We start from the raw sequence: 55,264 nt of genomic DNA, 5'->3' as shown, positions 1-55,264 counted from the left end.
CTGTACACAGGGATGACCGGCCGGCGCGGGAAAACTCATCGGTGCGGGGGCGCCCGGATGGGGCGCGGGGCTGTGTGCGGCTACCGCCGCGTGCGCGCGAGCCCCGCAGGGGCAAGGCATCTCACCGATCCGCGCCCACCCCCCTCAGCCCCACGACGACCGGGCATGACGACTTCCTGGACCCTGCTGCGCACCCTGCGCGACCCGCAACGCGGGGCTGTGTCTCACGGGCCTGGTGGTCTCCGCTTTGGACGCCTCCTCCCTGTCGCCGTCGTCGACCGCCTCGGGGGACGCCTCTTCTGGGCGGCGGGGCGGCGGGGATCGCGCTGAGGGCGCTCGCGGTGGCCGCGCGTGCCGTGCCGTCGGATGCGGTGGTCCTCGCCTCCACCGCGGCGATCGGGCTCGGTCTGCCCGGTGTGCTGGTCGCGGCGTTCACCGCCGTCCGGCAGCACACGCCCGGCCCGCTGCTCGGCGGCCCGGGCGACGGCCACCGCCGGCACCCTGTTCCTTCGCGCCCATCATCCTCGGGCTGGGCGTCGGCGCCGGTCGCGCCTCCCCCGCGCCGCTGTTGCCGCTGTACGGCCTCACCTTGCCCGGGACCGCGGCTTCGCCGGCTCAGCGCGCGGACAGCGCCTCGCGCACCGCGGCGAGGTCCGGGTCCGACGCCAGGCCCGCGTGATACAGCCGCAGTTCCGTTGCCCCCTCGGCACGCGCACGTGCCGCGTCCGCCGCGAGCGTGCCGGGGCTGCCGCCCATCCCGGAGACGACGGTGAAGTTGGCGGCCAGCACCGTCCGCTCCCCGGCCTGTTCGGCGAAGGGTGCCAGCAGGGCCGTACCGCCCGCGCACGGCACCACCACGCCGTCGGCGGCGGACAGGACGCGCGCGGGGTCGACGCCGGCGTTGGCGCCGCAGTGGTGGGAGACCGGGTCGGCGTGCAGCAGGACCTGGAAGGCGGCCGGTGCGGCGGCGCGTACGGCGGCGACGGCCTCCTCCTGGAGGGTGCCCGCGGTGTCGTCACGCCACGCGCGCGTGCGGGCGGCCGTCTCCTCGCCGAGCAGCTCGGCGACCGTGGGCCAGCCCTCGTCGTCCGCCGTGCCCCGCCACAGCGGCTCCAGCGCGGCGCGCACCGAACCGGCCAACCCGTCCGGGTCGAGGCCCTGTGCGCTGTATCCGGCGCGGCAGGACGGGCAGAAGCACAGGGACATCAGGTACTGCCCGGCCTCCCCCAGCCCCACCCCGGAGGTCTTGTCGTGGGCGTGCAGGTGCTGCAGCCCGTACCAGCCGAGGGACTCCAGCTCGGTGCCGTGCGCGCCGGGGCGTACGGCGGCCTCGGCGGCCAGGTCGACCAGGTACGCGCGCGTGGCGGGCTGGGCGATGCAGGGCGCCCAGGGATAGGGGTCGCCGTAGGCGTTGACGACCGAGGTGTAGGGGTGTTCGGCGCCCAGGCGGGAGTTGTGGGCGAGGACGACCCAGGTGTGCACCTCCAGACCGGCCGCGGCGAGCGCCTGCGCGGCCTCGCCGTAGGCGTCACCGGGGGCCCAGCGGCCGGCGGGGTACGGCCTGAGGCCGCGGCCCGTCCAGCGCTCGCCCGCCGGGTAGAGGACGGCCGCGTACTCGGCGGTGACGATGCGGTGGCGGGGGTGGCGGGGGGTCAGGGCACGGGTGGAGTGGTAGGCGGCGGCGAGGGTCACCTGCTCGACGCCGAGCCCGGCGATGCGCGCCGGGGCCTCGGGGTCCCCGTTGACGTCCCAGGGGTAGACGAACGCCGACGCTTTCACGCGTCCTCCTGCGAGCCGTACCGGCGCTCGCTCACGCGATCTCCCGCAGCAGCTCGTGTCCCCGCTCGATCAGCTGGGCGAGTTGTCCGACGTGGTCCTCCGACGGCTCGTGCAGCGGGGGCCGGACCTCGCCGACGTCCAGGCCGCGCAGCCGTACGCCCGCCTTGACGAGCGAGACGGCGTAGCCCCGGCCCTGGGCGCGCAGTTCCACGAACGGACGGTAGAAGCCGTCCAGCAGGCGATGGACGGTCGCCGTGTCGCCGGCGGCCAGGGCCCGGTGGAAGGCGAGGGCGATCTCGGGGGCGAAGCAGAAGACGGCCGAGGAGTACAGGGTGACGCCGAGGGCGTGGTAGGCGAGCTGGGTCTGCTCGGCGGTGGGCAGGCCGTTGAAGTACAGGAGGTCGCCGGGAGTCTCGGTGCGTACCGCGCTGATGATCCGCTGCATCAGGTCGAGGTCACCCAGGCCGTCCTTGAGGCCGGTGATCCCCTCGGTGCGGGCGAGTTCCACCACCGTCCGCGGGGTGAAGACGGCGTTGTCGCGCTGGTAGACGATCACCGGCAGGGCGGTGGCCGCGGCGATCTCCCGGTAGTGCCGCAGCAGTCCCTCCTGGCCGGCGACGACGAGGTAGGGCGGCATGGCGAGGAGGCCGTCGGCGCCCGCGGCCTCGGCGAGACGTGCGTAGCGGACGGCGAGCGCGGTGCCGTAGCCGGCGCCGGCGACCACCGGGACCCGTCCGTCGGCCGCCTCCACGGCCATCCGGACGCAGGCCTCGAACTCCTCCGGCAGCAGCGCGTGGAACTCCCCGGTGCCGCAGCAGGCGAACACGGCGGCGGCGCCGGCCGTGACGCCCCGGTGCACATGGGTGCGGTAGGCGTCGAGGTCGAGTGAGCCGTCGGGGCCGTAGGCCGTGACGGGGAAGAAGAGCGGCCCGCGCGGATCGCTGAGCCGTTCGGTGAGAGGAGCTGGCGTCACGGGCTCTCCCTTGGGGCCACGCCGGTACATGCGCCGGTGCATGTGTCTGATTCACGTCTATGTTTCTGAACGCGACCACGCTAAAGGCCCCCTTACGGCGGGTCAAGCAGCCAAACCCGAGACACTCAAGCGGATTCGCCCGCCTCGCAGGAGGCTTGACGGTGCACGGCGAAACTCCCTAGCGTGCCTACGAATGTGAATTTCGTTCACAAGGAGAACCACGGATGCCTGCTCCCCGCACCGTTCTGCTCACCGGCGCCGCCGGCGGGCTCGGCGCCCTGATGCGGTCCCTGCTGCCGGAGTACGGCTACACGCTGCGCCTGTTCGACGTGCGCCCCGTCGAGGGCGAGCCGGAAGCGATCACCGCCGACCTCGCCGACACGCAGGCGCTGCGCGAGGCCGTGCGGGGCGTGGACGCGGTCCTCCATCTCGCGGGCATCTCGCTGGAAGCACCCTTCGAGAAGATCCTGAAGTCCAACATCGAGGGCACCTACAACCTCTACGAGGCCGCCCGCCGGGAGGGCGTGCCCCGGATCGTCTTCGCCTCCTCCAACCACGCCGTCGGCTTCACCCCTGCGCCGCGCGCGGGCGAGCCGCTGATCCCGATCGACACCCCACGCCGCCCGGACACCTTCTACGGCCTGTCCAAGTCCTTCGGCGAGGACCTCGCCCAGCTGTACTGGGACAGGCACGGTCTGGAGACCGTGTCCGTGCGCATCGGCTCCTGCTTCCCGGAGCCGACCACCGTGCGCATGCTCTCCGTGTGGATGAGCCCGGCCGACGGCGCCCGCCTCTTCCACGCGGCCCTGACCGCCGGGGAGGTCGGCCACACAGTCGTCTACGGCTCCTCCGCGAACACCCGGCTGTGGTGGGACCTGACCACCGCGCGGGCGCTCGGCTACGAGCCGCAGGACGACTCCGAGCCGTACGCCGGGAAGCTGATCGCCGAGCAGGGCGAGCTGGACCCGGAGAACCCGGCGCACAGCCACCTCGGCGGGCACTTCGTGAACGACCCGCCGATCTGGCCGTACTGACCTCACCGTCGGCCCGCCGGGCCGAAAACGATCGCTCACGCGTGCGGGCGGGCACCGAACGGGCCCGCCCGCCGCCGTATTCGGGCATCCGGGCCGCCCGCTCCCACCCCGCCGGGGGCCGCCTCGCAGGTCCACGCCGGGCGCCGCCCTCGGTGAACGGGCACAAACGGGCAGTATCGGGCCCGCAACAAGCCTGGTCAGCACCGCACCCCCGCTGTAGAACTTCCCTCATGGGCCCGAACGGGCAGTTCCGCGGGAAGGCAGGTGACGGCATGGGCGCAAGGACGGCGGAAGAACGCCAGCGCGCCATCGTGCGGGCCGCGCGCGCCACCGGCTCGGTCGACGTCACCGCGCTCGCCGCCGAGCTGGGCGTGGCCAAGGAGACCGTCCGGCGCGATCTGCGCGCCCTGGAGGACCACGGCCTGGTCCGTCGCACGCACGGCGGCGCCTATCCGGTGGAGAGCGCCGGCTTCGAGACGACACTCGCCTTCCGCGCCACCAGCCACGTGCCCGAGAAGCGCCGGATCGCCGCCGCCGCGGCCGAGCTGCTCGGGGACGCGGAGACGGTCTTCGTGGACGAGGGCTTCACCCCACAGCTCATCGCCGAGGCCCTGCCGGCCGACCGGCCGCTGACGGTGGTCACCGCGTCCCTGCCGGTCGCGGGCGCCCTGGCGGAGGCCGAGCAGATCTCGGTGCTGCTGCTGGGCGGCCGGGTGCGGGCCGGCACGCTGGCCACCGTCGACCACTGGACGACGAAGATGCTCGCCGGTTTCGTCCTGGACCTCGCCTACATCGGCGCCAACGGCATCTCCCGCGAGCACGGCCTGACCACGCCCGACCCCGCGGTCGGCGAGGTCAAGGCACAGGCCGTACGGGCCGCGCGCCGCACCGTCTTCGCGGGCGTGCACACCAAGTTCGGTGCGGTCAGTTTCTGCAGGTTCGCCGAGATCGGCGCGCTGGAGGCGATCGTGACGAGCAGCCAGCTCCCGGCCGCCGAGGCCCACCGCTACTCCCTGCTGGGCCCGCAGGTCATCCGGGTCTGAAAGTCCAACCACCCCTTCAGGGGGCGTCCCCGCCCCTCAGTGCCCCTTATATCCCTAAATCTCCAGGAGCGATCCATGCGTATCCCGAGCCGACGGAGGCCGCGAGCCACGCTCGCCCTGGCCGCCGCAGGGACGCTGCTCGCCCCGCTGCTCTCCGGCTGCTGGGCCGGTGCGGGCGGGACCGGTTCCGGCGGCGACTCCATCAATGTGCTGATGGTCAACAACCCCCAGATGACCGAGCTGCAGAAGCTGACCGCCGCCCACTTCACCAAGGAGACCGGCATCAAGGTCAACTTCACCGTCCTGCCCGAGAACGACGTGCGCGACAAGATCAGCCAGGACTTCGCCAACCAGGCCGGCCAGTACGACGTGGCCACCCTCTCCAACTACGAGATACCGATCTACGCCCGCAACGGCTGGCTGCACGAGATGAACGGGTACGTCGCGAAGGACCCGGCGTACGACGAGCAGGACGTCCTGAAGCCGATGCGGCAGTCCCTCACCGGCGACGACGGCAAGCTCTACGGGCAGCCCTTCTACGGCGAGTCGTCCTTCCTGATGTACCGCAAGGACGTGTTCGCCGCGAAGGGCCTCACCGTGCCGGCCCACCCCACCTGGCAGCAGGTCGCCGCCCTGGCAGCGCGGGCGGACGGCGCGCAGCCCGGCATGAAGGGCATCTGCCTGCGCGGACTGCCGGGCTGGGGCGAACTGATGGCCCCGCTGACGACGGTCGTGAACACCTTCGGCGGCACCTGGTTCGACCAGCACTGGAAGGCCCGCCTGGACTCCCCGGGATTCGAGAGGGCGACAAAGTTCTATGTCGACCTCGTCCGGGCGCACGGTGAGTCCGGAGCCGCGCAGTCCGGGTTCGCCGAGTGCCTGAACGACATGACCCAGGGCAAGGTCGCCATGTGGTACGACGCCACCTCCGCGGCCGGCCTGCTGGAGGCGGCGAACTCCCCGGTCAGGGGCAAGCTCGGGTACGCCGCCGCCCCGGTCGAGAAGACCGGCTCCTCCGGCTGGCTCTACACCTGGGCCTGGGGCATCCAGAATGCCTCCCGCAATCCCGACAAGGCCTGGAAGTTCGTCTCCTGGGCGTCCGGCAAGGGGTACGAGCAGCTGGTCGGCAGATCCAGCGGCTGGTCGAACGTCCCCGCGGGCAAGCGGGCGTCGACGTACACGAACGCGGACTACCGCACGTCGGCGGCGGCCTTCCAGGAGATGACCAAGGAGGCCATCGAGAGCGCCCGCCCGAACGACCCCGGGACACAGCCGCGGCCCGCGCCCGGCATCCAGTTCGTCGGCATACCCGAGTTCACCGACCTCGGCACCAAGGTCTCCCAGGAGATCAGCGCGGCCATCGCCGGACGCCAGTCCGTCGCCTCGGCCCTGAAGACATCGCAGGCGCTCGCCGAGAAGATCTCCAAGGAGTACGAGGGACGATGACAGCGACGACCACGGCCCCGTACGCGGCCGCTCCCGCAAGAACGTCGAAGCAACCCTCGGCCCGGCTGCGCGCCTGGGCCACCCGGGCCCCGCTGCTGCCGGCCCTCGTCTTCATGATCGCCGTGACCCAGCTGCCGTTCGTGGCCACGCTGGTGATCTCCTTCTTCGACTGGAACGCCCTCTACCCCAAGGCCCGCCGCTTCACCGGCCTCGACAACTACCGCCAGGTGCTGACCGACGCCGGCCTGCGCCACTCGGTGTGGACGACCGTGCTGCTCACGGTGGCGGTGGTGCTGGCCAGCCTGGTGCTGGGACTGGCGCTGGCGCTGCTGCTGGACCGCAGGTTCCGCGGCCGGGGCATCGTCCGCACCCTCCTCATCGCGCCGTTCCTGGTGGTGCCGGTGGCCGCCGCCCTGCTCTGGAAGCATGTGCTCTACAACCCTGAATACGGCCTGCTCAATGGGTTGTTGCACTATGTGGGCGGCCCACAGCCCGACTGGATCTCGCACACCCCGCTGCTTGCGGTCGAGGCCTCCCTGGTGTGGCAGTGGACGCCGTTCATGATGCTGATCCTGCTCGCCGGGCTGCAGAGCCGGGACCAGCAGCAGATCGAGGCCGCGCGGGTCGACGGCGCGAACGACTGGCAGGTCTTCCGCCATCTGACCCTGCCCCATCTGCGCCGCTATCTGGAGCTGGGCGCCCTGCTGGGCTCGGTCTACATCGTCCAGAACTTCGACGCGGTCTTCACGATCACCTCGGGGGGACTGGGGACGGCGAACCTGCCGTACACCGTCTACCAGAGCTTCTACCAGGCCCACGAGAACGGGCTCGCCTCGGCGGCCGGCGTCCTGGTCGTCATCGGCTCGATCATCATCGCGACCTTCGCCCTGCGCGTGGTGTCGTCCCTGTTCCGCGAGGAGGTGTCCCGCGCATGAACGCCGTACTGCGCCGCAACGGGCTCGGACTGGTGGCCTGGCTCGCCGGGATCGTGTTCTTCCTGCCGATCGCGTGGATGGCCCTGACGTCCTTCCACTCCGAGGCGGACGCGGCGACCAGCCCGCCGTCCTTCGCCGCGTCGCTGACGCTCGACGGCTACCGCGAGTTCTTCGGCAGCGGCGGCGGGCCGAGCCCGTGGCCCGCGCTGGTCAACTCCACGGTGGCATCGGTGGTCTCCACCCTCTGCGTCCTCCTGCTGGCCCTTCCGGCGGCGTACGCGCTGTCCGTCCGGCCGGTGAAGAAGTGGACGGACGTGCTGTTCTTCTTCCTGTCCACGAAGATGCTGCCGGCGGTGGCCGGTCTGCTGCCGATCTACCTGTTCGCCAAGAACGCCGGGATGCTCGACAACATCTGGCTCCTGGTCATCCTCTACACCTCCATGAACCTGCCGATCGCGGTGTGGATGATGCAGTCCTTCCTCGCCGAGGTCCCGGTCGCCGTCATCGAGGCGGCCCGCGTGGACGGCGCCCGCCTGCCGACGATCCTCGCGCGCGTGGTGGCCCCCATCGCCCTGCCGGGGATCGCGGCGACGGCCCTGATCTGCTTCATCTTCAGCTGGAACGAGCTGCTGTTCGCCCGGGTCCTCACGGGCGTGGTCGCCGAGACCGCCCCCGTCTTCCTGACCGGGTTCATCACCAGCCAGGGCCTGTTCCTGGCCAAGGTGTGCGCCGCGTCGCTCGTCATCTCCCTGCCGGTGCTCGCCGCGGGGTTCGCCGCCCAGGACAAGCTGGTCCAGGGCCTGTCGTTGGGAGCCGTGAAATGAAGGCCGCCGTCATCGAGTCCGTGGGCCGCGCCGTCGTCACCGAGGTCCCGGACCCGACGCCGGGACCGCGCGAGGTCGTCGTGGAAGTGGCCGCGTGCGGCCTGTGCGGCACCGACCTGCACATCCTCCAGGGGGAGTTCGCGCCCAAGCTGCCGATCGTCCCCGGGCACGAGTTCGCGGGCACGGTGGTCGGGGTCGGCGGCCAGGTCACCGAGGTCGCGACCGGCGACCGGGTGGCCGTGGATCCCTCGCTGTACTGCCACGAGTGCCGTTACTGCCGTACCGGCCACAACAACCTGTGCGAGCGGTGGGCCGCGATCGGCGTGACCACGGCGGGCGGTGCGGCCCAGTATGCGGTGGCGCCGGTGGCGAACTGCGTCAAGCTGCCGGAACACGTCCGCACCGAGGACGCGGCCCTGGTGGAGCCCCTGTCGTGCGCGGTCCGCGGCTATGACGTCCTGCGGTCCCGCCTCGGCGCCCACGTCCTGATCTACGGCTCCGGGACCATGGGCCTGATGATGCTGGAGCTGGCCAAGCGGACGGGCGCGGCGAGCGTGGACATGGTCGACGTGAACCCGGCGCGCCTGGAGACGGCCCGTCTGCTCGGCGTCTCGGCTGCGGCGGGCAGCGCGGACGAACTGGACCGCCCGCGGGGCTGGGACGTGGTCGTGGACGCGACCGGCAACGCGGCGGCGATCCAGGACGGCCTGGACCGGGTGGCGAAGGCGGGCACGTTCCTGCAGTTCGGGGTGGCCGACTATGCGACGCGGGTGACGATCGATCCGTACCGCATCTACAACCAGGAGATCACCATCACCGGTTCGATGGCCGTCCTGCACAGCTTCGAGCGTGCGGCCGAGCTGTTCGCGAACGGGGTGCTCGATCCGCGGGTGTTCATCAGCGACCGGATCCCGCTGGAGCGCTACCCGCAGGCGCTGGAGCAGTTCGCGGCCGGGGTGGGGCGGAAGATCGTGGTCGTGCCGTAGGCCGTCCGGCGGGCCGTCCGATGGCTTTCGGCTGGTAAGGGAACGGTAAAGCGGTGTCGTTCGTTCACCCGGCATGACAGCTATGACCCCTGGCTCGAACATCCCTCTGTCGGTCGCCCGCGTCACGGTGGACGTGGCCGCGCCGGTGCGGCTCGACGTGTCGGGCCTGCTGCTCACCGCCGACGGCAAGGTGCGCTCGGACGACGACTTCATCTTCTACAACCAGCCGACGGGCCCCGGCGTGAGCCACACGTCCGGCGGCGGTGCGGCCCCGGACGCGATCACGGTCGACACCGCCGCCGTCCCGCCGGACATCGAGAAGATCGTGGTCACGGCCAGCCCGGACGCGGCCGGCCAGACCTTCCAGGGCATCGAGCCGACCGCCACGGTCCGCGACGCGGACGGCGGCGCGGTGCTGGCCACGTTCACCCCGCCGCAGCTCGGCACGGAGACGGCACTGGTCGTCGTGGAGATCTACCGCCGGGGCGGCGCCTGGAAGGCCCGCGCCGTCGGCCAGGGGTACGCCGACGGACTGGCCGGCATCGCGACGGACTTCGGTGTGACGGTGGAGGAGCCCACGGCACCGCCCCGGCCGACGGCCCCGCCGGCGCCCCCTGTGCAGACCCCGGCGGCCCCTGTGCAGACCCCGGCGACCCCGCCCGCGCCCACCATACAGACCCCGGTCACCCCGCCCGCCCCGCCGGTGTCCGTGCCCCCGGCCCCGCCCGCCGCCGCTCCCGGCGCCGGGAAGATCAACCTCGACAAGGGCCGGGTCAGCCTGCAGAAGAACCAGACCGTGTCCCTGGTCAAGGGCGGCCGGCCGCTGCTGTCCCAGGTGCGGATGGGCCTCGGCTGGGAGCCCGCGTTCCGTGGCAGGGACATCGACCTGGACGCCTCGGTCATCGCCTACGGCCCACAGCGCAACGCCCTCGACAGCTGCTACTTCGGCAAGCTGACGATCCTGAACGGCGCGATCCGGCACTCCGGTGACAATCTCACCGGTGAGGGCGGGGGCGACGACGAGGTGATCACCGTGGACCTCGGCGGCCTGCCCCAGGAGGTCACCGGACTGGTCTTCACGGTGAACTCCTTCTCCGGCCAGAAGTTCACCGAGGTCGCCAAGGCGTACTGCCGCCTGGTGGACGCGGCCACGGGCGAGGAACTGGTCCGCTTCGACCTCACCCACGCCGAGCCCCAGACCGGCGTGATGATGGCCAAGCTGGTCCGGCAGTTCTCCGGCGAGTGGGACATGACGGCGATGGGCGAGTTCGTGAAGGCCCGGACGGTGCGGAACATGGTGGAGCCGGGGGCGCGGGCGCTGTGACACCGTGCCGGTCGGAGCGGAGAGCCGCTTCTCTCCCCGCTCCGACCGGGCCGGCGTGCCGCGCCGCCGACATCAGCTCCGCTGCCGCGCACGCTCGCGTACGCCGATCCACCCGCACACGGCGGCCAGCGGAACGGCGGACAGCACCATGGGCCACACCCGTCCAAGCCCGGCCCCCTCGTCCCGGCCGGACAGGTGCGGGTGCCACAGGCCCAGGCCGGCCGCCAGACCCAGCGTGCAGCCGGCGACGGCGGGCGGGCCGGTCCACGCCAGCAGGTAGTACCGCCAGGCCTCCCGCAGCCGGAGCCGCGACACCCTGCTGTTCCCGGACACGCTGCGCCGGCTGGCCCACCGGCACTTCCCGGCCGGGCCGGATCATGCGGACCGCAGGACGGCCACCGTGACCAACCGGGAACGGGAGATCCTCCGGCGGATGGCCCAGGGCCTGTCCACCAGCAGATCTCCGGGCGGCTGGCGGTCAGCCCGGAGACCGTCAAGACGCATGTGGGGAACATCCTGGCCAAGCTGAACGCCAACAACCGCACGCACGCGGTGGTGCTCGCCTACGAGACGGGCGTCCTGGGACCGGGAGACACGACGACGGACGGCGGGGCGGTGGCGGACCGGGCGGCGCGCGGGTCTCACCCCGTCGGCCGCAGGCCCTCCGTCAGCAGGGCCAAGTAGCGTCGGAGCTGTCGCCCCTGCCCGCTCGCCAGCTCCGACGCCGCGGCCACCCCGTGCGCCAGCCGCAGCACCTCGATCGGCTCGACATCACCCCGCAGCGATCCCTCCGCCTGCGCCGCCTCCACCAGCCGCGCCACCGCCCCCTTGACCACCGTCCCGCACACCGTCAGCGCCGCCGAACCGCCGTCCGTGACCGCCGAGCCGAGCAGCGCCTTCATGCCCCGCACCTGGATCGTGCCGACGCCCAGCTCGTACAGCCACTCCGTCAGCGCCTCACCGGGCGGCAGCTCCCGCGCCAGCTCGTCGGCCCGCGTCCCCAACGCCTCGATCCGGTCCACGTACGCGGCCTCCAGCAGCTTCTGCCGGGTCGGAAAGTGCCGGTAGAGCGTGCCCGAGCCGACACCCGCCCGCCTGGCGATGTCGTCGAGGGACGCGTTCTCCCCATGCTCGGCGAAGGCCTCCGCCGCCACCTTCAGCAACCGCTCGTAGTTGCGTCGAGCGTCCGCACGCATGGGCCTCACCTGCGGCATCCAGTCACTCCCCACTCGTTGCCGTCCCCGCCGCCGTGACCACCGGGACGGTGGCCGGCGCCGACACCCGAGTCTGCACCAGCGGGCCGGGCAGGGGCACCTTCTCCGCGCAGCGCTCGCCGGCGCCCGCTCAGTGCCGCGCGGGTGGCTCGTACCCGCCGGTGGCCGGGTCCGGTCCGAGGTGCCGGTGTACGGCACCGGTGCCCAGGCCGATGGTGGCCCGAGTGCGCATGGGGCCGTCACCGCGGCGGGACAGCACGTCGATCTCGGCCACGCGCGCGTGCAGCACGCCGAGCCGGGCGGCGCACTCGGCCGTGAGGACGCGTGGGGCGCGGGTGCGGCCGAGCGAGAGGTGCGGAACGAAGCGCGGGAAGCGCTCCGTGCAGTACGGGAAGGGCTCCGCCAGCGCGCGCTGGAGCTCCGTCCAGGGTGCGAGGCCGGCCGCCGCGGGGTCGAGCCACACGGTGGCGTAGGACCGGTGGCGGAATGCGTGGACGCCGCTGAGCCGGATGTCGAAGGGCGCGCACCCGGCGGTCGCGGCGGCCAGCAGCGGGAGCGCCGCCGGGAAGTCCTCCTCCGGTACGAACCCGAAGACCAGGTTCACATGGGGTGGCCAGCGGCGGATCTGCGGGTCGTGTGCGACGCGGATGCGCTGGATGGCGGGCCAGAGTTCGGCCGGGGGAAGCCACACCACGGCGGTCCGGGGCGTGGGGACCGACTCGAGCCGGCCGAAGGCTTCGGCCGGGCCGGGCGTCGAGGGGCAGGGCACACCGCCATCATGGCCCCGCCCGCCGACGGCCGCCGCCTCATTCCTCAGGCAACCGAAGCCAGCAGGAAAGCCCAGGCGTCGGCCACGAAGTCGGCTGCACGCTCATTCTCGCCGCTGACCTTCTCGCCGCTGGGCTTTGCGGGGATGAGCTTCTCGTCGCTGGGCTTCACGGGGGTGAGCTTGTCGTCGCTGGGCTTCGCGGTGTGGTGCTTGTGACCGAGCTTCGCGGTGTGCTCCTTGTGTTCGCCCTTTCCCGCCGGGTGCTTGTGGCTGTGCTTCGCGCCGTGCTGCTTGTCTTCGTGCTTCGCGCCTTCCTGCTTGTGTTCGGGCTTCTTCGCCGGCTGCTTGTGATCGGGCTGCGACGCCGAAGGCTTGTGCTCGGGCTTGGACACCGAGGGCTTTTGGTCTTGCTTCGGCTTGGAAGGCTTGTGCTCGGGCTTCGGCTTCGGCTTCGGCTTGGAAGGCTTCTGCTCGTGCTTCGCCGGTTTCGTCGGCTCCTTCGCCGGCTTCGCCGGTGGAGCCGCGACCGAGACGGAGTGCACGTCGGAGTGCGAGCCGGACGGGGACTCGGACTGCGCGTCCGACTGTGAGTCGGAGTGTGAGTCGGACTGCGTCTCGCTGTGCGGGGCGCCCCACGTGGCCACGGCGGTGGCCTGGGAGGAAGCGACCGCGGAGACCTGCTGCGGACCGTCGTTGTCGTCGGCGAAACCGGTGCCGGCACCGAGGGCGGACAGCCCCGTGACCACTGCGGCCACAAGCGCTGCGCGCTGGAACTTACGCATGGTTGACCCTTTCTCACCTGAGCATGGAGATCTCCATCGACTACTCAGCGTGAGAAATATATGCACAGAAGGTAGTAATCTGTGATCTAAGGCGAGGCGCCGTGTCGAGGATTCACGCGCGCTTCCGGCGCATCCACGGCCCCGTGACGGCCAGCATGATGCCCGGCGTCTGGATGTTCACGAACAGGGTCGTGCCGTCGGGTGAGAAGGTGACGCCCGTGAACTCGCCGTATTCGGGCTCGTCTTCCGTGCCGATGTTGAGTTCGTTGCGGGCGATCGGATAGGTGCGGCCGCTCTCCGTGGCGCCGAACAGGTGCTGGCCGCCCTCGCCGTCCTCGGCGACGACGAGGCCGCCGTACGGGGAGACCGTGATGTTGTCCGGGCCGTCGGAGTCTCCGTCCCCGGACGGGTCGCGGTGCACACCGAGCAGGACCTTCAGGGTGAGGGTGCGGCGCCGCGGGTCGTAGAACCAGACCTGCCCGTCGTGCTGGACCGGACTCTCCACGCGGGCGTAGGAGGAGACGACGTAGGCGCCGCCGTCGCCCCACCACATGCCTTCCAGCTTGCGGGCGCGGGTGACCTGGCCGTCGGTGAACTGCTTGCGGACGGCCACCGTCTGCGCGTCCGGGTCCGGGACGTCCACCCAGTCGACGCCGTACACCGTGCCGGTCTTCGTGGCGCGGGAGAGGTCGTCGACGAACTTGCCGCCGGAGTCGCAGCACTTGAAGGCCTGGAGGACGCCGGCGTCGTCGGCGAGCGTGCGGAACCTGCCGCGGCCGTGCCGGAAGCCCTCCGGTGGGGTCCAGCGGTACAGCAGGCCGTTCGGGCCGGCGGCGTCCTCGGTGAGGTAGGCGTGGCCGCGCCTGGGGTCGATGACGACGGCCTCGTGGGCGTAGCGTCCGAGGGCCTTGACGGGCCTCGGGTCGAGGTTGGCGCGACGGTCGGCGGGGTCGACCTCGAAGACGTAGCCGTGATCCTTGGTCATGCCGTTCTGGCCGGCCCTGTCCTCGGTCTCCTCGCAGGTGAGCCAGGTGCCCCAAGGGGTGCTGCCGCCAGCGCAGTTGGTGGAGGTGCCGGCGATGCCGACCCACTCGGCGACCTGGTCGCGGCGTACCTCTACGACGGTGCAGCCGCCGGACGCGGCGGGGTCGTAGACGAGGCCCTCGGTGAGCGGGACGGGGTACCGCCAGGCCGAACGGGGGCCCTTGAGCTCGTGGTTGTTGACCAGGAGGGTGGCGCCGCGGGGGCCCGCGAAGGCGGCGGTGCCGTCGTGGTGGGAGGGCGTGAACTCGCCGGGCTCCAGCTTGGTCCTGCCGCTGTAGGTGATGATCCGGTACGTGAAGCCCGCGGGAAGGGCCAGGATGCCGTTCGGGTCGGGGATCAACGGGCCGTAGCCGACGCCGTGGTGGCCCCCGTGCGCCGGCTCCGCCTCGGTGCTCTCGATGTCCGCCGCGGCGAGGGTGTTCGGCGCGGTGGCGAGGACGCCGACGCTGCCCGCCAGGGCGACCCCGGCGCCGGTGATCGCGCTCTTTCCGGCGACGTCCCTGCGGGTGAGCGACATGGTGTGTCTCCTGAGACGGTGGGGGTGCCGTGGAGGGTGGCGGACCTCGTTCGGCGCACACGCTCTCGGCACACCGTGAACGGGAGTTGAACGCCGGGCCACGTCACCGGCCCTTGTTCAAGAATCCGCATGCACCGCGTGACACCGGCCCACGACCGGCCCCAGGAGTCGTCAGGCGCCGTGTTGCGACCGGGCCTTGAACGCCGCCTTCCGCGCCTGCTTCGCCACCTTCTTGTCCGGATGCAGCCGCCCCATCGCCTCCAGCACATCGGCCGTGGCCGGATGCTCCACCCGCCAGGCCGCGGAGAAGAACCCGCTGTGCTGCGCCGCCAGCCCCTCCACCAGTGCCTGGAGTTCCTCGGAGTTGCCCTCGGCGGCCAGCTGCGCGGCAACCGTGTCGATGGTCAGCCAGAAGACCATCGCCTCGGACGGCGCCGGGACCCCCGCGGCCCCCCGCTCGCTCAGCCACACCCGGGCCAGGCCGCCGAGCTCGGGATCGTCCAGCACCTCGCGGAGTGCCGGCTCCGCCTCCGCGCCCACCAGCGACAGCGCCTGCTGACAGCGCAGCCTCCGCAGCGGCGCGCCCGCGTCGGCGCCCCGGGCCGCGGCCAGCAACTCCCGTGCGGCGGCCAGCGGTTCACGCCGTGCCAGCCACTGCTCGGTCTCGGCCTGGGCCGCGCCCTGGCCGAAACTCGCCGTCCCGTCGAGCAGCGCGTCCGCTCCCTTGTCGGCGAGTTCACCGACGGCCGACGCCTGGAACCCGGCCTCCAGCAGCCGCGCCCGCAGCCCGTACAGCCCGAGCGGGGTGAGCCGGACCATGCCGTAGCGGGAGACATCGGTGTCGTCCACCGGCGCGGCGGGCTCCTCGACAGCGTCGTCGATGTCCGCCATCAGTGCCTCGTCCACCGGCTGGTACGCCACGAGCCCGACCGGCTCCAGCGCCCGGAACTGGTCGTCCAGCCGCATCATCGCGTCGGAGACCTGCTCCAGCACGTCGTTGGTCGGTTCGCCCATGCCGTCGGGCACGAGCATCGAGGCGGCCAGGGCGGGCAGCGGAACGGGGCCGCCACCGGCGCCGTCCTCACTCACCGTCAGCAGATAGAGGTTGCCGAGGACGCCGTCGAGGAAGTCCGCCTCGGCCTCCGGGTCCCAGTCGAGTGACGAGAAATCGATCTCCCCGCCCTCGTCAAGGGCGTCGACCAGACCCTCCAGATCGGGCACGCTCGCATCGGCGATGACGGTCTCCAGCACGGCGAGCCACACGGCGAGCACATCGGCCGGGGAGCCCCCGGTGAGCAGCTTCAGCTCCTCACCGGCCCGGACAGTCCCCGCCTCCTCGTCCACGATCTCGACCAGTCCGGCGTCCACGGCGACCCGCCAGGCCTCACTGGCGTACGCGGCGGCGTCGTCACCGCTCAGTCCGAGCAGTTCGGCGGCGGCCGGAAGCTGCTCCTCGGCCAGTCCGCCGTCGGCGTCCACACGGGTGTCGGGGCCGGCCCAGCGGGCGAGACGGGCGGCACGGGACAGCAACGGCGTGGACAGCGCGGCGCGCGCCAGCTCCGCTTCGGGGTGCAGCCGTACGGGCGGCAGGGGGGAGCTGTCTGACATCGGCTGGTTCTCCTCAACACCGTGAACGGGCTCAACCGCTCAGCCTAGACGGATTTCCACCCATGCCGCCCGGTTCATCTCTTCGTCAGCGACGGTACATGGCCGAAACCTTGACAACTCCCCGCGTCAGGCTGGAGATTGACGCGCGTAGAAGTTGGGGGGACAACTGTTCACTCGGCTCTATGCGTGTCACGGAGGGCAACGAGCCCCGCACGCTCCCGTTCCACCCTCGTCCCGGCGCTCACGTACGTCCCCGGAGGGATCCCTTGCCGAGCAGGTCTTCCGCGCGCCTCGCCGCGCTCACCGTCGCCGCCGTCTGCAGCGCGGCGTCCGCCGTCGTCCTCACCTCCCCCGCCCACGCGGATTCGGTGCGCATCCACGACATCCAGGGCACCACCCGAATATCGCCGCTCGCCGGCCGGCAGGTCACGGACGTCCCCGGCATCGTCACGGCCACCCGCGGCTACGGCTCCTCCAGAGGTTTCTGGATCCAGGACCCGGCCCCGGACGACAACCCGGCCACCAGTGAGGGTGTCTTCGTCTTCACCGGCTCCGCGCCGAAGGTCGCGGTCGGCGACTCGGTGACGGTGACCGGCATGGTCTCCGAGTACGTCCCGGGCGGCACCTCCTCCGGCAACCAGTCCGTCACGGAGATCACCAAGCCGGCCGTCACCACCGTCTCCACCGGCAACCCGGTCCCGGCGCCGGTCGTGGTCGACGAGAACTCGGTGCCGGACGCGTACGCCCCCGAGGGCGACACCGCGGCGAACGGCTCCGTCAACGGCCTGACCCTGGACCCGTCCGCGTACGCCCTGGACTACTACGAGTCCCTGGAGGGCATGAACGTCCAGGTCGCCGACGCCCGCGTGGTCACCGCGACCGACCCGTACAGCGAGCTGTGGGTCACGGTGAAGCCGCACGAGCACCGTACCCACCGGGGCGGCACGATCTACGGCTCCTACGACTCCCAGAACACCGGCCGACTGCAGGTCCAGTCGCTGGGTCCGGCCGCCGACTTCCCGAAGGCGAACGTCGGCGACACCCTCTCCGGCACGACGACCGGCCCGCTGGACTTCAACCAGTTCGGCGGCTACACCCTGGTCGCGAACAAGCTCGGCACGCTGCGGAGCGGCGGCCTGGAGCGCGAGACCACGCGGAAGCAGGCGCGCGGCGAGCTGGCGGTGGCGACGTACAACGTCGAGAACCTCGACCCGTCGGACGCCACCTTCGACAAGCACGCCGCCGCGATCGTGAACAACCTGCAGTCGCCGGACATCGTGTCCCTGGAGGAGATCCAGGACGACAACGGCGCCAAGGACGACGGTACGGTCGACGCGAGCGAGACCGTGGACAAGCTGATCGACGCGATCGTCGCGGCGGGCGGCCCGAAGTACGACTGGCGCTCGATCAACCCGGTCAACGACCAGGACGGCGGCGAGCCGGGCGGCAACATCCGCCAGGTGTTCCTCTTCAACCCGGAGCGGGTGTCCTTCGTGGACCGTCCGGGCGGCGACTCCACCACGGCGGTCGGCGTCACCAAGGTGAACGGCAAGGCGCAGCTGACGGCCTCCCCCGGCCGGATCGACCCGACGAACGCGGCCTGGACCAACAGCCGCAAGCCGCTGGCCGGCGAGTTCGTCTTCCACGGCAGGACCGTGTTCGTGATCGCCAACCACCTCAACTCCAAGGGCGGCGACCAGGGGCTGAGCTCGCAGTACCAGCCGCCGGTGCGCAGCTCGGAGATCCAGCGCCACGCCCAGGCGACCGAGGTGAACGCGTTCGTCAAGAGCATCCTCGACGTCCAGAAGAACGCGAAGGTCATCGCGCTCGGCGACATGAACGACTTCGAGTTCTCCGGCACGGCGAAGATCCTGGAGGGTGACGGCGAGCTGTGGTCGGCGATCAAGTCGCTGCCCAGGAGTGAGCGTTACACCTACGACTACCAGGGCAACGAACAGGTCCTGGACCAGATCCTGATCAGCCCGGCGGTCCGGCGCGGCGGCGACTTCGAGTACGACAGCGTGCACGTCAACTCGGAGTTCAACGACCAGATCAGCGACCACGACCCGCAGGTGCTGCGGTTCCGCCCGTAAGCCTCCCGAGGTCCCAGGACTGGCTGAACGCGCCGTTCAGCCAGTCCTGCCGGTCCTGCCGGTCCTGCCGGTCCTGCCGGTCCTGCCGGTCCTGCCGGTCCTGCCGGTCCTGCCGGTCAATGGTCGTGCAGCCTGCGCCAGGCGATACCGGCTGCCACCGCCGCCGCGCCCAGCACGCCCACCACGAGGATCGGGCCGGGGTGGCGCATGCCCGCGCGCAGAGCGCCACGCAGCGGCTGCGGAGCGCCACCCTGCACGGCGTGCCCCGCGCGCCCCGCCCGCCCCTGCACGGCGTGCCCGGCACTGGCCGCCCGGCCCTGCACCGCATGACCCGCCCTGGCCGCCTGCCCCTGCACCGCGTGCCCTGCCTGCACGGCCCTGCCCTGCACCGCGTGCCCTGCCTTGGCGGCCCGGTCCTGGACGCCGTGGCCGGCGTGGGCGGCGCTCGCGCGCAGCTGCACGGTCATGGCACCGGCCTTGTCCCTCAGGTCGGCGGCCCGTACCCGGGCCCGTCCCGTGACATCAGCCTTGCCGACCAACTGGGCGACGGTGTGCCCGAGTTGGTGCCTGGTCTGTTCGATCTGCTGCCGCAGCTCGTCGGGGCCCTTGGCGCCCGAGCGGTGCGGGATCCTGTGCATCATCGGTGTGCCCTTTCCTGCTGTGGCGATGCGCATGGCGCCTCCTGGTGCCGCACAGTGCGGCGAGGGGACGTGCCGGGTGGTGTCCGCCCGCGGCGGCCGGCGAAGACCTGCGCACCAGGCAACGGACACCACCCGGGCGCGGCACCGTTCACCGACCACCGTAGGCGCGACACCAGCCACGACGCACCCGCGCGGGTCGCCGCGGGCAGCCAAGCCCACGCACCCGCACGCGCGGCCCCGGGTCCGGGTACCCGGTCCGAAGACCGTTAGCCCCGCTCGCCTCCGCCACCCCCGCGCTCGCCGAGGCGCGCGAGTTGACTCTGGAACCAGTCGAGGCGCGCCTGCAACAGCGCCGCCTCGGCGGCGAGTTCCGGCAGGTCCAGCTCCGTCCCGTCCGCCAACCCGCCGGAGGGGAGTCCCGTACCGCCGTCCCGCGCCACCACTCTCAGCCCTTCCCCGGCCAGCCGGGCGAACCCGGCGAGCGAGACGGACGTACGCCCACGCAGACAGCCGGCGCAGACGGGGACGAGGGCCGGCCAGCCGGGCCTGCCCCAGCCGGCGTCGGCCAGGGCGACAGCCGTGGCACCGCAGGTGCACGGCCCCGCGATGGCCGTGCGCACCCGCTGCCGGGCATAGCGGAAGCCACGCTCGAAGCGGATGTAGGCGCCGAGCACGGAGACCTCCAGCAGCACTGCCGTCCGATGCTCGGCGGTGCTCAGCATGGCCTCGGCGGCCCCGCGCTCATGGACGCAGTGGAACCCGCAGTCGCACAGCCGGGCCGGCGGCCGGTGCCGCCGCCCGTAGACGCACGCGGCGTCGTCGAGCACGCCGTACGGCAGCGCACCGCCGAGCGACACTCCGGTGAACCCGGCCCGGGTGCCGTCCTGGGACAGCACCGGGTGGGCGATCTTGTATCCGGTCGGCGGCTCCGTGGGGCGTTCCGCCGGGAGCCGCAGTCTCATCGGGCGGCCGGAACCTCTTCGCGGGCCGGCTCGGCCGGTTCGACGTGGACCGTCTCCTCGGGCGCCAGGATCTCCTCTTCGCGGACGAGCGGTCGCTGCCGCTCCTCGGCGACTCCGGTGGCCAGTGCCTTGCCGAGCTTCATGGTGCCTCCCATGACGACGTCGGTGACCCTCCGGCCATAGTGACCCATGAGGTGCCGAGTTGGACATAGGACCCGCCCACTCTGAAGCAGTACTTAAGAACACATCGTAGAAGAATTAAGTAGAACTTCATTCACGAGCTGCCGAGACTACTCCCATGACGACCCCTCGCACCACCGCCCGGCCCCGCCCCTTCGGCCGCACCCTCTGCGCGATGATCACGCCGTTCACCGAGGCGGGCGCCCTCGACCTGGACGGAGCCCGGAAGCTGGCCGCGTGGCTGGTGGCCGAGGGCTGCGACGGCCTGGTGCTGAGCGGCACCACCGGCGAGTCCCCCACCACCACGGACACCGAGAAGACGGAGCTGATCGCGGCGGTCCGGGAGGCGGTCGGCGACCGGGTGTCCCTGGTCGCGGGCGTGGGTACGGCCGACACCCGGCACACCGTCGAACTGACCCGCGCGGCCGGGGAGGCGGGCGCCGACGGGGTGCTCGTGGTGACGCCGTACTACAGCAGGCCGCCGCAGGAGGCGGTGGAGGCGCACTTCCGTGAGATCGCCGACGCGAGCGCCCTGCCCGTGATGCTGTACGACATCCCCGGCCGCACCGGCACCCGCATCGAGCCCGAGACGCTGATCCGCCTCGCCGCGCACCCGCGGATCGTGGCCGTCAAGGACTGCTCGTACGACTTCCTCGGCACCCAGAAGGTGCTGGCCCACACGGACCTGGCGTACTACGCGGGCTGCGACGAACACGTGCTCGCGCTGTACGCGGTCGGCGCGGCGGGCTGCGTGAGCACGGTCGCCAACGCCGTTCCCGGACACATCGCGGCGATCCTCGACGCGTTCGACGCGGGCGACACCGCCCGGGCGACGGAACTCCAGCTGCGGGCCACACCGTTGATCGAGGCGATGATGGCCGCGGGCCTGCCCGGGACCGTCACCGCGAAGGCGCTCCTCACCCGCCTCGGCCTGCCCGCCGGCCCGGTGCGCGCACCCATGCTGCCCGCCGGCCGGAAGACGGCCGACGGGCTGCTGGCACTGCGGGCGGAGCTGGTCGCGGGGTGATCAGCTTTCGGCGCGGACGGGTCGCCAGTACCGGCCGGTGTCATCGTCCTTCGGCTGCCGGTAGCCACTGAGCGGGGACCACCTCGGTGCCGCCGATCGTGACCAGCACGAGCCGCGGCTGGTACCCGTTCCTCGTGCGGGTCCCGCGCCCAGGCGATGAGCCGCCTGTCGTCCGCCCAGGCGAGCAGCTCGGCACCGCGCACCCGGGTGACCTCCTTACCGGTCAGCGGATCACGGATCGCGGAGTACGACCTTCTGTCCGGCTCCGCCGTCGGCCCCGAGGGGGCCAGTCGGCCGTCCAGGGAGAGCCGGGCGCCCGACATCCGGCCGCAGATACCGCTCGCAGTTGTGGCTGTTCTGAGTAAGCCGCAGGTCAGTGGCCTGGCTTGCCCCCTGGGCCGTCTAGGGGCCGTCCTCGGTGCTGTCGGGGTCCCGGAATCATGCGCGTGTAGGTCCGGAGGGTGAAGCCGGGGTCGTGGTGGCCGAGATATTTGTTCAGGGCCTTGATGCTCTCCCCCGTGTCCAGGAGCACGGACGGGTAGAAGTGGCGAAGAGCGCGCATGCCGTTCTCGCGTCCGAGGGGCTCGACCTGCCGGACGGACGTAGATGGTGCCGCCGAGGAAGTGTACGTCTCCAAGCCAGGCCGAAGATCTCGTCTTGCCGAGGGCCGCACCCGGCCCCCAAGGACACCACCTCTGGTACGCATCCGGCAATGCGTCGTATGCAGCCATGACGCGCGCGACGGACCACGGCAGCTCCCGCATCCATGCGCGCAGGTGAGAGGGGCGGAAGAAGGCCATCGGCCGCTCACGGAGGTACAGGAGCGCACGGACCCGCAGTCGGATCTCGACACTCTCGCGAGTCACCGGGTCGATGGTGAGGGCCGCCATCCACCCCTTGGCGCGAGCCTCGAAGATCCTGGAGGCGCGCAGCGCCGGTTACAGGATGTGAACGAGCTGCACCTCATCAGTACCCTTCCTGCGGATCAGCAGCTCATTGCCGTCTTCTAGTTGCTGATCGATGAAGTCGTAGACACTGATAGATCGGTTCACGACGTCGGTCTTTGAGAGGCCCGTCCTCCGCTGCAAGCGTTGCAAGCCCTCCGCAGCCTTAGCAATCAAGGCAACGGTGATGCGTTCACTCACAGCAGGCCGTTGAGCTTCTGTCTTCTCCGGCAAGGCTTCACTCCTCGAAAGTTTCAACGTGTCGCGATACTCATTCCCCCACCAAGATCCCCTACCGTACAGCAGGCCCTATGCAGCATATCGCTGTCGAATTGCTGCGTCCATCGTGTACTGTCGGCTGCATCGGCGGCGCTGACAGTGACGAGTCAGCACCGCTGCCGTGCCCAACCCAAGGAGAGGGGGTGACCGCCATGCGGCTTAGACCACTACCTAGGTGATCGTCCGGCTCACACCGTGAGCCGCACCTGGGTCCATAGGAGACCTACGTGTACGAGGCGAACAACGACCTCGATGAGCCGACTGCTGCCGCAGAGATCAAGATCCAGCTCCGGCCGGTTGGCAGCGTGACGGCCAGCGTGCGGTTGCCGGGATCGAAGGCCCCCGAGATGCTCGAGGTCCTCACCCTCGGCTCCGCGATGACATACGGCACCGCGGGTCCCGTGCTCACTATGTGGGTGGGTACCGTTCAGGGAATCCCGGTCGCTGCAACGATCGGCATCGCCTGCCTGGAGGTGATCTCTGCGGGGGTCGTCTGCTGGAAGACGCTTCTGAAGCGGCGTTCGTAGTTCACGCACCGCGAGAGGAGGCCGTGCCGCCTCCTCTCGCCCACCTTCATGCTTACCAACAGGAACGCCCTCCCGGGCCGTCCTCGGGCCGTGGAAGGGCGCTCAACGTGACCAGCGCCGACAACTGCCGACAGCTCGGCAGCAGGTCAGGACGTTGATCGATCAGGCGGCCGCAGGTTGCGGCCGTCGTTGATCAGTTGTGGCTGTGCAGGATGTCGTTCAGGCCGCCCCAGACCGCGTTGTTCGGGCGGGCCTCGACCTTGCCGCTGACCGAGTTGCGGCGGAAGAGGATGTTGGAGGCGCCGTTGAGCTCACGGGCCTTGACGATCTGACCGTCGGGCATGGTGACCCGGGTGCCCGCGGTGATGTAGAGGCCGGCCTCCACCACGCACTCGTCGCCGAGCGCGATGCCGACGCCCGCCTCGGCGCCGATCAGGCAGCGCTCGCCGATGGAGATGATCACGTTGCCGCCGCCGGACAGGGTGCCCATGGTGGAGGCGCCGCCGCCGATGTCGGAGCCGTTGCCGACCACGACGCCCGCGGAGATCCGCCCCTCGACCATCGAGGTGCCGAGCGTGCCGGCGTTGAAGTTGACGAAGCCCTCGTGCATCACCGTGGTGCCCTCGGCGAGGTGGGCGCCGAGGCGGACCCGGTCGGCGTCGGCGATGCGCACACCCCTGGGGACGACGTAGTCCGTCATGCGCGGGAACTTGTCGATCGAGGTGACCTGGAGGTGCTGGCCCTCGGCGCGGGCGTTCAGCCGCACCTTCTCGATGTCGTCCACGGCGACCGGGCCGAGCGAGGTCCAGGCGACGTTTGCGAGGTGGCCGAAGATGCCGTCCAGGCTCTGGCCGTGCGGCTTGACCAGGCGGTGCGAGAGCAGGTGCAGGCGCAGATAGACGTCGTGGGCGTCGATCGGCTTCTCGTCCAGCGAGGCGATGACCGTACGGACCGCGACCACCTCGACGCCCCGGCGGGTGTCCGGGCCGGTCGCCGCGGTGGCGCCGCCGCCCAGCAGCTGCGCCGCCTGCTCGGCGGTCAGCCGCTCGGTGCCGGCCGGGCCCGGCTCCTCGACCAGCTCGGGGGCCGGGAACCAGGTGTCGAGAACGGTGCCGTCGGAGGCGAGGGTGGCAAGGCCGGCGGCGACGGCGCCGGTGGTGCGGGAAGCAGACTCGGTCATGGGGAAAACCTAACGTGAGCGGGGTCGTGAGGGCGAACCGCGTCTCACGTGGCGGGCGCGCCTTCAGGGGATCAGCCGAGCCAGCGCGGCGCGGGCGTACTCCGCGTCGTACGAACCGCCGGTCAGCAGCGTCTGGAGGCAGATCCCGTCCATCAGCGCGAGCAGGGCGCGGGCGCTGACCGGGTCCGTGCGCCGGGCCAGCAGCGCCGCCGCGTCCTCGGTCCACTCGGCGGCGACGGGGCGCAGCGCGGGGCGCCGGAGCGCGGCGAGATACAGCTCGTACTCCAGTTCCACGCCGGTACGGTCGCCGCCCAGCCACTCGCCCAGCGCGCCGGCGAGTTCCCCGGCGAGGTCACCGCCGTCGTCCTGCTCCGGCAGCCGCTCGGCGAGCACCCTGGCGAACTTCTCGTTCGTCTGCCGCAGTGCGGCCACCATCAGCTCTTCCAGGGTGGTGAAGTGGTACGTCGTGGAGCCGAGCGGGACGTCCGCCTCGGCGGCGACCGAGCGGTGGCTCAGGCCGGCGATGCCGTCCCTGCCGACCACGCGGATCGCCGCGTCGATGAGGCGCCGGCGCCGGTCGGGGTCGTAGCGGCGGGGCATCAGTGGCTCGTCCCGCCCAGGTTCAGCACGACCACTCCCCCGATGATCAGCAGGATCCCGCCCACCTTGGCGACGCCCAGTCCCTCCCCGAACAGCAGCAGACCGAGGACGGCGATGGCCGCGGTGCCCACTCCGGACCAGATCGCATACGCCGTGCCGATCTGCACGGTCTTCAGCGTCTGGGCGAGCAGCGCGAAGGAGACGAGGTAGCCCAGAGCCGTCACGAGCGAGGGCCAGAGCCGGCTGAACCCCTCGCTGTACTTCATCGCCGTCGTCGCGGCGACCTCGGCGGCTATGGCGCCGGCGAGCGTCAGGTATCCCATGTGTACGAGCGTACACACCGTCGTGTACGGCCGTACACATGGCTGCCCTGAGCACAGGGAAAGGGGCCACGGTGTGCTGCCGTGGCCCCTTTCGCGGGCGCCGTCTCGGACGGTGAAGGTCTCAGACGTTGAAGCCGAGCGCCCGAAGCTGCTCGCGGCCGTCGTCCGTGATCTTGTCGGGGCCCCACGGGGGCATCCAGACCCAGTTGATGCGCAGCTCGTTGACGAGGCCGTCCGTGGCGGACTTGGCCTGGTCCTCGATGACGTCCGTCAGCGGGCAGGCCGCGGAGGTCAGGGTCATGTCGATCGTCGCGATGTTCGCGTCGTCGATGTGGATGCCGTAGATCAGGCCCAGGTTGACGACGTCGATGCCCAGCTCGGGGTCGACGACGTCGTACAGCGCCTCGCGGAGTTCTTCCTCCGAAGCCGGCTTCATCTCAGCGGTGTCGGTCATGCCGTCTTCCTTTCGGCGTCGGCGCCACCCAGCGCCTGGGCCGTCGCGTCCTTCCACGCCATCCAGCTCAGGAGGGCGCACTTGACCCGCGCGGGGTACTTGGAGACACCGGCGAACGCGACCGCGTCCTCCAGGATGTCCTCCATCGCGTCGTCCGGCTCGATCCGGCCCTTGGACTGCATCAGCTCCAGGAAGGTCTCCTGGATCTTCTGCGCCTCGGCCAGGTCCTTGCCGACCAGCAGCTCGTTCAGCACGGAGGCCGAGGCCTGGCTGATGGAGCAGCCCTGGCCCTCGTACGAGACGTCCGCGATCCTCGTGCCGTCGTACTTCACGCGGAGGGTGATCTCGTCGCCGCACGTCGGGTTCACATGGTGCACCTCGGCGTCGCCATCCCGCAGACCACGCCCGTGCGGGTTCTTGTAGTGGTCCAGGATGACTTCCTGGTACATCGAATCCAGCTTCACGGTCTCAGCTCACGCCTCTCAGCCGAAGAAGTTCCGTACGTGCTCCAAGCCGTCGACCAGTGCGTCGATCTCGGCCGGCGTGGAGTACAGATAGAACGACGCTCGCGTGGTCGCAGGAATTCCGTAGCGCAGGCAGACGGGCCGCGCGCAGTGGTGGCCGACGCGCACCGCGATGCCCTGCTCGTCGAGGACCTGGCCCACGTCGTGCGGGTGGATGTCACCGAGCGTGAAGGAGATCGCGGCGCCCCGGTCCTCGGCCGTGGTCGGGCCGATGATCCGCAGGTCCGGGACCTCGGCCAGGCGCTGGACCGCGTACTCCGTCAGCGCGTGCTCGTGGGCGAGGATCTTGTCCATGCCGATCGACTGGAGGTAGTCGATCGCGGCGCCGAGGCCGACCGCCTGGGCGATCGGGGGCGTGCCCGCCTCGAACTTGTGCGGCGCGGGGGCGTAGGTCGAGGAGTGCATGGACACCGTCTCGATCATCTCGCCACCGCCCAGGAAGGGCGGCAGGTCCTCCAGGAGCTCCTGGCGGCCCCAGAGGACGCCGATGCCGGTCGGGCCGCACATCTTGTGGCCGGTGAAGGCCACGAAGTCGGCCTGCAGGGCCTGCACGTCCAGCGGCATGTGCGGGGCGGCCTGGGAGGCGTCGATGCAGACCAGCGCGCCGACTTCCTGCGCGCGGCGCACTATCGCCTCGACCGGGTTGACCGTGCCGAGGATGTTCGACACCAGCACGAAGGAAACGATCTTCGTCTTCTCCGTGATGACCTCGTTGATGGTGGACAGGTCGAGCCGGCCGTCGTCGGTGAGGCCGAACCACTTCAGCTTCGCGCCCGTGCGCTGCGCCAGCAGCTGCCACGGCACGATGTTGGAGTGGTGCTCCATCTCCGTGATGACGATCTCGGTCTCGTGGTCCACCCGGTAGGGCTCGTCGGCCCAGCCCAGCATGTTCGCGACGAGGTTCAGCGACTCGGAGGCGTTCTTGGTGAAGATCACCTCGTCACGGCTGGGCGCGTTGACGAACGCGGCGACCTTGTCGCGCGCGCCCTCGTACAGCGCCGTGGCCTCCTCGGCGAGCACATGCACACCGCGGTGGACGTTGGCGTTGTAGCGCTCGTAGTACTCACTCAGGGCGTCCAGCACCTGGCGCGGCTTCTGCGAGGTCGCCGCGTTGTCCAGGTACACGAGCTTCCGGTCGTCATGGACCAGGCGGTCCAGGATGGGGAAGTCCTTGCGGATCGCCTCGGTGTCGAGGAGGCCCGGCAGCTGTGTCACGCGGATGCGCCACCCTTCGTGTATGCCTCGTAGCCCTCGTCCTCCAGCTTGTCGGCGAGCTCGGCGCCGCCGGACTCGACGATCCGGCCGGCGGAGAAGACGTGGACGAAGTCGGGCTTGATGTAGCGCAGGATGCGCGTGTAGTGCGTGATCAGCAGGGTGCCGACCTCGCCGGTCTCGCGGACGCGGTTGACGCCCTCGGAGACGATCCGGAGCGCGTCCACGTCGAGACCGGAGTCCGTCTCGTCCAGGATCGCGACCTTCGGCTTGAGCAGCTCCAGCTGGAGGATCTCGTGGCGCTTCTTCTCACCGCCGGAGAAGCCCTCGTTGACGTTGCGCTCGGCGAAGGACGGGTCCATGTTGAGGCGCTCCATGGCCTCCTTGACCTCCTTCACCCAGGTGCGCAGCTTGGGGGCCTCGCCGCGGATGGCGGTGGCGGAGGTGCGCAGGAAGTTGGAGACCGAGACGCCGGGGACCTCGACCGGGTACTGCATCGCCAGGAACAGGCCCGCGCGGGCGCGCTCGTCGACGGACATCTCCAGGACGTCCTCGCCGTCGAGCAGCACGGTGCCCTCGGTGATCGTGTACTTCGGGTGACCCGCGAGGGAGTAGGCGAGGGTCGACTTGCCCGAGCCGTTGGGGCCCATGATGGCGTGCGTCTCGCCCTGCTTCACGGTGAGGTCGACGCCCTTGAGGATCTCCTTCGTGGCGTTGTCGGCCTCGACGGTGACGTGCAGGTCTCGGATTTCAAGCGTTGCCATGGGTGCCTCAGGACTCCTGGGTGACGGAGACGAGAACGTCGTCCCCTTCGATCTTTACGGGGTATACGGGGACGGGGCGCGTGGCCGGGAGGCCGGACGGCTTGCCGGTGCGGAGGTCGAAGGAGGAGCCGTGCAGCCAGCACTCGATCTGGCAGTCCTCCACCTCGCCCTCGGACAGCGAGACGTTCGCGTGGGAGCAGATGTCGTAGATGGCGAACACCTCCCCCTCGGTGCGGACGACCGAGACCGGGGTGCCGTCGAGTTCCACCCGCTTCGGGGTGTCCTCCTCCAGCTCGCTCAGCCCGCAGGCGCGTACGAAGGTCATGCGACCGAAGCCTCCAGCTCCTGCTCGATCTTGGCGAGCAGGCGCTCCTCGATGTCCGCGACACCGATCTGCTGGACGAGACCGGCGAAGAAACCGCGGACCACCAGGCGGCGGGCCTCGTGCTCCGGAATGCCGCGGGCCATCAGGTAGAAGAGCTGCTCGTCGTCGAAGCGGCCGGTGGCGGAGGCGTGGCCGGCGCCGACGATCTCGCCGGTCTCGATCTCCAGGTTCGGCACCGAGTCGACGCGCGCGCCGTCCGTGAGGACCAGGTTGCGGTTCATCTCGTAGGTGTCCGTGCCCTCGGCCTTGGCCTCGATGAGCACGTCACCGATCCAGACCGCGTGCGCTTCGTCGCCCTGGAGCGCGCCCTTGTAGACGACGTTCGACTTGCAGTGCGGGGTGTTGTGGGTGACCAGCAGGCGGTGCTCCTGGTGCTGCCCGGCGTCGGTGAAGTACAGGCCGAACAGTTCGGCCTCGCCACCGGTGCCGGCGTAGGCGACGCGCGGGTGCAGGCGTACGAGGTCGCCGCCGAAGGTGACCACGAACGACTTGAAGGTGGCGTCCCGGCCGATCAAGGCGTTGTGCTGGCCCACGTGCACGGCCTTGTCGTCCCAGTCCTGGACGGAGACGACCGTCAGCTTGGCGCCGTCGCCCAGGACGTAGTCGACGTTGGCGGCGAGCACCGCGTCACCGGTGTGGTCGATGACGACGACGGCCTCGGCGAAGGCGCCCAGCTCGATCACCTGGTGGCCGTAGGCGACCCCGCCCTCGCCGTGCACGGCGATACGGATCGGCTCGGTGAGCACCGTCTCCTTGGGCACGGTGACCACGCCGGCCTGCTCGAAGGCGGAGTACGCCTGGGCGGCGACGCGGTCCACCGGGGTGCCGGCCCTGCCGATGCGGGCGTCGTCGCGGCCGACGGTCTCGACGGTCACGCCCTCGGGGGCCTGGACGTCCACCTTCACGCCGTCGCCGGTCGCGACCGCGGTGCCGTCGTGCAGCCCGCGCAGGCGCTCCAGCGGGGTGAACCGCCACTCCTCCTCGCGGCCGTGCGGGACCGGGAAGTCCGTCACGTCGAAGGACGGGGGCGCGCTCATGCGCGTGGCGACGGTCGACTCGGCGGCCACCGCGATCTGGCCCGCGGTGGTCGAGCCCACGGGGATGTTCTGAGCCTCAGCCATGGCTGTCGGTCTGCTCGCTTTCTTACGTGGATGGCTTGATGGTGACGGCGGTTGGCGGTTAGCCGACCGCGCCTTCCATCTGCAGCTCGATCAGCCGGTTGAGTTCGAGCGCGTACTCCATGGGCAGTTCCTTGGCGATCGGCTCGACGAAGCCGCGCACGATCATCGCCATCGCCTCGAACTCGGTCAGACCGCGGCTCATCAGGTAGAACAGCTGGTCCTCGGAGACCTTGGAGACGGTCGCCTCGTGGCCCATGGACACGTCGTCCTCGCGGACGTCGACGTAGGGGTACGTGTCGGAGCGGGAGATGGTGTCGACCAGCAGCGCGTCACACAGCACGTTGGACTTGGATCCGTGCGCACCCTCGCCGATCTCGACCAGGCCGCGGTACGAGGTACGGCCGCCGCCGCGCGCCACCGACTTGGAGACGATGTTGGACGAGGTGTTCGGCGCCATGTGGACCATCTTGGAACCGGCGTCCTGGTGCTGGCCCTCGCCCGCGAAGGCGATGGAGAGGGTCTCGCCCTTGGCGTGCTCGCCCATCAGGTAGACGGCCGGGTACTTCATCGTCACCTTGGAGCCGATGTTGCCGTCGATCCACTCCATGGTCGCGCCCTCGTAGGCCACGGCGCGCTTGGTGACCAGGTTGTAGACGTTGTTCGACCAGTTCTGGATGGTCGTGTAGCGGCAGCGGGCGTTCTTCTTGACGATGATCTCGACCACCGCGGAGTGCAGCGAGTCCGACTTGTAGATCGGGGCCGTACAACCCTCGACGTAGTGCACATAGGCACCCTCGTCGACGATGATCAGGGTCCGCTCGAACTGGCCCATGTTCTCCGTGTTGATACGGAAGTAGGCCTGGAGCGGGATCTCGACGTGGACGCCCTTCGGGACGTAGATGAACGACCCGCCGGACCACACGGCGGTGTTCAGGGCCGCGAACTTGTTGTCACCGGCGGGGATGACCGTCCCGAAGTACTCCTTGAAGAGCTCCGGGTGCTCCTTCAGGGCGGTGTCGGTGTCCAGGAAGATGACGCCCTGCTCCTCCAGGTCCTCGCGGATCTGGTGGTAGACGACCTCCGACTCGTACTGGGCGGCGACGCCGGCGACCAGGCGCTGCTTCTCGGCCTCCGGGATGCCCAGCTTGTCGTAGGTGTTCTTGATGTCCTCGGGCAGGTCCTCCCAGGACTCCGCCTGCTTCTCCGTGGAGCGCACGAAGTACTTGATGTTGTCGAAGTCGATGCCCGAGAGGTCGGAGCCCCAGTTCGGCATCGGCTTCTTCTCGAAGAGCTTCAGGCCCTTCAGGCGCAGCTTGGTCATCCACTCCGGCTCCGACTTCTTGCCGGAGATGTCGCGGACGACCTCCTCGTTCAGGCCACGCCTGGCGGAGGCACCGGCCACGTCGGAGTCGGCCCAGCCGTATTCGTACGTGCCCAGGCCCTCGAGTTCGGGGTGGGCAGTCTCCGTGGGGAGAGTCATGCGGGGTTCCTCCCGGCCGTGCTTGCAGGTGCGTCAGTGGATGTCTTGGGGATGAACGTCGTGCAGACGCCGTCGCCGTGCGCGATGGTCGCCAGTCGCTGGACATGGGTACCCAGCAGCTCGGCGAAGATCTCCGTCTCCGCCTCGCACAGCTGCGGGAACTGCTCCGCGACATGGGCGACCGGGCAGTGGTGCTGGCACAGCTGCTCGCCGACCGGTGCGCTGCGCGCCGTAGCAGCGTACCCGTCCACGCTCAAGGCCTTGGCCAGTGCTTCGGCGCGCCGGTCGGGCGTCACGGCCTCGATCGCCTTGCGGTACGCGCTCGCCTGGGCGGCGATCCGGGCGCGGGCGAAAGCGGCGACCGCCTCGTGGCCACCCCCCTGCTCGGCGATCCAGCGGAGCGCGTCCGCGGCAAGCTTGTCGTACGACTGGTCGAAGGCGTCACGGCCGCAGTCGGTCAGCGCGAAGACCTTGGCGGGGCGGCCACGCGTGCGCGTGCCGTACACGCGCTGTTCGCGGGCCTCCACCACGTTCTCGGCGACGAGTGCGTCCAGGTGACGCCGGACGGCCGCCTGGGTCAGTCCCAGCCGGCCGGCGAGCTCCGCGACGGTCGACGGGCCGTGGTCCAGGATGGACCGCGCGACACGGTTGCGCGTGGAGCGCTCACCGGTCGCGAGTTCCTCCTGCGGGGCCCCCAGGGGGGTCTCCCGAGCCTCGCCGACGTTTTTCACAACGCCATTGTTGCGTAATTCCTCGGAGCCTGACAAGCGCGGTCCGGATCATCGAGCGGTGCCCTGCGTCACTTAGGCATACCTAATCTGACCTGCGGAAACGATCTTCCGGTCGATCGTCCGGCGAGGCCTCAGCAGGTAAACCGGTGGCGGCGCAGGGGACCGTGGGCCAGACTCGCGAACCATGCCCATACCCCCTCTGACCGGCCCTCTTGTCACCCGCGACAGCATCGCCGCACAGCTGCGTCTGCTCGGTGTCGGGTCCGGCGAGATCCTCCTCGTCCACACCTCCCTCAGCTCCCTCGGCTGGGTCAACGGAGGCGCGGTCGCGGTCGTCCAGGGTCTTCTCGACGCCCTGGGCCCGCAGGGCACGCTGGTCGTCCCGACCCAGTCGGCCGACCTGTCCGACCCGGCCGGGTGGGGAAACCCGCCCGTGCCCGAGGAGTGGTGGGACCGGATCCGCGCCACGATGCCCGCCTACGACCCGCTGATCACCCCGACCCGCGGCGTCGGCGTGCTCCCGGAGACCGTACGGACCTGGCCCGGCGCCCTGCGCAGCGCACACCCGCAGACCTCGTTCGCGGCGCTCGGCCCGCACGCGCGCGAGATCACCGACGGCCACGCGCCCGACTGCCGGCTGGGCGGGCGCAGCCCGCTGGCCCGGCTGGAGAAGCTGGGCGCCCGGGTGCTGCTGCTGGGCGCGGGATACGACTCCTGCACCGCCTTCCACCTGGCCGAGTACCGGATACCCGCGCCGCTCGTCGAGCTCGGCCGGCCCGCGCCCGGCGGCGGCTGGGAGACGGTGGTCGAGGTGTCGATCACCGAGGACCGGTTCGACGAGCTGGGGCACGACTTCGAGCGGGACCGGCCGGTCGTGCGCGGCACGGTGGGCGCGGCGGACGTACGGCTCTTCCCGGTGGCCGACGCCGTGGCCTACGCCGAGCGCTGGCTGCCGCTGCACCGGCCCCGTGAGGAGGACATCTCGCACCCCCGCGCCTGACCGGCCCGGCGCCTCCCTAGACTCTGGAGCCATGCGAAGTGAGCCCGTGGTCCAGGTCCAGGCCCTGGTGAAGCGGTACGGCACGAAGACCGCGGTGGACGGCCTCGACCTGGTGGCCGAAGCGGGCGTGACCGCCGTCCTCGGTCCCAACGGGGCGGGGAAGACGACCACGGTCGAGACCTGCGAGGGGTACCGGAAGCCGGATTCCGGCACGGTGCGCGTCCTGGGCCTCGACCCGGTGCGCCAGTCCGCCGGGCTGCGGCCCCGTATCGGTGTGATGCTCCAGTCCGGCGGTGTGTACTCCGGCGCGCGGGCGGACGAGATGCTGCGGCATGTCGCGAAGCTGCACGCGCATCCGCTGGACGTGGACGCGCTGATCGAGCGGCTGGGTCTCGGCTCCTGCGGGCGGACCGGCTACCGGCGGCTGTCCGGCGGCCAGCAGCAGCGGCTCGCGCTCGCCATGGCCGTCGTGGGGCGCCCGGAGCTCGTCTTCCTGGACGAGCCGACGGCCGGCCTCGACCCACAGGCCCGCCGGGCCACCTGGGACCTGGTGAAGGACCTGCGCGCCGACGGCGTCTCGGTGATCCTTACCACGCACTACATGGAAGAGGCCGAGCAGCTCGCCGACGACGTGGCGATCATCGACGGCGGCCGGGTCATCGCCCAGGGCTCCCCGGAGGAGCTGTGCAAGGGCGGCGCCGAGAACACCCTGCGCTTCACCGGCCGCCCCGGCCTCGACGTGGGCTCCCTGCTGAAGGCGCTCCCGGCGGACTGCACGGCCGCCGAGCTGACCCCGGGCAGCTACCGCGTCGTCGGCAAGGTCGACCCGCAGCTGCTGGCCACCGTGACCTCCTGGTGCGCCCAGCACGGGGTGATGCCGGACCGCATCTCGGTGGAGCGGCACACGCTGGAGGACGTTTTTCTGGAGCTGACGGGCAAGGAGCTGCGCTCGTGACGACTGCAACCGGTACCTACGCCCCGAAGCCGGGTGCGGCGCCCCTGCCCCGCATGATCGCGGCGCAGGCGGCGCTGGAGACGAAGATGCTGCTGCGCAACGGCGAGCAGCTGCTGCTGACGGTCGTCATCCCGACGCTGCTGCTGGTGCTCTTCAGCTCCGTGGACATCGTGGACACCGGCAAGGGCCAGGCGGTGGACTTCCTGGCCCCCGGCATCCTGGCGCTGGCCGTGATGTCGACGGCGTTCACCGGGCAGGCGATCGCGACCGGCTTCGAGCGCCGTTACGGCGTGCTCAAGCGGCTCGCCTCCTCGCCGCTGCCCCGCTGGGGCCTGATGACCGCGAAGACGGCGTCCGTGCTGGTCACCGAGGTTCTCCAGGTGATCCTGCTGACGGTGATCGCCTTCGCGCTCGGCTGGTCCCCGCACGGCAACCCCGCCGCCGTCCTGCTCCTCCTCGTCCTCGGTACGGCCGCCTTCTCCGGGCTCGGGCTGCTGATGGCGGGCACGCTGAAGGCGGAGGCGACGCTGGCCGCTGCCAACCTGGTCTTCCTGCTGCTGCTCGTCGGCGGCGGCGTCATCGTTCCGCTGGAGAAGTTCGGCCCGGCCGCGCAGCACGTGCTCGGCCTGCTGCCCATCTCCGCGCTCTCGGACGGCCTGCGGGACGTGCTCCAGCACGGGGCCGGGGTGCCCTGGGGCGACCTGGGGATCCTGGCGGTGTGGGCGGTCGTCGGGCTGGCCGCCGCGGGAAAGTTCTTCCGCTGGGAGTGAGCCGCCACGGTGGACCCTCGTGAAAGCGTGCACAAGCGGCGGCCTACGATGGGGGGCGTGCCCAAGCTGACCCCCGCCGACGCCGCAGCGGCTCTGCGCAACCCACTCGCCTTCATCGCCGACCACTGGACCCCGCAGCCGCGGACCGTCCAGCGGGCGGCCCTCGCCGCACTCGTGATGTCGGTGGTCATCGTCGTCACCGGTGGTGTCGTCCGGCTGACCGCCTCGGGCCTCGGCTGCCCGACCTGGCCCGAGTGCACCGACGGCTCGCTGACGCCGACGAACGCGCTGAGTTACCACAGCGCGATCGAGTTCGGCAACCGGATGCTGACGTACGTGCTGTGCGCCGCGGTCGGCTGGGCGATCATCGCCGCACGCTCCGAGAAGCCGTACCGGCGCAGCCTGACCCGGCTCGGCTGGGCGCAGTTCTGGCTGGTGATGAGCAACGCGGTCGTCGGCGGCATCGTGGTGCTGGTGGGCCTCAACCCGTACACCGTCGCGGTCCACTTCCTGTCGGCGACGGCTCTGATCGCGGTCGCCGCGGTGATGTGGCAGCGCACCCGCGAGGGGGACGGAGCGCCCCGGCCGCTGGTCGGCAAGGCCGTAGAGCAGCTGGTGTGGTTCCTGGTGGCCGCGTCCCTGCTGCTCATCGTCGCCGGCACGGTGGTGACCGGAGCCGGTCCGCACGCGGGTGACTCCAGCGAGGTCAAGCGGATCCCCATCGACTGGGAGACCGTGGCCAAGCTGCACGCGGTGCTCGCGTGGATCGTGGTGACGCTGACGTTCGCCCTGTGGTTCGTGCTGAAGGCGGTGGACGCGCCGAAGGGGCCGTTGGCGCGCACGCGGGAGCTGTTCCTGATCCTGCTCGGTCAAGGCGTGATCGGTTACGTGCAGTACTTCACCCATCTGCCCGAGCTGCTGGTCGCGCTGCACATGCTCGGTTCCTGCCTGGTGTGGATCGGCGTTCTGCGCGTCCTGCTGTCACTCCGCGAACGCCCGGAGACCATCCTCGACCTGCCCGGCCCCTCGGCCGAGGTGGCGGTGGGCACGCGCGCGTGAGTCACCTCGTCATCCGTACGTGGCAACCAGCGCGTCGATCGCCGGGGCGAGGTAGGCGCGGGTCAGCTCGGCGCGCCGGGCGAGCCACGCGTCACCGGCCGGGGCCGGATCCTCGTACCGCCGTCGGGTGACGTCCTCGACGACCTCGGCGGGCGCGCCGAGGGCCGCAAGTTCGGTCAGGGCCTCCTGCTTCGAGATCAGCCGTCCGTCGCGCAGGGTCACGGTGGCGCGGGCGAAGGTCAGCAGGCCCAGGTCGACCCACGCGTCCTGCCGCCACAGCCGCGCCTTGTCGACCGCGGGCCGCCAGAAGTCCCGCTGATCCCGTACGACGAAGGCGTCGAGCTGCCGATCGGGCACCGGCGGGAGCAGGCCGCCCGGAGCCTCGCCGTACAGCACCCGGCCGAAGTCGTGCAGCTCGCGCCGGGTGACCGGGGTGACCGGACGGCGCATCACCCGGCCGTGCGCCCAGGTCAGATGCGAACGATCCGCGTCGTCCATGGTGGCCGGGCCGAGATAGCTGCAGTGGAGCTTCGCGGCGAGCGGTTCGGCCCGCAGGCGGCGGTGCAGCGTCATGACCTGTCGTACGGTCCGCAGGCTCACCTGCTCCGGCAGGACGGCGATCATATCCAGGTCGCTGCGCCCTTCCTGATAGTCACCGCCGGCCAGGGAGCCGTGCGCCCACACCGCGCGCGGCCGCAGTGGCAGCAGGGCGTCCAGGAACCGGTCGAGCAGGGATGCGGTCGGCATCCGTCCAGTCTGAACAGCTCACCCCAGTCCGTAAACGCGGCGCGCGTTGTCCGACGCGACCATCCGGGCCACCCGCTGGGCGTCCTCCAGCGACCAGGCGCCGTCGGCGACCCAGGTGCCCAGGATCCGGCTCAGGGCCTCGCGGAAGAGGTGGGCGCCGACGACGTGCAGCTCGGGCAGGCCGTGGGCGCCGGTGGAGAAGAGGATCTTGCCGAAGGGGGCCAGCTCCAGGATCTCGGCGAGGACCGTGGCCGCGCGGGCGCCAGTGCGGACGAGTGCGGCGCCGGAGTCGGTGTAGACGTGCGGGAAGACCCCGGCCAGATGGGCGGCGTGCCGGTGGTACGGATAGCCGTGCAGCAGGATCAGGTCGGTGCCGAGGCCGGCCGTGGCGCGGACGAAGTCGGTGAGCAGCACGGGGTCGGTGCGGTCGATGCGGGAGCCCGGCTCGCCGAGCCCGGCGTGCAGTTGCAGGGGCAGTCCCGAGGCGACCGCGTTCCACAACAGGTGCCGTAGCAGCACGGGATCGGTGAGCGGCCCGCCGACCCGCCGCCCGGCCAGCCAGCGGCCCGCCGCGCCCCGCACCTCCCCCGGTCCCGGCGGCTCGGGCGCGAGGGCCAGGCCGTGTCTGAGCCCCGCCACGGAGGTGAAGGCGACGGCGTGCGCGGCGGCGCCGTGCACGGACTCGGCGAGGTTGGCGAGGAAGGACTCGACGGTGCCGGAGGTGTCGGCGACCTGCTCCGCGAGCAGCTCCAGCCGGACGATCTCGCGGGCCTGGGCGCCTCCGTCACAGGCCATCTCGGCGGGGCCGGTGAGGTCGCCGGGCAGGCCGGTGTCGACCAGATAGGTGGTGATGCCGCTGCCGCGCAGCAGCCTGCGGCCCGTTTCCAGGACGCCCAGTTCCCGGCGCCGGGCCAGATAGCGGGCGGGCGGGCAGTGCGGCTCCAGGCCGAGCAGGGGTGGGCACCAGCGCCGTACGGCGAAACCCGTCTGGGTGTCGAAGAGGGTGGTGCCGGGCGCGGGCGGGCCCTCGGTGCGGGCCAGCTGGGCCTCGAAGGTGCCGAGGCCCAGTTCCGTCCGCAGTACGCCATGGCAGTACTGGTCCACGAGGGACGGCGTTTCGATCATCCGAGGCTCCCCGCGTGCGCTGGCTTGACCGGCCTAACGGGTGAACGGGGTTCGAGGTCGCGGATGAGCTCGGGACTGTTCGTAGTTCGGCGGCTGCGGGTCGTCTTTGGCTGCTCGCGCCCACGCGGCGGAGCAGCATACCGATACGGCCCCGCGCCCCTCGGGGGCGCTGATCAGCCGCCGGCTGATCAACCGCCGATCTGAATGCCGGCCATCCGCTTCCACTCGTACCGCCCCGTCGTCACCTTCGCCGCGAACTCTCCGTCGAAGGACTCGTGGACCGTGATGCCGGCCTTCTCGACGGCCTGCTCGGCGATCTCGGTGCTGGGGGCCACGAGGTCGCCCCAGCCGCCGTCCTCGCCCACGAGCACGATCCGGGCGCCGCGTTCGCCGATGTGGGCCACCTGGCCCTCGGCGCCGCCGTGGGCCTTGGCGAAGGTGCTGATCTGGTGGGCGAGCCTGGCTACCTTGCGCTCGGCCTTCGGGTCAACCTGCTGCGTGTCTGCCATGACCAGGATGCTACTCACGAGTAGATCAGCTGGCGAGAGCAGGCCCGTGTGACGTACGCCCGGCGGAGGTCAACGCAGGAACGGGTCCACAGCGACCGCGACGAAAAGGATCGACACATAGGTGATCGACCAGTGGAACAGCCGCATCTCCTTCAGCTTCGCGCCCGTCACCTCGGCCTTCGCCCGGTTCTGCAGCCCGTGCGCCTCCCACAGCCAGAAACCGCCGGCCGCGAGGGCGACCACCGTGTAGAACCAGCCGGTGTAGCCGAGCGGGGTGAGGAGCAGGGAGACCAGGACCATCACCCAGCTGTAGATGACGATCTGTCGGGCGACGACCTTGTTGGAGGCGACGACCGGCAGCATCGGCACGCCCACGCGCGCGTAGTCCTCCTTGACCTTCATGGACAGCGGCCAGTAGTGCGGCGGCGTCCAGAAGAACATGACGAGGAAGAGGATGACCGGCGCCCAGGACATCGAGTTCGTGACCGAGGACCAGCCGATGAGCACCGGAAGGCAGCCTGCGATGCCGCCCCACACGATGTTCTGCGACGTACGCCGCTTGAGGATCATCGTGTAGACGACGACGTAGAAGAGGAGCGCACCGAGGGAGAGCCAGGCGGACAGCCAGTTGACGGTGAACCCGAACAGCAGTGTCGACACGACCGCCAGGGTGATGCCGAAGGCCAGGCACTCGGGCGGGCTGACCATGCCGGTCACCAGCGGTCGCTGCGAGGTGCGGTCCATCAGGGCGTCGATGTCCCGGTCGATGTACATGTTGAGCGCGTTGGCGCCGCCGGCGGACAGGTAGCCGCCGATGCAGGTGAGCAGGACCAGCTTCAGGTCCGGCACGCCCTGCTGCGCCAGGAACATCACCGGAACGGTGGTGATGAGCAGCAGCTCGATGATCCGCGGCTTGGTCAGCGCCACGAACGCCTTGACACGGGCCCCGAACGGCCGGTGAACCGGGCCCTGGCTGGCACCACCGAGGTCCCCCATGGCCTTAACGGCATGGGCGGTGCCCCCATCCGCTGGACGGGATTCGACGGCCGTCACGCACACCCCTGACAGAGACATCCCAGCAAGCCTCCCCGTGTGAAGTCCCGGTAAAGGCTCGCGCGTACCACGCCACTTTAGACGTTGCCCATACCCCGGCCTTCGCGGGGGTGGGGTCGTGTTGGCGGCCCCCATGAGAGGGGCCCATGAGAGGGCCCCGTAAGAGAGGCCATAACAGGGGCCCCATAAGAGAGGCCCCGCCACTCGGTTGAGCGCTCAGATGTCAGCGTCCGTATTCATGTGCCGAATGCGGCGCTCGGCCAGTCGGGAGGCGGATCCGACGGACTCCCGGCAGTCTGGAAACACTCGAAAAAATGCACGTCCTTACGGGGGTAGGCTCGACAGCGGCCGGTGGGCGCCAAGCACGCCGGCGGCCGGGTGGGGGCATGCCCCGAACGCCGGCGACCGACATGTGGAGAGGAGCCCTGACCCAGGGTGAGCACCAAGCCGACCACCACAGACCTTGAGTGGACCGAGCTGGACCAGCGGGCCGTGGACACCGCCCGCGTCCTGGCCGCCGACGCCGTACAGAAGGTCGGCAACGGCCATCCCGGTACGGCGATGAGCCTGGCTCCGGCCGCCTACACCCTCTTCCAGAAGGTGATGCGGCACGACCCGGCCGATCCGGAGTGGGTGGGGCGCGACCGCTTCGTGCTGTCCGCCGGCCACTCGTCCCTGACGCTGTACACCCAGCTCTACCTGGCCGGTTTCGGCCTGGAGCTGGAGGACCTGGAGGCCTTCCGTACCTGGGGTTCGAAGACCCCGGGACACCCGGAGTACGGGCACACCAAGGGCGTGGAGACCACCACCGGCCCGCTCGGACAGGGTGTCGCCAACGCGGTGGGGATGGCGATGGCCGCCCGCTACGAGCGCGGTCTGTTCGACCCCGACGCGCCGGCCGGTGAGTCGCCGTTCGATCACTTCGTCTACTGCATCGCCGGTGACGGCTGTCTGCAGGAGGGCATCTCCGCCGAGGCCTCCTCGCTGGCCGGGCACCAGAAGCTGGGCAATCTGATCCTGCTGTGGGACGACAACCACATCTCGATCGAGGGCGACACCGAGACGGCCGTCTCCGAGGACACCGTCAAGCGCTACGAGGCCTACGGCTGGCACGTGCAGCGCGTGGAGGCCCAGGACAACGGCGACCTGGACCCGGCCGCGATCTACGCCGCCGTCCAGGAGGCCAAGGCGGTCACCGACCGGCCCTCCTTCATCGCGATGCGCTCCATCATCGCGTGGCCCGCCCCGAACGCGCAGAACACCGAGGCCGCGCACGGCTCGGCGCTCGGCGAGGACGAGGTCGCGGCGACCAAGCGCGTCCTCGGCTTCGACCCGGAGCAGTCCTTCGAGGTCTCCGACGAGGTGATCGGCCACACCCGCAAGGCGCTGGAGCGCGGCGCCCAGGCGAAGGCCGAGTGGGAGAAGTCCCTGCAGCTGTGGCGCGACGCCAACCCGGAGCGCGCGGCGGAGTTCGACCGCATCAGCGCGGGTGAGCTGCCCACCGGCTGGGAGGAGAAGATCCCGGTCTTCGAGCCCGGCAAGGGCATCGCCACGCGTGCCGCCTCCGGCAAGGTGCTGCAGGCGCTGGGCGCGGTGATCCCCGAGCTGTGGGGCGGCTCCGCCGACCTGGCCGGGTCGAACAACACCACCATCGACAAGGACAGCTCCTTCCTGCCCGAGGGCAACCCGCTGCCGGAGGCCAACCCCTACGGGCGCACGATCCACTACGGCATCCGTGAGCACTCCATGGGCGCCGAGATGAACGGCATCGCCCTGCACGGGAACACCCGTATCTACGGCGGCACCTTCCTCGTCTTCTCCGACTACATGCGCAACGCCGTGCGCCTGTCGGCCCTGATGCACCTGCCGGTGACGTACGTGTGGACGCACGACTCCATCGGCCTGGGCGAGGACGGCCCCACCCACCAGCCCGTCGAGCACCTGGCCTCGCTGCGCGCCATCCCGGGCCTGAACATCGTCCGCCCGGCCGACGCCAACGAGACCGCGATCGCCTGGCGCGAGATCCTCAAGCGCTACACCAAGGAGTTCGGCAAGGGCCAGCCGCACGGCCTGGCGCTGACCCGTCAGGGCGTGCCGGCCTACGAGCCCAACGAGGACGCCGCGAAGGGCGGTTACGTCCTGTTCGAGGCGGAAGGGCCCGCAGGGCAGAGCGCAGAGGCGCAGGTCATCCTGATCGCCACCGGTTCCGAGGTGCACGTGGCCGTCGAGGCGCGTGAGCAGCTGCAGGCCGACGGCATCCCCACCCGCGTGGTGTCCATGCCGTCCGTCGAGTGGTTCGAACAGCAGGACCAGGGGTACCGGGACTCGGTGCTGACGCCGTCTGTGAAGGCCCGGGTCGCCGTCGAGGCGGGCATCGGTCTCACCTGGCACAAGTACGTCGGGGACGCCGGCCGCATCGTTTCCCTGGAGCACTTCGGTGCTTCCGCCGACGGCAAGCTCCTCTTCCGCGAGTTCGGCTTCACTGCGGAGAACGTGGCCGCCAAGGCGCGGGAATCCCTCACCGCCGCCCAGCGCTGACGCTCATATACGACACGTAGGAGATGTAATTCCATGACAGACGCACTCAAGCGCCTCTCCGAGGAAGGCGTCGCGATCTGGCTGGACGACCTGTCGCGCAAGCGGATCACGTCCGGCAACCTCGCCGAGCTGATCGACCAGCAGCACGTCGTGGGCGTCACCACCAACCCGACGATCTTCCAGAAGGCGATCTCCGCCGGCGACGGCTACGAGCAGCAGGTCGCGGACCTCGCCGCCCGCAAGGTCACCGTCGAAGAGGCCATCCGCATGATCACCACGGCGGACGTCCGCGACGCCGCCGACATCCTGCGCCCGGTCTTCGACGCCACCGGCGGCAAGGACGGCCGGGTCTCCATCGAGGTCGACCCGCGCCTGGCGCACCACACCAGGGCCACCGTCGCCGAGGCCAAGCAGCTGGCCTGGCTGGTGGACCGGCCCAACACCCTGATCAAGATCCCGGCCACCCAGGCGGGTCTGCCGGCGATCGCCGAGACGATCGGCCTCGGCATCAGCGTCAACGTCACCCTGATCTTCTCCCTGGAGCGGTACCGGGCCGTCATGGACGCCTACCTCTCCGGCCTGGAGAAGGCCAAGGAGCGCGGCCTGGACCTGTCGAAGATCCACTCCGTGGCGTCGTTCTTCGTGTCCCGCGTGGACACCGAGGTCGACAAGCGTCTGGAGGGGATCGGCACCGACGAGGCCAAGGCGCTGCGCGGCAAGGCCGCCGTCGCCAACGCGCGCCTCGCCTACCAGGCGTACGAGGAGGTCTTCTCGTCCGACCGCTGGAACGCGCTGGAGAACGCGGGCGCCAACAAGCAGCGTCCGCTGTGGGCGTCGACCGGTGTGAAGGACCCGGCGTACCCGGACACGCTGTACGTCACCGAGCTGGTCGCCCCGAACACGGTCAACACCATGCCGGAGGCCACGCTGGAGGCCACCGAGGACCACGGCGAGATCTCCGGTGACACCGTCGCCGGCACCTACGAGCAGGCGCGTGCCGACCTGGACGCGCTGGAGAAGCTCGGCATCTCGTACGACGACGTCGTGCAGGTGCTGGAGGACGAGGGCGTCGAGAAGTTCGAGGCGTCCTGGAACGACCTGCTGAAGTCCACCCAGGCGGAGCTCGAGCGCCTCGCCCCTTCGGAGGGCTGACTTGTCACCCCTTTCCGGCTCCGGAGCGAACCCGCTTCGTGACCCGGCCGACCGACGGCTCCCGCGGATCGCGGGGCCGTCCGGTCTGGTCATCTTCGGCGTCACGGGCGACCTGTCCCGCAAGAAGCTGATGCCCGCGGTGTACGACCTCGCCAACCGGGGTCTGCTGCCGCCGGGCTTCTCGCTGGTGGGCTTCGCCCGCCGCGACTGGGAGCACGAGGACTTCGCCGAGGTCGTGCACGACGCGGTGAAGGAGCACTCGCGCACGCCGTTCCGTGAGGAGGTCTGGCAGCAGCTCATCCAGGGGATGCGCTTCGTCCAGGGCACCTTCGACGACGACGACGCCTTCGAGCGGCTGCGCGCCACCATCGAGGAACTGGACAAGGCACAGGGCACGGGCGGCAACTTCGCCTTCTACCTGTCGGTGCCGCCCAGCTCCTTCCCGGTGGTCATCCAGCAGCTGAAGAAGCACGGGCTGGCCGACCAGTCGGGCGGTTCCTGGCGGCGCGCGGTCATCGAGAAGCCGTTCGGCCACGACCTGAAGTCGGCCGAGGAGCTGAACAAGGTCGTGCACGAGGTGTTCTCGTCGGACCAGGTGTTCCGGATCGACCACTACCTCGGCAAGGAGACCGTCCAGAACATCCTGGCGCTGCGGTTCGCCAACACGATGTTCGAGCCGATCTGGAACCGGTCGTTCGTGGACCATGTGCAGATCACCATGGCCGAGGACATCGGCATCGGCGGCCGGGCCGGATACTACGACGGCATCGGCGCCGCCCGTGACGTCATCCAGAACCACCTGCTCCAGCTCATGGCCCTCACGGCCATGGAGGAGCCGGCCTCCTTCGGCGCGGACGCGCTGGCCGCGGAGAAGGAGAAGGTGCTCGGCGCGGTACGGCTGCCCAAGGACCTGGGCCGCAGCACCGTGCGCGGGCAGTACGCGGGCGGCTGGCAGGGCGGCGAGAAGGTCATCGGCTACCTCGAAGAGGAGGGCATCGACCCGAAGTCGAAGACCGACACGTACGCGGCGATCAAGCTGGAGATCGACAACCGGCGCTGGGCGGGCGTCCCCTTCTACCTGCGCACCGGCAAGCGCCTCGGCCGCCGGGTGACGGAGATCGCCGTCGTCTTCCAGCGGGCCCCGCACTCCCCCTTCGACACCACGGCGACGGAGGAGCTGGGCCAGAACGCGATCGTCATCCGCGTCCAGCCCGACGAGGGCGTGACGGTCCGCTTCGGCTCCAAGGTGCCGGGCACCTCGATGGAGATCCGGGACGTCTCCATGGACTTCGCCTACGGCGAGTCCTTCACGGAGTCCAGCCCGGAGGCGTACGAACGTCTGATCCTGGACGTGCTGCTCGGCGACGCCAACCTCTTCCCGCGTACGGAGGAGGTCGAGCTGTCCTGGAAGATCCTCGACCCGATCGAGGAGTACTGGGACAAGCACGGCAGGCCCGCGCAGTACAAGTCGGGCACCTGGGGTCCCGCCGAGGCGGACGAGATGCTCGCACGAGACGGACGGAGCTGGCGCCGGCCATGAAGATAGACCTGACCGACACCACCGCCGGCGACATCAACAAGGCGCTCGTGCAGGGCCGCCGTGCCATCGGCACCCCCGCCGTCGGCATGGTCCTCACCCTCGTCATCGTCACCGACGAGGAGAACGCCTACGACGCCCTGAAGGCCGCCAACGACGCCTCGCGCGAGCACCCCTCGCGCACGCTGGTGGTCATCAAGCGGGTCTCCCGCTCCCCGCGCGACCGCACGTCGTCGCGGCTGGACGCCGAGGTGCGGGTGGGCGCGGACGCGGGCACCGGCGAGACGGTGGTCCTGCGGCTGTACGGCGAGGTCGCGGACCACGCCGACTCGGTCGTCCTGCCGCTGCTGCTGCCGGACGCGCCCGTCGTCGTGTGGTGGCCGGTGAACGCCCCGCTGGACCCGGCGAAGGACCCGCTGGGCGCGCTCGCCCAGCGCCGGGTCACCGACACCTACGCCGCCGAGCAGCCGGTGCGGGAGCTGTCCGCCCGCGCCGCGGCCTACACGCCCGGTGACACCGACCTGTCCTGGACCAGGATCACGCCGTGGCGTTCGATGCTCGCGGCGGCCCTGGACCAGGTGGTCTGTGAGGTGAAGACCGTCGAGGTGGAGGGCGAGGAGTTCAACCCGAGCTGTGAGCTGCTGGCGATGTGGCTCGCGGACCGGCTGGACGTACCGGTCAAGCGCTCGCTGTCCTCGGGCCCGGGCCTGACGGCCGTCCGCATGGACACCGACTGCGGTCCGATCGTGCTGGACCGGGCGGACGGCTCGCTCGCCACGCTGTCCATCGAGGGCCAGCCGGCCCGCGCGGTGGCGCTGAAGCGGCGGGAGACCGCCGAGCTGATCGCGGAGGAGCTGCGCCGGCTCGACCCGGACGACACCTACGCCTCGGCACTGCGCTATGGGGTGGAGCGGCTGAACACGGTTCCGGAACAGTCTGTTCAGGAGCAGTCCGCCCAGGAGCCGGTGGCCGAGCCCGAGCCCGAAGAGGAAGCGGCCAAGGCGCCGGCCAAGAAGGCCGCCGCGAAGACCGCGAAGAAGGCACCGGCGAGGAAGGCGGCGGCGAAGTGAGCACTCCGCAGCTGGTCGTCCACCGCGACAAGGAACTGATGGCCCAGGCCGCCGCGGCCCGCCTGATCACGAAGATCGTGGACGCGCAGGCCTCCCGGGGCACCGCGTCCGTGGTCCTCACCGGCGGCCGCAACGGCAACGGCCTGCTGGCCGCACTGGCGGCGGCGCCCGCGCGGGACGCCATCGACTGGGGCCGCCTCGACCTGTGGTGGGGTGACGAACGCTACCTCCCCGAGGGCGACCCCGAGCGCAATGTCACGCAGGCCCGCGAGGCCCTGCTCGACTCGGTCCCGCTGGACCCGGAGCGCGTGCACGCCATGCCCGCCTCCGACGGCCCGTACGGTACGGACGTCGACGCGGCGGCCGAGGCGTACGCGGCGGAGCTGGCGAAGGCGGCCGGGCCCGAGAACCACGGCCCGGTACCCACCTTCGACGTCCTGATGCTGGGCCTCGGCCCGGACACCCATGTGGCCTCGCTCTTCCCGGAGTTGCCGGCCGTACGGGAGACCGAGCGCACGGTGGTCGGCGTGCACGGCGCGCCCAAGCCGCCGCCGACCCGGATCAGCCTGACCCTTCCGGCGATCCGGTCGGCCCGCGAGGTGTGGCTGCTCGCGGCCGGCGAGGACAAGGCGGAGGCCGCGGCCATCGCCCTGTCGGGCGCCGGCGAGATCCAGGCACCGGCGGCGGGGGCGTACGGCCGTGCCCGCACCCTGTGGCTGCTGGACGCGGCTGCGGCTTCGCAGCTGCCCCGGTCGCTGTATCCGCCCGCGTCGCCGTGAGGCTGGTCCAGAACTACCTGGAACAACGGACGGCGGGAACTCCGGTTCCCGCCGTCCCTCATTTCACCGACCCCGCCATCACGCCCTGCACGAAGTGCCGCTGGAAGGCGAAGAACACCACCACCGGCACGATCAGGGACAGGAACGCGCCCGGTGCCAGGACGTCGATGTTGCTGCCGAACTGCCGGATCTGCGACTGGAGTTGCACGGTCAGCGGCTGGGAGGAGCTGTCGGCGAAGAGCAGGGCGACCAGCATGTCGTTCCAGACCCAGAGGAACTGGAAGATCGCGAGCGAGGCGATCGCGGGCCGGCCCACCGGCAGGACCAGGCGGGTGAAGATACGCCACTCGCTGCCGCCGTCCATCCGCGCCGCCTCCAGCATCTCCTTCGGCATCTCCGCGAAGTAGTTGCGCAGCAGGAACACCGCGAACGGCAGCCCGTACGCCACGTGGAACAGGACGACACCGGGGATCGTGCCGAACAGGCCGAGGGCGCCGAAGAGTTTGGCCACCGGCAGCAGACCGATCTGGACCGGCACCACCAACAGGGCCACCACCAGCAGGAAGAGCGGCTCGCGCAGCGGGAAGTCCAGCCAGGCGAAGGCGTATCCGGCGAGGGCGGCGATGACCACGACGAGGGTCGTGGCCGGCACCGAGATCAGAACCGTGTTCCAGAACGCCTGCGTCATCCCGGAGTTCTTCAGCAGCGCCGAGTAGTTGGCGAAGGACAGCTGGCCGGGGCTCGCCAGGGCCGTCCACCAGCCGCCCTTCGCGGTGTCCTGCGCCGAGCGCAGGGAGGACAGGAACAGTCCCGCGAGCGGGGTCAGCCAGACCAGGCCGATGACCACGAGGACGGCCTGGACGAGACCGTTGCCCAGGGAGCGCCGTAGGGCGTTCATCGCAGACTCCTCATCGTTGACTGCTGCGGAAACGGCGGACGTTGAAGACCATCGCGGGGATCACCAGAAGCAGGAGCAGCACGCCGAGGGCGCTGCCGAGGCCCTGGTTGTTTCCGCCGCCGAAGGACACCAGCCACATCTGGGTGGCGAGGACGGTGGCGTCCTCCTGCACGGGGCCGGGCGCGATGATGTAGACGAGGTCGAAGACCTTCATCACGTTGATCACGAGGGTCACGAAGACCACGGTGAGCACGGGTGCGAGCAGCGGGACCGTGATCCGGCGGAAGATCTGCCACTCGTTCGCGCCGTCCATGCGGGCCGCTTCCAGCGCGTCCCGGGGCAGTGTGGACAGGCCCGCGCCGATCAGGACCATCGCGAAGCCGGTCCAGATCCACAGGTACGCGCCGATGATCGCCGGGGTGACGAGGGTCGGGCCGAGCCAGGAGACGCCCTGGTAGGGCGGCGCGAAGTTGGACTCGGGGAGTTTCACCGTGTACGGGCCCGGGTGCAGTCCGGAGAAGCGGAAGGAGCCGTCGGCCGCGGTCGTCGTGCTCGCGACCGCGGCGCCGTCCCGCACCGCCTCGACCTTCATGCCGGGCAGCCCGCTCTCCTTCGGGTCGACCTTGCCCTGTCTGCCGCCCCCGCCGGGGGTGAAGTCCAGGTAGACGACACCGCGCAGTTCACCGGTGGCGGCCTTCCGGCCGGCCGCCGGGTAGGCGGGTGAGGCGTCCTTGGGCAGGTCCTTCGGCAGGACGCCGACCATCGGGAGCGTCACCGAGTGGCCGCTGGAGGCGGTCGTGCTCCAGGAACCGTCCTTGTCCTGGGTCAGTGGACCCGGACGGCCCCGGGCCGTCGGATACGACGACGTGCCCTTGAAGGCGTCGTGGACGGAGACCACGGCCGCGTTGAGCACGCCCTTGTGCGGGTCCTCGTCGTAGGCGAGCCGGAAGATGATGCCGGCGGCGAGGAAGGACACCGCCATCGGCATGAAGAGCAGCAGCTTGAACGCCGTGGCCCAGCGGACCTTCTCCACCAGGACGGCCAGGATCAGGCCGAGGCCGGTGAGCAGGGCCGGGGCCACGACCACCCAGATGGTGGTGTTGCGGATGGCCTTCAGGGTCGCCGGGTCGCGGAACATCTCGGTGTAGTTGTCACCGCCGACGAACCGGGTGCCGGAGGCGTCGAAGAAGCTGCGGCCGACGGAGAACAGCACCGGGTAGACGACGAGCGCGCCGAGCAGGAGCAGCGCGGGGAAGACGAAGAGCAGGGCGACCAGCCGGGCGCGCCGCCGGCCGCGGCGCACGGGCGCCGGGCCGGCGGCCCGCGGGCCCGCCTGCTGCTTCTCGAGTGTGGTGGCGGTCATGGTTGCTGCCGCTCAGTCCTGGTAGGCCTTGGCCGCCGCGGCTTCCAGCTTCGCCGCGGTGCCCTTCGGGTCCGAGGGGTCGCGCAGGAAGTCCTGCAGCAGCTTCCACTCGCCCGCGCCCTTGGTGCCGCCGAAGGCCGCCGGTGCCTGGTCGGACATGTCGAAGCGGACCGAGTCTCCGGCGCCCACCAGGGACTTGGCGGTGGCGCGGGTGACGTCGTCGCTGTACGAGGCGAGGTCGAGCTTCTTGTTCGGGGACAGGAAGCCGCCCGCCTTCGCCCACACGGCCGCGGCCTCGGGCGTGGCCAGGTACTCCAGGAGCTTCATGCCGGCCTTGGCGTTCTTGCCGTCCTTGAGGACGACGGCCGCGTCACCGCCGCTGACCACCGGCGACGTGCCGCCGTCGACCGCCGGGAACGGGAAGAAGTTCGCGTCCTTGCCGATCGCCTTGCCGAACTGGTCGTGTGCGACGCCGGCCACGAAGTCGCCCTCGAACACCATGCCGGCCTCCGGCTTGGGTCCGAAGACCTTCTCCACCGAGCTCGGGAAGTCGGTGTTCAGGGCCTCCTTCTGGCCTCCGGCGACAAGCTGCTTGTCCTTGAACAGCTTGCCGAGCGTGGTGAGCGCCTTGACGACGGACGGGTCGGTCCACTTGAGCTTGTGCGCGGCGAGGGCGTCGTACTTCTGGGGTCCGGCCTGGGAGAGGTAGACGTTCTCGAACCAGTCGGTGAGGGTCCAGCCGTCCTCACCGCCGACGGCGAAGGCGGCGAGGCCGGAGTCGGAGACGGTGTGCCCGGCCTTCAGCAGCTCGTCGTACGTCTTCGGCGGCTTGACCCCGGCCTGGGTGAGGGCAGCAGGGCTGTACCACACGGTCGACTTGTGGGCGGCCTTGAAGTACAGGCCGTACAGGGTGCCGTCGACGCTGCCGTACTTCTTCCACACGGGCGCGTAGTCGGCGGTGACCGTCTGCTGGGCGGTCGGCGACAGCGGCCTGAGCCAGCCCTTCTTCGCGAACTGGTCGAGGACGCCGACCTGCGGGACCATCACGACGTCGGGCGCGTTGCCGCCCTCGATCTTGCTGCCGACGACGGTGGAGACGTTGTCGCCGGTGGAGATGAACTGCGTCTTGGCGCCGGTCTTCGCGGTGAAGGCGTCCAGCACCTTCTGGAAGTTCTTCTGTTCGCTGCCGGTCCAGACGCCGGCCACGGTGACCGTCTGGCCGCTGAGCGCCTTGTCGCCGCCGCCGGCCGAGACCGGTCCGCCGCCGCAGGCGGTTGCGCCGAGAGCCAGGGTGAGCGCGGTACAGCCGGTGAGCAGGGTGGTACGTCGTCGCATCATCGTTGATGTCCCTTCGGGGGTTGGGAGGTGACGGGTCGGGTCAGAGGTCGCTCAGCCACCAGGCCGCCGTGGCGCCGGGCAGTACGCCGGCCGGGCAGGGGCCGCTGGAGAGCAGGGGGGTGCCGGAGACGGGGGCGGGCGTGGGGGCCGTACCGAAGTTGACGGCGCAGACCAGGCCGTCGCCGCGGGTGAAGGCGAGGACGCCGGGCGGGGAGTCCAGCCAGCGGAGTGTGCCCTCGCCCAGCTGCGGCAGGGTGTGCCGCAGCTGGAGGCCGTCGCGGTACAGGTGCCAGAAGGAGCGGGTGTCGGCGAGGGCGCGGTCGGTGGCGTACTCGGCGAAGTACTCCGGCTGCGGCAGCCAGGGCTTGGCGGACTCGGCGCCGGAGGTGAAGCCGAACGGGGAGGCCTGCCCGGACCAGGGCAGCGGGACCCGGCAGCCGTCGCGTATACGGGCCCGGCTGCCGGTGCGGCGGTAGATCGGGTCGGTGAGGACGTCGTCGGGCAGGTCGACGACCTCGGGCAGGCCGAGTTCCTCGCCCTGGTAGACGTACGCGGCTCCGGGCAGCGCCAGCATCAGCAGTGCGGCGGCGCGGGCGCGGGCGGGGCCCAGGCCGCTGCCTTCGGGGGTCGGTTCGCCGTAGCGGGTGACGGTGCGGACCTGGTCGTGGTTGTTGAGGACCCAGGTGACGGTGGAGCCGGTGCCGGCGATGTCCTGCATGGCCTCGGAGATGACCTTGCGGAAGGCGTCGGCGTCCCAGGGGGCGCCGAGCAGGTCGAAGAAGAAGGCCTGGTGGAGTTCGTCCGGGCGGACGTACAGGGCGTGTTCGCGGGCGGTGGGGACGGAGACCTCGCCGACGAGGAGGCGTTCGCGGCCGTCTCGGGCGGTGTACTCCTCGCACACGGCGCGCCACCAGCGCCACACCTCGTGCACCTCGGGCTGGTTCCAGGCGAGCGGGTTGACCGAGTCGCGGGTGCGGGCGTCGGCCTCCGGGTCGTCGGAGTCGGGCAGTTCGGGGTGCTTGTACAGCCCGGCCGCCACATCGATGCGGAAGCCGTCGACGCCCCGGTCCAGCCAGAAGCGCAGCACACGGTCGAACTCGGCGGCGACCTCGGGGTCGCGCCAGTTCCAGTCGGGCTGCTCGGGCGTGAACATGTGCAGGTACCACTGGCCGTCGCCGACCCTGGTCCAGGCGGGGCCGCCGAACATGGCGTGCCAGTTGTTGGGCGGCTCGCTGCCGTCCGGGCCACGGCCGTCGGCGAAGTGGAAGCGGGCACGGGCCTGGCTGCCGGGTGCGCTGTCCAGTGCCTCGCGGAACCACGGGTGCTCGCTGGAGCAGTGGTTGGGGACGATGTCGAGCAGCACCTTGATGCCGAGCCGCCGGGCGGCCGCCATCAGCAGGTCGAACTCGGCGAGGTCGCCGAAGAGCGGGTCGACGTCGCAGTAGTCGGCCACGTCGTAGCCGTGGTCGTGCTGCGGCGAGGGGTAGAAGGGACTCAGCCAGATGCCGTCGACACCGAGCTTCTTCAGATACGGCAGCCCCGCGCGGACCCCGGCCAGATCGCCGATGCCGTCGCCGGTGCTGTCCAGGAAGCTGCGGACGTACACCTGGTAGATGACGGCGTCGCGCCACCAGTGGTGCTTACTCAACATGCATGCATGTTAGGTAGGCGTATCGCGGGGGTGTCAATGAAAAGAACTTTTGCTACTGTCAAGTTGGGCCGACAAATCCGGACTTGTCAGGGCACTCGGGCAGCAGATGAGATGTCGGCGTTACTTAACAAGTAACTAGCGACCGGAGACGGCCGCCAACTCCCGCGCCAGTCGGCGCACCGCCGCCGCGGGCGTCTCGTGCCCCGTCAGGGCGTCCTGCACGACCGCCTGGACCACCAGGCTGACCTGGTCGTAGTGCGCGCTCTTGGGGCGCGGGGCGGCGGTGAGCACGGCGGTGCGCAGGGTCGGCAGATAGGGGAACCGTCGCACCAGCGCGGGGTCCTGGTAGAGCGCGGCCCGTACGGGCGGCAGCGCACCCCGGACGAGCACCTGGCGCTGGACGGGCGCACTGGTGAGGTAGGCGATCAGACGCGCGGCCGAATCGGGGTGCGGGGTATGGGAGTTGACGGCGAGGTTCGAGCCGCCGAGCACACTCGTCCCCGGTCCGTCGGGGCCGGGGATCGGCACGGCGCCGATCTTCCCGGCCACCCTGGAGCCCTTGGCGGAGGCGACGGCGTAGACGTAGGGCCAGTTGCGCAGGAAGAGCAGCCTGCCGTCCTGGAAGGCCTGTTTGGACTCCTCTTCCTTGTACGTCAGCGCCGCCCTCGGTATCCACCCCTCGCGGATGCCGCGGGCGAGGAAGCCGATGCCCTCTCGGGCCGCCGCCGAGTCGACGGTGACCCGGGTGCCCTCGTCGCCGAGGATCGTGCCGCCCGCCGAGTACACGGCTTCGGCCGCGTTCACGGTGAGTCCCTCGTAGGGCAGGAACTGACCCGCGTAGCCGCCGAGTCCGTACTTCGGCGCGATCGTCTTCGCGTCGTGCTCCAGCTCCGCCCAGGTGCGCGGCGGGGGCACGCCCTCCTTGGCGAGGATGTCCTTGCGATAAAGGAGGAGTCCGGCATTCGTGACATACGGGACCGCGTACAGCCGTCCGTCATAGGTGGCCGTGTCCACGACCGGGGGCAGGAAGCTCTTCAGCGGGAAGCGGTCGCGCGGCAGGGGGCGGATCCAGCCGGCCGCCGCGAACTCCGAGGTCCAGTTGACGTCGATGTTCAGGACGTCGAAGCGGCCCCGGTCGCCGCCGCGCAGGTCGGTGGTCATCTGCGCATGGGTCTCGTCGGCGGAGTCCGGCAGCTCGACGAGCGTGACCTTCTCACCGGGATGGGTACGGTTCCAGCCCTGGAGCAGCGGGCCGAGATAGCCGGTGAGGTCGCCGGCGGTGGCCAGGGTGAGCGGGCCGCGGCCCTCGCCCGCGACCTCGTCGGCACGTGCACCGGAGGCGACGTACCCGGTCATGATCACGGCGAGAACGAGGAGGCCCCTACCGGCGGCGCGTATCCACCGCATAGGTTCCTCCCTGAACACGTACACACGGCTCCGGGCACCCTCGCCCGGGAGTCAGAGGCCATGTATACCTGTTAGGTATGGGCGATACTAGGGTCTGGAGCACATTGTGAGCAGACAGGAGGACAGCACGAGTGCGCCTGCCCCTCCTGGCACTCCTCGCCCGTGGTCCGGCCCATGGCTACGAACTGAAGCAGGACCTTGAGCTACTGCTGGGCTCCGCGTACCCTCAGCCGAACGTCGGCCAGATCTACGTCACCCTCGGCCGCCTCGAGAAGTCGGGACTGATCGAGGGCGAGGACGTCGAGCAGTCCAGCCGGCCCAACAAGAAGGTCTACCACCTCACCGACGCCGGGCGGGAAGCGCTGCACGCCTGGTTCGAGGAGACCGAGGACGAGCCGCGGGTACGGGACGAGTTCTTCATGAAGCTCGCCGTCGCCCCGCAGACCGGTCTCGCCGATCAGATCGCCCTCATCAACAAGCAGCGGCGCCAGTACCTCACCACCATGCGCAACCTGTCGAAACTGGCCGCGGCCGAGAACCGGGACAACCGAATCGCCCACCTGCTCATCGAGGGCGCGATGCTGCATCTGCAGGCCGACCTCGACTGGCTGGAGCGGTGCCAGGAGGAACTGGAATGAGCGAGCACGCTGCTCCAGTGCCGCGCACCGAGGGCACTCCGGTGCTGCGCGCCGAGGGGCTGGTGAAGACCCACCACGGCGAGGGTGCGCCCGCACATGCCGTGCGCGGGGTCGATCTCTCCGTGGCCCGCGGCGAGTTCGTGGCGATCACCGGCCCGTCCGGTGCCGGCAAGTCCACGCTCCTCCACCTGCTCGGCGGGCTGCAGCGGCCGGACGAGGGCAGCATCTGGCTGGACGGGCGGTGCACGGACTCCTTCAGCGAGGCGCGCTGGGCGGTGGAGCGCCGCAAGGCGATCGGGATCGTGTTCCAGTTCTTCAACCTGGTGTCCAACCTGTCCGTGGCCGACAACATCGAGCTGCCCGCCCTGCTGGCCGGCGTCCCGCCGAAGAAGGCCCGCGCCGAACGGGAAGAGCTGCTGGCCGAGCTGGGGCTCGCGGGCAAGGAGCGCAGCATGCCGGGCGAGCTGTCCGGCGGCGAACAGCAGCGGGTCGCGCTCGCCCGGGCCCTGGTCAACCATCCGCCGCTGCTGCTGGCCGACGAGCCCGCCGGAAGCCTGGACAGCAAGGGCACGCGCGAGGTGATGCGGCTTTTGTCCCGCTTCCACGGGCGTGGGCAGAGCATCGTCCTGGTCACGCATGACGCCCGGCTGGCGAGCGCCGCCGACCGCGTCATCAGTTTCTTCGACGGCCGCATAGCCGACGACGCGCGCCTCGACGGCGCACCACCGTCCCGGAAGTCGGGGATCTCGGGTGTGCTGGAGCTGAGGGACTGATGGTGCGTCGCGGGTCAGGGGTCACGGGCGTGGTGCGTCGCGGGGCAAGGGGCTGAGGTACGTGCGGGCGACGCTGCGCTGGGCGCACTCCGATCTGCGGACACATCGTGGCGAGGCGCTGTTCCTCGTGCTGGCCACCGCCGGCATCGTCGCCTCGCTGCTGCTGGCCACCGCCCTGTTCGGCTACGCCACCAACCCCTGGCAGCGGATCTTCACACAGGCCCGCGGGGCACACGTATGGATCCACACCGTCCCCTCCGCGGACACCCACAGGCTCGCCCGCCTGGACGACGTCGAGTCCGTCGCCGGCCCCTACCGCACCGAGTCCGCCACCGTCGCCGTACGCGGCAGCCGCGCCTCCGTGGAGCTGCGCGGCGTCTCCCAGCGGCCCTCCGTCGGCCGGCCGCTGCTCACCGCCGGGCACTGGCTGGATCCGGCCGAACCGGACGGCGTGGTACTGGACAGCAGCCTGGCCCGGGCCCTGCTGGCCGAGCCGGGCGACACCCTCACGCTGCCCGGTACCGCCCGCACCCTGACCGTCGAGGGCATCGCGGACAGCGCCGAGCCGCACTACAGCCCGGGTGAGCAGCCGGGGCTGGTCTGGGCGCTGCCGTCCGCCGTACGCGCCCCCGGCGGCCAGGTGATCGGGCTGCGCCTCGACGCCCCGGGCGACACGGACTACGCGGTGCAGCGTGCCGTCACGGTGCTGGGCGCGGGCGCGGTCGGCGAGGTCTCCACCTGGCAGCAGGCGCGCGCCGCGGCCCAGGGCGACAACCGGCTGCTCGGCCAGGTGCTCGGCCTGTTCGGGCTGGGCGCGCTGGCCGCCGCGGGGTTCGCCGTGCACGGGGCGATCGCCACCCGTATCCGGGGGCATCTGCGGGACCTGTCGGTGCTGAAGGCGATCGGTTTCACACCCGGCCAGGTCGTCCGGGTCTTCCTGCTCCAGCACCTGGCGTACGCGCTGCTCGGTTCGGTGGCCGCCGCGGCCCTCACCGATGCCCTGGGCAGCCGTGTCCCCGGCCGGCTCGGCGACGCCGTGGGCGTGTGGCAGGGACTGCCGGGGCACACCGTGGCACTGTTCGTGGTGCCCGTGTGCGCGGTGCTGTTCATCGGCCTGACCACGGGGCTCGCGGCCTGGCGGTCTCGGTGAACACGGCCGGATCACGCGGCGCCGACCCGTACACGTTCGTGCTGGAC

54 protein-coding genes and 2 pseudogenes are annotated in these 55,264 nt (G+C 70.8%); 23 read left to right on the top strand and 33 right to left on the bottom strand.

From position 1 onward, the window contains the following. Positions 1 to 615: 615 nt before the first annotated feature. Together ABZ624_RS25180 and ABZ624_RS25175 are read right to left on the bottom strand one after the other, a co-directional pair. Complete coding sequence (locus ABZ624_RS25180; RefSeq protein ID WP_360093110.1) at positions 616 to 1,779, bottom strand: hypothetical protein; 1,164 nt, start codon at positions 1,777 to 1,779, stop codon at positions 616 to 618. A gap of 31 nt (positions 1,780 to 1,810) precedes the next feature. Then, on the bottom strand, positions 1,811 to 2,752 hold the full coding sequence (locus ABZ624_RS25175) for a 5-dehydro-4-deoxyglucarate dehydratase (RefSeq protein WP_360093107.1): 942 nt from the start codon (positions 2,750 to 2,752) through the stop codon (positions 1,811 to 1,813). A gap of 224 nt (positions 2,753 to 2,976) precedes the next feature. Between ABZ624_RS25175 and ABZ624_RS25170 the strand changes: the two genes are divergently transcribed. The 7 genes from ABZ624_RS25170 to ABZ624_RS25140 all read left to right on the top strand — a co-directional run bounded on the left by ABZ624_RS25170 (position 2,977) and on the right by ABZ624_RS25140 (position 10,344). Continuing rightward, positions 2,977 to 3,786: an NAD(P)-dependent oxidoreductase gene (locus ABZ624_RS25170; RefSeq protein ID WP_360093104.1), complete on the top strand. Its 810-nt coding sequence runs from the start codon at positions 2,977 to 2,979 to the stop codon at positions 3,784 to 3,786. Between the two features lie 272 nt (positions 3,787 to 4,058). Beyond that, the gene (locus ABZ624_RS25165) at positions 4,059 to 4,829 is read left to right on the top strand and encodes a DeoR/GlpR family DNA-binding transcription regulator (RefSeq protein ID WP_360093101.1); all 771 of its coding nucleotides are present in this window, start codon (positions 4,059 to 4,061) and stop codon (positions 4,827 to 4,829) included. Positions 4,830 to 4,904: 75 nt separating this feature from the next. Then, positions 4,905 to 6,275 carry a sugar ABC transporter substrate-binding protein gene (locus ABZ624_RS25160; RefSeq protein WP_360093098.1) on the top strand — a complete coding sequence of 457 codons (1,371 nt, stop codon included), beginning with the start codon at positions 4,905 to 4,907 and terminating at the stop codon, positions 6,273 to 6,275. Beyond that, positions 6,272 to 7,210, top strand: a complete 939-nt coding sequence (locus ABZ624_RS25155) for a sugar ABC transporter permease (protein ID WP_360093095.1) — start codon at positions 6,272 to 6,274, stop codon at positions 7,208 to 7,210. Before ABZ624_RS25160 ends, ABZ624_RS25155 begins: the two co-directional genes overlap by 4 nt. After that, positions 7,207 to 8,034: a carbohydrate ABC transporter permease gene (locus tag ABZ624_RS25150; RefSeq protein ID WP_360093092.1), complete on the top strand. Its 828-nt coding sequence runs from the start codon at positions 7,207 to 7,209 to the stop codon at positions 8,032 to 8,034. The genes ABZ624_RS25155 and ABZ624_RS25150 overlap by 4 nt, the downstream gene beginning before the upstream one ends. After that, positions 8,031 to 9,020, top strand: coding sequence for a zinc-dependent alcohol dehydrogenase family protein (locus ABZ624_RS25145; protein WP_360093089.1), 990 nt, complete (start codon positions 8,031 to 8,033; stop codon positions 9,018 to 9,020). The genes ABZ624_RS25150 and ABZ624_RS25145 overlap by 4 nt, the downstream gene beginning before the upstream one ends. Positions 9,021 to 9,102: 82 nt before the next feature. Next, the gene (locus tag ABZ624_RS25140) at positions 9,103 to 10,344 is read left to right on the top strand and encodes a TerD family protein (protein WP_360093086.1); all 1,242 of its coding nucleotides are present in this window, start codon (positions 9,103 to 9,105) and stop codon (positions 10,342 to 10,344) included. A gap of 72 nt (positions 10,345 to 10,416) precedes the next feature. Here ABZ624_RS25140 and ABZ624_RS25135 read toward each other — a convergent pair whose 3' ends face one another. Further along, a complete protein-coding gene (locus ABZ624_RS25135; protein WP_360093083.1) occupies positions 10,417 to 10,677 on the bottom strand; it encodes a hypothetical protein in 261 nt (86 codons plus the stop codon). Between the two features lie 171 nt (positions 10,678 to 10,848). On the opposite strand from ABZ624_RS25135, the gene ABZ624_RS25130 reads away from it, so the two are divergent. Then, positions 10,849 to 11,028 (top strand): hypothetical protein, encoded by a 180-nt coding sequence (locus ABZ624_RS25130; RefSeq protein WP_360093080.1) that lies wholly within the window; start codon positions 10,849 to 10,851, stop codon positions 11,026 to 11,028. Here the strand turns inward: ABZ624_RS25130 and ABZ624_RS25125 are convergent. The 5 genes from ABZ624_RS25125 to ABZ624_RS25105 all read right to left on the bottom strand — a co-directional run bounded on the left by ABZ624_RS25125 (position 10,986) and on the right by ABZ624_RS25105 (position 16,278). Beyond that, a complete protein-coding gene (locus ABZ624_RS25125) occupies positions 10,986 to 11,558 on the bottom strand; it encodes a helix-turn-helix domain-containing protein (protein WP_360093077.1) in 573 nt (190 codons plus the stop codon). The two genes, ABZ624_RS25130 and ABZ624_RS25125, sit on opposite strands and share 43 nt — an antisense overlap. A gap of 130 nt (positions 11,559 to 11,688) precedes the next feature. Next, the gene (locus ABZ624_RS25120) at positions 11,689 to 12,327 is read right to left on the bottom strand and encodes a 2'-5' RNA ligase family protein (RefSeq protein ID WP_360093074.1); all 639 of its coding nucleotides are present in this window, start codon (positions 12,325 to 12,327) and stop codon (positions 11,689 to 11,691) included. A 44-nt stretch (positions 12,328 to 12,371) separates the two neighbouring features. After that, positions 12,372 to 13,109, bottom strand: a complete 738-nt coding sequence (locus ABZ624_RS25115) for a hypothetical protein (RefSeq protein WP_360093071.1) — start codon at positions 13,107 to 13,109, stop codon at positions 12,372 to 12,374. A 112-nt stretch (positions 13,110 to 13,221) separates the two neighbouring features. Then, the gene (locus ABZ624_RS25110) at positions 13,222 to 14,670 is read right to left on the bottom strand and encodes an alkaline phosphatase PhoX (RefSeq protein WP_360093068.1); all 1,449 of its coding nucleotides are present in this window, start codon (positions 14,668 to 14,670) and stop codon (positions 13,222 to 13,224) included. A 171-nt stretch (positions 14,671 to 14,841) separates the two neighbouring features. Further along, positions 14,842 to 16,278 (bottom strand): hypothetical protein, encoded by a 1,437-nt coding sequence (locus ABZ624_RS25105; protein ID WP_360093065.1) that lies wholly within the window; start codon positions 16,276 to 16,278, stop codon positions 14,842 to 14,844. A gap of 266 nt (positions 16,279 to 16,544) precedes the next feature. Between ABZ624_RS25105 and ABZ624_RS25100 the strand changes: the two genes are divergently transcribed. Further along, positions 16,545 to 18,371 carry an endonuclease/exonuclease/phosphatase family protein gene (locus tag ABZ624_RS25100; RefSeq protein WP_360093062.1) on the top strand — a complete coding sequence of 609 codons (1,827 nt, stop codon included), beginning with the start codon at positions 16,545 to 16,547 and terminating at the stop codon, positions 18,369 to 18,371. A gap of 116 nt (positions 18,372 to 18,487) precedes the next feature. Here the strand turns inward: ABZ624_RS25100 and ABZ624_RS25095 are convergent, their stop codons facing one another. From ABZ624_RS25095 to ABZ624_RS25085, 3 genes are all read right to left on the bottom strand, one after another. After that, positions 18,488 to 19,045 carry a DUF3618 domain-containing protein gene (locus ABZ624_RS25095; RefSeq protein WP_360093059.1) on the bottom strand — a complete coding sequence of 186 codons (558 nt, stop codon included), beginning with the start codon at positions 19,043 to 19,045 and terminating at the stop codon, positions 18,488 to 18,490. Positions 19,046 to 19,278: 233 nt separating this feature from the next. After that, on the bottom strand, positions 19,279 to 19,974 hold the full coding sequence (locus ABZ624_RS25090) for a hypothetical protein (RefSeq protein WP_360093056.1): 696 nt from the start codon (positions 19,972 to 19,974) through the stop codon (positions 19,279 to 19,281). Further along, the gene (locus ABZ624_RS25085) at positions 19,971 to 20,129 is read right to left on the bottom strand and encodes a hypothetical protein (protein WP_360093439.1); all 159 of its coding nucleotides are present in this window, start codon (positions 20,127 to 20,129) and stop codon (positions 19,971 to 19,973) included. The genes ABZ624_RS25090 and ABZ624_RS25085 overlap by 4 nt, the downstream gene beginning before the upstream one ends. A gap of 143 nt (positions 20,130 to 20,272) precedes the next feature. Here ABZ624_RS25085 and dapA point away from each other — a divergent pair, with 143 nt between their 5' ends. Then, positions 20,273 to 21,181, top strand: coding sequence for a 4-hydroxy-tetrahydrodipicolinate synthase (dapA, locus tag ABZ624_RS25080; protein ID WP_360093053.1), 909 nt, complete (start codon positions 20,273 to 20,275; stop codon positions 21,179 to 21,181). A gap of 373 nt (positions 21,182 to 21,554) precedes the next feature. Here dapA and ABZ624_RS25075 read toward each other — a convergent pair. Further along, positions 21,555 to 21,755 (bottom strand): annotated as a pseudogene (locus ABZ624_RS25075) (site-specific integrase); the annotation flags it as partial. Between the two features lie 364 nt (positions 21,756 to 22,119). After that, a complete protein-coding gene (locus ABZ624_RS25070) occupies positions 22,120 to 22,359 on the bottom strand; it encodes a hypothetical protein (RefSeq protein WP_360093050.1) in 240 nt (79 codons plus the stop codon). Positions 22,360 to 22,631: 272 nt separating this feature from the next. On the opposite strand from ABZ624_RS25070, the gene ABZ624_RS25065 reads away from it, so the two are divergent. After that, entirely contained in the window at positions 22,632 to 22,931 is a 300-nt protein-coding gene (locus tag ABZ624_RS25065; RefSeq protein WP_360093047.1) for a hypothetical protein, read from the top strand. A 193-nt stretch (positions 22,932 to 23,124) separates the two neighbouring features. Here ABZ624_RS25065 and dapD read toward each other — a convergent pair whose 3' ends face one another. From dapD to ABZ624_RS25010, 11 genes are all read right to left on the bottom strand, one after another. Further along, on the bottom strand, positions 23,125 to 24,111 hold the full coding sequence (gene dapD, locus ABZ624_RS25060; protein WP_360093044.1) for a 2,3,4,5-tetrahydropyridine-2,6-dicarboxylate N-succinyltransferase: 987 nt from the start codon (positions 24,109 to 24,111) through the stop codon (positions 23,125 to 23,127). 63 nt (positions 24,112 to 24,174) lie between these two features. Further along, on the bottom strand, positions 24,175 to 24,711 hold the full coding sequence (locus ABZ624_RS25055; RefSeq protein ID WP_360093041.1) for a TetR family transcriptional regulator: 537 nt from the start codon (positions 24,709 to 24,711) through the stop codon (positions 24,175 to 24,177). Then, on the bottom strand, positions 24,711 to 25,034 hold the full coding sequence (locus ABZ624_RS25050) for a multidrug efflux SMR transporter (protein WP_360093038.1): 324 nt from the start codon (positions 25,032 to 25,034) through the stop codon (positions 24,711 to 24,713). Before ABZ624_RS25050 ends, ABZ624_RS25055 begins: the two co-directional genes overlap by 1 nt. 121 nt (positions 25,035 to 25,155) lie before the next feature. Next, positions 25,156 to 25,488, bottom strand: a complete 333-nt coding sequence (locus ABZ624_RS25045; RefSeq protein ID WP_067313221.1) for a metal-sulfur cluster assembly factor — start codon at positions 25,486 to 25,488, stop codon at positions 25,156 to 25,158. Beyond that, positions 25,485 to 25,952: a Fe-S cluster assembly sulfur transfer protein SufU gene (gene sufU / locus ABZ624_RS25040; protein ID WP_360093035.1), complete on the bottom strand. Its 468-nt coding sequence runs from the start codon at positions 25,950 to 25,952 to the stop codon at positions 25,485 to 25,487. Before sufU ends, ABZ624_RS25045 begins: the two co-directional genes overlap by 4 nt. A gap of 18 nt (positions 25,953 to 25,970) precedes the next feature. Continuing rightward, complete coding sequence (locus tag ABZ624_RS25035) at positions 25,971 to 27,227, bottom strand: cysteine desulfurase (RefSeq protein WP_360093032.1); 1,257 nt, start codon at positions 27,225 to 27,227, stop codon at positions 25,971 to 25,973. Continuing rightward, positions 27,224 to 27,988 carry a Fe-S cluster assembly ATPase SufC gene (sufC, locus tag ABZ624_RS25030; protein WP_360093029.1) on the bottom strand — a complete coding sequence of 255 codons (765 nt, stop codon included), beginning with the start codon at positions 27,986 to 27,988 and terminating at the stop codon, positions 27,224 to 27,226. Before sufC ends, ABZ624_RS25035 begins: the two co-directional genes overlap by 4 nt. A gap of 7 nt (positions 27,989 to 27,995) precedes the next feature. Beyond that, positions 27,996 to 28,313 (bottom strand): non-heme iron oxygenase ferredoxin subunit, encoded by a 318-nt coding sequence (locus ABZ624_RS25025; protein ID WP_031166073.1) that lies wholly within the window; start codon positions 28,311 to 28,313, stop codon positions 27,996 to 27,998. Beyond that, the gene (sufD, locus tag ABZ624_RS25020; protein WP_360093026.1) at positions 28,310 to 29,494 is read right to left on the bottom strand and encodes a Fe-S cluster assembly protein SufD; all 1,185 of its coding nucleotides are present in this window, start codon (positions 29,492 to 29,494) and stop codon (positions 28,310 to 28,312) included. Before sufD ends, ABZ624_RS25025 begins: the two co-directional genes overlap by 4 nt. Positions 29,495 to 29,552: 58 nt before the next feature. Beyond that, positions 29,553 to 30,974, bottom strand: coding sequence for a Fe-S cluster assembly protein SufB (gene sufB, locus ABZ624_RS25015; protein WP_360093023.1), 1,422 nt, complete (start codon positions 30,972 to 30,974; stop codon positions 29,553 to 29,555). Next, positions 30,971 to 31,705, bottom strand: a complete 735-nt coding sequence (locus tag ABZ624_RS25010) for a metalloregulator ArsR/SmtB family transcription factor (RefSeq protein ID WP_360093020.1) — start codon at positions 31,703 to 31,705, stop codon at positions 30,971 to 30,973. Before ABZ624_RS25010 ends, sufB begins: the two co-directional genes overlap by 4 nt. 184 nt (positions 31,706 to 31,889) lie before the next feature. Here ABZ624_RS25010 and ABZ624_RS25005 point away from each other — a divergent pair, with 184 nt between their 5' ends. The 4 genes from ABZ624_RS25005 to ABZ624_RS24990 are packed head-to-tail and all read left to right on the top strand — an operon-like array spanning position 31,890 to position 35,489. Continuing rightward, on the top strand, positions 31,890 to 32,705 hold the full coding sequence (locus tag ABZ624_RS25005; RefSeq protein ID WP_360093017.1) for an AAC(3) family N-acetyltransferase: 816 nt from the start codon (positions 31,890 to 31,892) through the stop codon (positions 32,703 to 32,705). 31 nt (positions 32,706 to 32,736) lie between these two features. Next, complete coding sequence (locus ABZ624_RS25000; RefSeq protein ID WP_360093014.1) at positions 32,737 to 33,660, top strand: ABC transporter ATP-binding protein; 924 nt, start codon at positions 32,737 to 32,739, stop codon at positions 33,658 to 33,660. A gap of 53 nt (positions 33,661 to 33,713) precedes the next feature. Beyond that, the gene (locus tag ABZ624_RS24995) at positions 33,714 to 34,430 is read left to right on the top strand and encodes an ABC transporter permease (RefSeq protein ID WP_360093430.1); all 717 of its coding nucleotides are present in this window, start codon (positions 33,714 to 33,716) and stop codon (positions 34,428 to 34,430) included. Positions 34,431 to 34,478: 48 nt separating this feature from the next. Then, the gene (locus tag ABZ624_RS24990; protein WP_360093011.1) at positions 34,479 to 35,489 is read left to right on the top strand and encodes a COX15/CtaA family protein; all 1,011 of its coding nucleotides are present in this window, start codon (positions 34,479 to 34,481) and stop codon (positions 35,487 to 35,489) included. A 9-nt stretch (positions 35,490 to 35,498) separates the two neighbouring features. Here the strand turns inward: ABZ624_RS24990 and ABZ624_RS24985 are convergent, their stop codons facing one another. From ABZ624_RS24985 to ABZ624_RS24970, 4 genes are all read right to left on the bottom strand, one after another. After that, the gene (locus ABZ624_RS24985) at positions 35,499 to 36,236 is read right to left on the bottom strand and encodes a nucleotidyltransferase (RefSeq protein ID WP_360093008.1); all 738 of its coding nucleotides are present in this window, start codon (positions 36,234 to 36,236) and stop codon (positions 35,499 to 35,501) included. An 18-nt stretch (positions 36,237 to 36,254) separates the two neighbouring features. Next, the gene (locus tag ABZ624_RS24980) at positions 36,255 to 37,361 is read right to left on the bottom strand and encodes an amidohydrolase family protein (RefSeq protein ID WP_360093005.1); all 1,107 of its coding nucleotides are present in this window, start codon (positions 37,359 to 37,361) and stop codon (positions 36,255 to 36,257) included. Positions 37,362 to 37,549: 188 nt separating this feature from the next. Further along, positions 37,550 to 37,870 (bottom strand): hypothetical protein, encoded by a 321-nt coding sequence (locus tag ABZ624_RS24975; RefSeq protein WP_360093002.1) that lies wholly within the window; start codon positions 37,868 to 37,870, stop codon positions 37,550 to 37,552. Positions 37,871 to 37,939: 69 nt separating this feature from the next. Continuing rightward, positions 37,940 to 38,929, bottom strand: coding sequence for a heme o synthase (locus ABZ624_RS24970; protein ID WP_360093427.1), 990 nt, complete (start codon positions 38,927 to 38,929; stop codon positions 37,940 to 37,942). Between the two features lie 429 nt (positions 38,930 to 39,358). Here ABZ624_RS24970 and tkt point away from each other — a divergent pair, with 429 nt between their 5' ends. From tkt to pgl, 5 genes are read left to right on the top strand one after another with little or no spacing between them, the layout of a single operon-like run. Continuing rightward, positions 39,359 to 41,461, top strand: coding sequence for a transketolase (gene tkt / locus ABZ624_RS24965; protein WP_360092999.1), 2,103 nt, complete (start codon positions 39,359 to 39,361; stop codon positions 41,459 to 41,461). A 33-nt stretch (positions 41,462 to 41,494) separates the two neighbouring features. Continuing rightward, positions 41,495 to 42,613: a transaldolase gene (gene tal / locus ABZ624_RS24960; protein WP_360092996.1), complete on the top strand. Its 1,119-nt coding sequence runs from the start codon at positions 41,495 to 41,497 to the stop codon at positions 42,611 to 42,613. Position 42,614: 1 nt separating this feature from the next. After that, complete coding sequence (gene zwf, locus ABZ624_RS24955; RefSeq protein WP_360092993.1) at positions 42,615 to 44,153, top strand: glucose-6-phosphate dehydrogenase; 1,539 nt, start codon at positions 42,615 to 42,617, stop codon at positions 44,151 to 44,153. Continuing rightward, positions 44,150 to 45,220, top strand: coding sequence for a glucose-6-phosphate dehydrogenase assembly protein OpcA (gene opcA / locus ABZ624_RS24950; protein WP_360092990.1), 1,071 nt, complete (start codon positions 44,150 to 44,152; stop codon positions 45,218 to 45,220). Before zwf ends, opcA begins: the two co-directional genes overlap by 4 nt. Further along, positions 45,217 to 45,999 carry a 6-phosphogluconolactonase gene (gene pgl, locus ABZ624_RS24945; protein WP_360092987.1) on the top strand — a complete coding sequence of 261 codons (783 nt, stop codon included), beginning with the start codon at positions 45,217 to 45,219 and terminating at the stop codon, positions 45,997 to 45,999. Before opcA ends, pgl begins: the two co-directional genes overlap by 4 nt. A gap of 58 nt (positions 46,000 to 46,057) precedes the next feature. On the opposite strand, the gene ABZ624_RS24940 is transcribed toward pgl, so the two are convergent. The 5 genes from ABZ624_RS24940 to ABZ624_RS24920 form a co-directional block, all read right to left on the bottom strand. Beyond that, positions 46,058 to 46,897, bottom strand: coding sequence for a carbohydrate ABC transporter permease (locus ABZ624_RS24940; RefSeq protein WP_360092984.1), 840 nt, complete (start codon positions 46,895 to 46,897; stop codon positions 46,058 to 46,060). Positions 46,898 to 46,907: 10 nt separating this feature from the next. Further along, positions 46,908 to 48,260, bottom strand: coding sequence for a sugar ABC transporter permease (locus ABZ624_RS24935; RefSeq protein WP_360092981.1), 1,353 nt, complete (start codon positions 48,258 to 48,260; stop codon positions 46,908 to 46,910). Between the two features lie 12 nt (positions 48,261 to 48,272). After that, entirely contained in the window at positions 48,273 to 49,598 is a 1,326-nt protein-coding gene (locus tag ABZ624_RS24930; protein WP_360092978.1) for an ABC transporter substrate-binding protein, read from the bottom strand. A gap of 40 nt (positions 49,599 to 49,638) precedes the next feature. Further along, positions 49,639 to 51,249: a glycoside hydrolase family 13 protein gene (locus tag ABZ624_RS24925; RefSeq protein ID WP_360092975.1), complete on the bottom strand. Its 1,611-nt coding sequence runs from the start codon at positions 51,247 to 51,249 to the stop codon at positions 49,639 to 49,641. Positions 51,250 to 51,384: 135 nt separating this feature from the next. After that, positions 51,385 to 52,656: an ABC transporter substrate-binding protein gene (locus tag ABZ624_RS24920; protein ID WP_360092972.1), complete on the bottom strand. Its 1,272-nt coding sequence runs from the start codon at positions 52,654 to 52,656 to the stop codon at positions 51,385 to 51,387. A gap of 131 nt (positions 52,657 to 52,787) precedes the next feature. Here ABZ624_RS24920 and ABZ624_RS24915 point away from each other — a divergent pair, with 131 nt between their 5' ends. The 3 genes and pseudogenes from ABZ624_RS24915 to ABZ624_RS24905 all read left to right on the top strand — a co-directional run. Then, the gene (locus ABZ624_RS24915) at positions 52,788 to 53,294 is read left to right on the top strand and encodes a PadR family transcriptional regulator (RefSeq protein ID WP_360092969.1); all 507 of its coding nucleotides are present in this window, start codon (positions 52,788 to 52,790) and stop codon (positions 53,292 to 53,294) included. Next, positions 53,291 to 54,067 (top strand): ABC transporter ATP-binding protein, encoded by a 777-nt coding sequence (locus tag ABZ624_RS24910; protein ID WP_360092966.1) that lies wholly within the window; start codon positions 53,291 to 53,293, stop codon positions 54,065 to 54,067. Before ABZ624_RS24915 ends, ABZ624_RS24910 begins: the two co-directional genes overlap by 4 nt. A gap of 61 nt (positions 54,068 to 54,128) precedes the next feature. Continuing rightward, positions 54,129 to 55,211, top strand: a pseudogene (locus ABZ624_RS24905) (ABC transporter permease); the annotation flags it as partial. Between the last annotated feature and the right edge of the window lie 53 nt (positions 55,212 to 55,264).

The sequence above is a fragment of the Streptomyces sp. NPDC007205 genome (assembly GCF_040634095.1).
Taxonomy (GTDB): Bacteria; Actinomycetota; Actinomycetes; order Streptomycetales; family Streptomycetaceae; genus Streptomyces.
This window is presented reverse-complemented; position numbering and strand designations above follow the sequence as displayed.

Bases quoted from the DNA above. Each gene is read 5' to 3' on its own strand.
- ABZ624_RS25170 (WP_360093104.1), top strand. From the start codon at position 2,977: ATGCCTGCTCCCCGCACCGTTCTGCTCACCGGCGCCGCCGGCGGGCTC.
- ABZ624_RS25165 (WP_360093101.1), top strand. From the start codon at position 4,059: ATGGGCGCAAGGACGGCGGAAGAACGCCAGCGCGCCATCGTGCGGGCC.
- ABZ624_RS25160 (WP_360093098.1), top strand. From the start codon at position 4,905: ATGCGTATCCCGAGCCGACGGAGGCCGCGAGCCACGCTCGCCCTGGCC.
- ABZ624_RS25155 (WP_360093095.1), top strand. From the start codon at position 6,272: ATGACAGCGACGACCACGGCCCCGTACGCGGCCGCTCCCGCAAGAACG.
- ABZ624_RS25150 (WP_360093092.1), top strand. From the start codon at position 7,207: ATGAACGCCGTACTGCGCCGCAACGGGCTCGGACTGGTGGCCTGGCTC.
- ABZ624_RS25145 (WP_360093089.1), top strand. From the start codon at position 8,031: ATGAAGGCCGCCGTCATCGAGTCCGTGGGCCGCGCCGTCGTCACCGAG.
- ABZ624_RS25140 (WP_360093086.1), top strand. From the start codon at position 9,103: ATGACCCCTGGCTCGAACATCCCTCTGTCGGTCGCCCGCGTCACGGTG.
- ABZ624_RS25125 (WP_360093077.1), bottom strand. From the start codon at position 11,558: ATGCCGCAGGTGAGGCCCATGCGTGCGGACGCTCGACGCAACTACGAG.
- ABZ624_RS25115 (WP_360093071.1), bottom strand. From the start codon at position 13,109: ATGCGTAAGTTCCAGCGCGCAGCGCTTGTGGCCGCAGTGGTCACGGGG.
- ABZ624_RS25110 (WP_360093068.1), bottom strand. From the start codon at position 14,670: ATGTCGCTCACCCGCAGGGACGTCGCCGGAAAGAGCGCGATCACCGGC.
- ABZ624_RS25105 (WP_360093065.1), bottom strand. From the start codon at position 16,278: ATGTCAGACAGCTCCCCCCTGCCGCCCGTACGGCTGCACCCCGAAGCG.
- ABZ624_RS25095 (WP_360093059.1), bottom strand. From the start codon at position 19,045: ATGCGCATCGCCACAGCAGGAAAGGGCACACCGATGATGCACAGGATC.
- ABZ624_RS25090 (WP_360093056.1), bottom strand. From the start codon at position 19,974: ATGAGACTGCGGCTCCCGGCGGAACGCCCCACGGAGCCGCCGACCGGA.
- ABZ624_RS25085 (WP_360093439.1), bottom strand. From the start codon at position 20,129: ATGGGAGGCACCATGAAGCTCGGCAAGGCACTGGCCACCGGAGTCGCC.
- dapA (WP_360093053.1), top strand. From the start codon at position 20,273: ATGACGACCCCTCGCACCACCGCCCGGCCCCGCCCCTTCGGCCGCACC.
- dapD (WP_360093044.1), bottom strand. From the start codon at position 24,111: ATGACCGAGTCTGCTTCCCGCACCACCGGCGCCGTCGCCGCCGGCCTT.
- ABZ624_RS25055 (WP_360093041.1), bottom strand. From the start codon at position 24,711: ATGCCCCGCCGCTACGACCCCGACCGGCGCCGGCGCCTCATCGACGCG.
- ABZ624_RS25050 (WP_360093038.1), bottom strand. From the start codon at position 25,034: ATGGGATACCTGACGCTCGCCGGCGCCATAGCCGCCGAGGTCGCCGCG.
- ABZ624_RS25045 (WP_067313221.1), bottom strand. From the start codon at position 25,488: ATGACCGACACCGCTGAGATGAAGCCGGCTTCGGAGGAAGAACTCCGC.
- sufC (WP_360093029.1), bottom strand. From the start codon at position 27,988: ATGGCAACGCTTGAAATCCGAGACCTGCACGTCACCGTCGAGGCCGAC.
- ABZ624_RS25025 (WP_031166073.1), bottom strand. From the start codon at position 28,313: ATGACCTTCGTACGCGCCTGCGGGCTGAGCGAGCTGGAGGAGGACACC.
- sufD (WP_360093026.1), bottom strand. From the start codon at position 29,494: ATGGCTGAGGCTCAGAACATCCCCGTGGGCTCGACCACCGCGGGCCAG.
- sufB (WP_360093023.1), bottom strand. From the start codon at position 30,974: ATGACTCTCCCCACGGAGACTGCCCACCCCGAACTCGAGGGCCTGGGC.
- ABZ624_RS25005 (WP_360093017.1), top strand. From the start codon at position 31,890: ATGCCCATACCCCCTCTGACCGGCCCTCTTGTCACCCGCGACAGCATC.
- ABZ624_RS25000 (WP_360093014.1), top strand. From the start codon at position 32,737: ATGCGAAGTGAGCCCGTGGTCCAGGTCCAGGCCCTGGTGAAGCGGTAC.
- ABZ624_RS24995 (WP_360093430.1), top strand. From the start codon at position 33,714: ATGATCGCGGCGCAGGCGGCGCTGGAGACGAAGATGCTGCTGCGCAAC.
- ABZ624_RS24990 (WP_360093011.1), top strand. From the start codon at position 34,479: ATGGGGGGCGTGCCCAAGCTGACCCCCGCCGACGCCGCAGCGGCTCTG.
- ABZ624_RS24985 (WP_360093008.1), bottom strand. From the start codon at position 36,236: ATGCCGACCGCATCCCTGCTCGACCGGTTCCTGGACGCCCTGCTGCCA.
- ABZ624_RS24980 (WP_360093005.1), bottom strand. From the start codon at position 37,361: ATGATCGAAACGCCGTCCCTCGTGGACCAGTACTGCCATGGCGTACTG.
- ABZ624_RS24975 (WP_360093002.1), bottom strand. From the start codon at position 37,870: ATGGCAGACACGCAGCAGGTTGACCCGAAGGCCGAGCGCAAGGTAGCC.
- tal (WP_360092996.1), top strand. From the start codon at position 41,495: ATGACAGACGCACTCAAGCGCCTCTCCGAGGAAGGCGTCGCGATCTGG.
- opcA (WP_360092990.1), top strand. From the start codon at position 44,150: ATGAAGATAGACCTGACCGACACCACCGCCGGCGACATCAACAAGGCG.
- ABZ624_RS24940 (WP_360092984.1), bottom strand. From the start codon at position 46,897: ATGAACGCCCTACGGCGCTCCCTGGGCAACGGTCTCGTCCAGGCCGTC.
- ABZ624_RS24935 (WP_360092981.1), bottom strand. From the start codon at position 48,260: ATGACCGCCACCACACTCGAGAAGCAGCAGGCGGGCCCGCGGGCCGCC.
- ABZ624_RS24930 (WP_360092978.1), bottom strand. From the start codon at position 49,598: ATGATGCGACGACGTACCACCCTGCTCACCGGCTGTACCGCGCTCACC.
- ABZ624_RS24925 (WP_360092975.1), bottom strand. From the start codon at position 51,249: ATGTTGAGTAAGCACCACTGGTGGCGCGACGCCGTCATCTACCAGGTG.
- ABZ624_RS24920 (WP_360092972.1), bottom strand. From the start codon at position 52,656: ATGCGGTGGATACGCGCCGCCGGTAGGGGCCTCCTCGTTCTCGCCGTG.
- ABZ624_RS24910 (WP_360092966.1), top strand. From the start codon at position 53,291: ATGAGCGAGCACGCTGCTCCAGTGCCGCGCACCGAGGGCACTCCGGTG.